This window comes from Lacrimispora sp. 210928-DFI.3.58, assembly GCF_020554865.1.
Taxonomy (GTDB): Bacteria; Bacillota; Clostridia; order Lachnospirales; family Lachnospiraceae; genus Enterocloster.
In genome coordinates this window covers 1-55,807 of record NZ_JAJCIC010000031.1, presented here as the reverse complement: position 1 = coordinate 55,807, position 55,807 = coordinate 1, and the positions used below count along the sequence as shown (strand labels likewise).

General features: G+C 50.2%; 39 protein-coding genes, 1 tRNA gene, 1 other RNA gene, 2 pseudogenes and 3 other annotated features. Of the genes and pseudogenes, 6 read left to right on the top strand and 37 right to left on the bottom strand.

The window, feature by feature from the left end; all coding sequences use genetic code 11:
- Nucleotides 1-256 precede the first annotated feature (256 nt).
- The gene (locus LIZ87_RS16955) at nt 257-895 is read right to left on the bottom strand and encodes a cytidylate kinase-like family protein (protein ID WP_227148558.1); all 639 of its coding nucleotides are present in this window, start codon (nt 893-895) and stop codon (nt 257-259) included.
- A gap of 42 nt (nt 896-937) precedes the next feature.
- Nucleotides 938-1,450 carry a cysteine hydrolase family protein gene (locus LIZ87_RS16950; protein ID WP_178316811.1) on the bottom strand — a complete coding sequence of 171 codons (513 nt, stop codon included), beginning with the start codon at nt 1,448-1,450 and terminating at the stop codon, nt 938-940.
- 171 nt (nt 1,451-1,621) lie between these two features.
- Nucleotides 1,622-1,864 (top strand) — a binding site (T-box leader).
- A gap of 62 nt (nt 1,865-1,926) precedes the next feature.
- On the opposite strand from LIZ87_RS16950, the gene LIZ87_RS16945 reads away from it, so the two are divergent.
- The 3 genes from LIZ87_RS16945 (at nt 1,927) to LIZ87_RS16935 (ending at nt 4,847) form a co-directional block, all read left to right on the top strand.
- Entirely contained in the window at nt 1,927-3,033 is a 1,107-nt protein-coding gene (locus LIZ87_RS16945) for an ABC transporter substrate-binding protein (protein WP_178316810.1), read from the top strand.
- A 106-nt stretch (nt 3,034-3,139) separates the two neighbouring features.
- Nucleotides 3,140-4,081, top strand: coding sequence for an ABC transporter permease (locus tag LIZ87_RS16940; RefSeq protein ID WP_178316809.1), 942 nt, complete (start codon nt 3,140-3,142; stop codon nt 4,079-4,081).
- Complete coding sequence (locus tag LIZ87_RS16935) at nt 4,074-4,847, top strand: ABC transporter ATP-binding protein (protein ID WP_178316808.1); 774 nt, start codon at nt 4,074-4,076, stop codon at nt 4,845-4,847. The genes LIZ87_RS16940 and LIZ87_RS16935 overlap by 8 nt, the downstream gene beginning before the upstream one ends.
- Before the next feature lie 59 nt (nt 4,848-4,906).
- Here LIZ87_RS16935 and LIZ87_RS16930 read toward each other — a convergent pair whose 3' ends face one another.
- Complete coding sequence (locus LIZ87_RS16930; RefSeq protein WP_227148557.1) at nt 4,907-5,617, bottom strand: hypothetical protein; 711 nt, start codon at nt 5,615-5,617, stop codon at nt 4,907-4,909.
- A 442-nt stretch (nt 5,618-6,059) separates the two neighbouring features.
- On the opposite strand from LIZ87_RS16930, the gene LIZ87_RS16925 reads away from it, so the two are divergent.
- Nucleotides 6,060-6,653, top strand: a complete 594-nt coding sequence (locus LIZ87_RS16925; RefSeq protein ID WP_178316660.1) for a LysE family transporter — start codon at nt 6,060-6,062, stop codon at nt 6,651-6,653.
- A gap of 100 nt (nt 6,654-6,753) precedes the next feature.
- Here LIZ87_RS16925 and LIZ87_RS16920 read toward each other — a convergent pair whose 3' ends face one another.
- From LIZ87_RS16920 to LIZ87_RS16895, 6 genes are all read right to left on the bottom strand, one after another.
- Nucleotides 6,754-11,082: a DctP family TRAP transporter solute-binding subunit gene (locus LIZ87_RS16920; protein ID WP_227148556.1), complete on the bottom strand. Its 4,329-nt coding sequence runs from the start codon at nt 11,080-11,082 to the stop codon at nt 6,754-6,756.
- Complete coding sequence (locus LIZ87_RS16915) at nt 11,079-11,573, bottom strand: TRAP transporter small permease (RefSeq protein WP_178315846.1); 495 nt, start codon at nt 11,571-11,573, stop codon at nt 11,079-11,081. The genes LIZ87_RS16920 and LIZ87_RS16915 overlap by 4 nt, the downstream gene beginning before the upstream one ends.
- Before the next feature lie 253 nt (nt 11,574-11,826).
- Nucleotides 11,827-12,077, bottom strand: a binding site (T-box leader).
- A gap of 195 nt (nt 12,078-12,272) precedes the next feature.
- A complete protein-coding gene (locus LIZ87_RS16910; protein WP_227148555.1) occupies nt 12,273-13,304 on the bottom strand; it encodes a sugar kinase in 1,032 nt (343 codons plus the stop codon).
- A 52-nt stretch (nt 13,305-13,356) separates the two neighbouring features.
- Nucleotides 13,357-14,007: a bifunctional 2-keto-4-hydroxyglutarate aldolase/2-keto-3-deoxy-6-phosphogluconate aldolase gene (locus LIZ87_RS16905; RefSeq protein WP_178314986.1), complete on the bottom strand. Its 651-nt coding sequence runs from the start codon at nt 14,005-14,007 to the stop codon at nt 13,357-13,359.
- A gap of 135 nt (nt 14,008-14,142) precedes the next feature.
- On the bottom strand, nt 14,143-14,904 hold the full coding sequence (locus tag LIZ87_RS16900) for an IclR family transcriptional regulator (protein WP_178314988.1): 762 nt from the start codon (nt 14,902-14,904) through the stop codon (nt 14,143-14,145).
- Between the two features lie 327 nt (nt 14,905-15,231).
- A complete protein-coding gene (locus LIZ87_RS16895) occupies nt 15,232-16,713 on the bottom strand; it encodes a UxaA family hydrolase (protein ID WP_227148554.1) in 1,482 nt (493 codons plus the stop codon).
- Between the two features lie 181 nt (nt 16,714-16,894).
- On the opposite strand from LIZ87_RS16895, the gene LIZ87_RS16890 reads away from it, so the two are divergent.
- Together LIZ87_RS16890 and uxaC are read left to right on the top strand one after the other, a co-directional pair.
- Nucleotides 16,895-17,896: a LacI family DNA-binding transcriptional regulator gene (locus LIZ87_RS16890; RefSeq protein WP_227148553.1), complete on the top strand. Its 1,002-nt coding sequence runs from the start codon at nt 16,895-16,897 to the stop codon at nt 17,894-17,896.
- A 22-nt stretch (nt 17,897-17,918) separates the two neighbouring features.
- Nucleotides 17,919-19,334: a glucuronate isomerase gene (uxaC, locus tag LIZ87_RS16885; RefSeq protein WP_178317306.1), complete on the top strand. Its 1,416-nt coding sequence runs from the start codon at nt 17,919-17,921 to the stop codon at nt 19,332-19,334.
- Nucleotides 19,335-19,537: 203 nt separating this feature from the next.
- Here uxaC and rnpB read toward each other — a convergent pair.
- The 28 genes and pseudogenes from rnpB to gmd all read right to left on the bottom strand — a co-directional run.
- Nucleotides 19,538-19,895, bottom strand: an RNA gene (gene rnpB / locus LIZ87_RS16880) — RNase P RNA component class A.
- Between the two features lie 164 nt (nt 19,896-20,059).
- Nucleotides 20,060-21,712, bottom strand: coding sequence for a nucleoside kinase (locus LIZ87_RS16875; protein WP_178317307.1), 1,653 nt, complete (start codon nt 21,710-21,712; stop codon nt 20,060-20,062).
- Between the two features lie 52 nt (nt 21,713-21,764).
- A complete protein-coding gene (locus LIZ87_RS16870; protein WP_227148552.1) occupies nt 21,765-22,574 on the bottom strand; it encodes a Nif3-like dinuclear metal center hexameric protein in 810 nt (269 codons plus the stop codon).
- Nucleotides 22,561-23,331 (bottom strand): tRNA (adenine(22)-N(1))-methyltransferase, encoded by a 771-nt coding sequence (locus LIZ87_RS16865; RefSeq protein ID WP_178315428.1) that lies wholly within the window; start codon nt 23,329-23,331, stop codon nt 22,561-22,563. Before LIZ87_RS16865 ends, LIZ87_RS16870 begins: the two co-directional genes overlap by 14 nt.
- A 1-nt stretch (nt 23,332) precedes the next feature.
- On the bottom strand, nt 23,333-24,433 hold the full coding sequence (gene rpoD, locus LIZ87_RS16860; RefSeq protein ID WP_227148551.1) for an RNA polymerase sigma factor RpoD: 1,101 nt from the start codon (nt 24,431-24,433) through the stop codon (nt 23,333-23,335).
- 59 nt (nt 24,434-24,492) lie between these two features.
- A complete protein-coding gene (gene dnaG / locus LIZ87_RS16855) occupies nt 24,493-26,364 on the bottom strand; it encodes a DNA primase (RefSeq protein ID WP_227148550.1) in 1,872 nt (623 codons plus the stop codon).
- 115 nt (nt 26,365-26,479) lie between these two features.
- Complete coding sequence (locus tag LIZ87_RS16850) at nt 26,480-27,490, bottom strand: deoxyguanosinetriphosphate triphosphohydrolase (RefSeq protein WP_227148549.1); 1,011 nt, start codon at nt 27,488-27,490, stop codon at nt 26,480-26,482.
- Between the two features lie 267 nt (nt 27,491-27,757).
- A complete protein-coding gene (locus LIZ87_RS16845) occupies nt 27,758-29,620 on the bottom strand; it encodes a PTS mannitol transporter subunit IICBA (protein WP_227148548.1) in 1,863 nt (620 codons plus the stop codon).
- Between the two features lie 100 nt (nt 29,621-29,720).
- Nucleotides 29,721-30,482 (bottom strand): DeoR/GlpR family DNA-binding transcription regulator, encoded by a 762-nt coding sequence (locus tag LIZ87_RS16840; protein WP_227148547.1) that lies wholly within the window; start codon nt 30,480-30,482, stop codon nt 29,721-29,723.
- Between the two features lie 47 nt (nt 30,483-30,529).
- Nucleotides 30,530-31,801 (bottom strand): zinc-binding dehydrogenase, encoded by a 1,272-nt coding sequence (locus LIZ87_RS16835; protein WP_178314737.1) that lies wholly within the window; start codon nt 31,799-31,801, stop codon nt 30,530-30,532.
- A gap of 103 nt (nt 31,802-31,904) precedes the next feature.
- Nucleotides 31,905-32,837: a 1-phosphofructokinase gene (pfkB, locus tag LIZ87_RS16830; protein ID WP_227148546.1), complete on the bottom strand. Its 933-nt coding sequence runs from the start codon at nt 32,835-32,837 to the stop codon at nt 31,905-31,907.
- Between the two features lie 227 nt (nt 32,838-33,064).
- Entirely contained in the window at nt 33,065-34,168 is a 1,104-nt protein-coding gene (locus LIZ87_RS16825) for a hypothetical protein (protein WP_227148561.1), read from the bottom strand.
- A 109-nt stretch (nt 34,169-34,277) separates the two neighbouring features.
- Nucleotides 34,278-34,640 carry a DUF6864 domain-containing function gene (locus LIZ87_RS16820; RefSeq protein ID WP_227148545.1) on the bottom strand — a complete coding sequence of 121 codons (363 nt, stop codon included), beginning with the start codon at nt 34,638-34,640 and terminating at the stop codon, nt 34,278-34,280.
- A gap of 75 nt (nt 34,641-34,715) precedes the next feature.
- Nucleotides 34,716-36,584, bottom strand: a complete 1,869-nt coding sequence (locus LIZ87_RS16815) for a S8 family peptidase (RefSeq protein ID WP_227148544.1) — start codon at nt 36,582-36,584, stop codon at nt 34,716-34,718.
- A gap of 123 nt (nt 36,585-36,707) precedes the next feature.
- Entirely contained in the window at nt 36,708-37,625 is a 918-nt protein-coding gene (locus LIZ87_RS16810; protein WP_227148543.1) for a SufB/SufD family protein, read from the bottom strand.
- 131 nt (nt 37,626-37,756) lie between these two features.
- Nucleotides 37,757-38,494: an ABC transporter ATP-binding protein gene (locus tag LIZ87_RS16805; protein ID WP_227148560.1), complete on the bottom strand. Its 738-nt coding sequence runs from the start codon at nt 38,492-38,494 to the stop codon at nt 37,757-37,759.
- Between the two features lie 204 nt (nt 38,495-38,698).
- Nucleotides 38,699-38,782, bottom strand: a tRNA-Leu gene (locus LIZ87_RS16800).
- A 184-nt stretch (nt 38,783-38,966) separates the two neighbouring features.
- Nucleotides 38,967-41,399: a phenylalanine--tRNA ligase subunit beta gene (gene pheT, locus LIZ87_RS16795; protein ID WP_227148542.1), complete on the bottom strand. Its 2,433-nt coding sequence runs from the start codon at nt 41,397-41,399 to the stop codon at nt 38,967-38,969.
- 35 nt (nt 41,400-41,434) lie between these two features.
- A complete protein-coding gene (gene pheS, locus LIZ87_RS16790) occupies nt 41,435-42,454 on the bottom strand; it encodes a phenylalanine--tRNA ligase subunit alpha (protein WP_227148541.1) in 1,020 nt (339 codons plus the stop codon).
- A gap of 58 nt (nt 42,455-42,512) precedes the next feature.
- Nucleotides 42,513-42,766: a binding site (T-box leader), on the bottom strand.
- Nucleotides 42,767-42,913: 147 nt separating this feature from the next.
- The gene (locus LIZ87_RS16785; RefSeq protein WP_227148540.1) at nt 42,914-45,070 is read right to left on the bottom strand and encodes a tetratricopeptide repeat protein; all 2,157 of its coding nucleotides are present in this window, start codon (nt 45,068-45,070) and stop codon (nt 42,914-42,916) included.
- A gap of 115 nt (nt 45,071-45,185) precedes the next feature.
- Entirely contained in the window at nt 45,186-47,438 is a 2,253-nt protein-coding gene (locus LIZ87_RS16780) for a hypothetical protein (RefSeq protein ID WP_442912230.1), read from the bottom strand.
- A gap of 98 nt (nt 47,439-47,536) precedes the next feature.
- Complete coding sequence (locus tag LIZ87_RS16775; protein ID WP_227148538.1) at nt 47,537-49,552, bottom strand: glutamine--fructose-6-phosphate aminotransferase; 2,016 nt, start codon at nt 49,550-49,552, stop codon at nt 47,537-47,539.
- A 70-nt stretch (nt 49,553-49,622) separates the two neighbouring features.
- Entirely contained in the window at nt 49,623-50,429 is an 807-nt protein-coding gene (locus LIZ87_RS16770; RefSeq protein ID WP_227148537.1) for a hypothetical protein, read from the bottom strand.
- An 87-nt stretch (nt 50,430-50,516) separates the two neighbouring features.
- Nucleotides 50,517-50,741 (bottom strand): annotated as a pseudogene (locus tag LIZ87_RS16765) (UDP-glucose 6-dehydrogenase); the annotation flags it as partial.
- Between the two features lie 11 nt (nt 50,742-50,752).
- Nucleotides 50,753-52,450, bottom strand: coding sequence for a phospho-sugar mutase (locus tag LIZ87_RS16760; RefSeq protein ID WP_330664659.1), 1,698 nt, complete (start codon nt 52,448-52,450; stop codon nt 50,753-50,755).
- Nucleotides 52,451-52,458: 8 nt separating this feature from the next.
- Nucleotides 52,459-53,796: a sugar phosphate nucleotidyltransferase gene (locus tag LIZ87_RS16755; protein WP_227148536.1), complete on the bottom strand. Its 1,338-nt coding sequence runs from the start codon at nt 53,794-53,796 to the stop codon at nt 52,459-52,461.
- Nucleotides 53,797-53,825: 29 nt separating this feature from the next.
- Complete coding sequence (locus tag LIZ87_RS16750) at nt 53,826-54,767, bottom strand: GDP-L-fucose synthase family protein (RefSeq protein ID WP_330664658.1); 942 nt, start codon at nt 54,765-54,767, stop codon at nt 53,826-53,828.
- Nucleotides 54,768-54,773: 6 nt separating this feature from the next.
- Nucleotides 54,774-55,745 (bottom strand): annotated as a pseudogene (gene gmd, locus LIZ87_RS16745) (GDP-mannose 4,6-dehydratase); the annotation flags it as partial.
- Nucleotides 55,746-55,807: the final 62 nt, after the last annotated feature.

Here is a 55,807-nt window from a genome sequence, read left to right as displayed (position 1 = left end):
TGTAAAAAGCCTCCTGATACGGGAACCTGCAGGCGCGTTCCTATGCTGTGCCAATTATCCATAGCAATTCCTCTGATCTTCTAATATATTTTTTCATGCTTCCGGCAGCGCCTGTAAAAAGCCTCCTGATACGGGAACCTGCAGGCGCGTTCCTATGCTGTGCCAATATACGCAGAGACCTGCCTGCGCCTTCCCCATACCTCAGGCGTCAGGCAGGTCTCCTTCTTTTACATAAGAAAACTCCTTCTTTTTGCAGCTATTCGATATAGCCTCTCAGCTTCAGATAATCCTTTATCAGCTGGATCATCTGATCGTAATCAATACGGCTTGCATTGATGGGCAGGTCATAATTCTCCATGTCCATCCACTCCCTGCCCGTAAAGTAACGGTGGTACTCCGTACGCTCCTTATCAATGCGTCTCATACGGCGCAATGCCTCCGGCTCATCCACCTTATCCACATCCATGATCCTGCGGACTCTGGTGACTGTGTCCGCATACACAAAGATCCGGATCACATCCTCCAGCTGGTCCTGGAGCACATAGTTGCCGCAGCGCCCTACGATAATGCAGTCCTCTGACTCAGCCAGGCTCCTGATAACGGAGGACTGGAAACGGAACAGATTATCCGGTGAGGTGATATTAGGGCCGTCCTTTTCAGGAGACTTTAACTCCGGCTTCATCCCTGTCACTATGCGGTATAACAGATTATTGCCGGCCTTTTCATCTGCAAGGCGGAAATACTGCTCTCCTATGGCACTTGTCTCTGAGGTCATCTTTAAGATCTCTTCATCGTAAAAATGAATGCCCAGCTCCTCGGCAAGGCGCTCTCCCGTCAGGCGTCCGCCGCTTCCATACTGGCGTTCAATGGTAATAACAAAATGTTTTTTCTTCATCAAATCTGCCCCCTTTATCTGCATTCATTCCTTCTCCAGCTGCTATTTCACATCAATATGACACATCTTCATGGCCTCCAGGGCATTCTCATGACTCTGAGGCGTCACTCCGGCACAGCAGGCGGAATCCACCTCTATAACAGTGTCAGGAACAGCTGCCTTGATCAGCATGGCATTGGAGATCACACAGATATCCGTGCACAGTCCAACCAGCTCCACCGACGTGTAGCCGCCTGCTGCCACATATTCAGCCAGACGCCTGCTTCCAAAGGTGACCTTCTCAAAACGCTTTCCCTCAAGACCCTGAAGCTCCTTACAGAGCTCCCAGCCGGGAGTCCCCTTGATGCAGTGGACCACAGGAAGCTTCCTGCCCTCCATGGTATCAAGATAATCATCAAAATGCGTGTCCAGTGTAAATACCACCTCATCTCCTGCTTCTCTATATGATCTGATCTTTTGGGCCACAGCCGGCACAATGGCCAGAGCCTCCTTGCTCCCCAATGCACCGTCCACAAAATCCTTCTGCATATCTACTACTACCAATAACCGTCCCATGTGCGCTACCTCCCTGCTGTCTTCTATTTTCATTTATAGTCTACCACATTTTTACAGACTGCGGAAGACTGGAAAAATATTTTATCAAAAGTCTATTGACAAATCGCGATTCCTGTATTAATATACGGATTAACAAAAGTTGAGCGCCGGAGCGCAAAGCAAATGTAATAAAATAAACCGTTGAGAAAGAGGAGTAGGTCTCCAACGTGCTGATACAGAGAGCCGCAGGCGGTGGGATTGCGGTACAGGGCAGGATACTGAATGGACTTTTGAGGGCGGTCCTGAACGATACAGGTTACACCAGGTAGGGACCGACGGATTCCGCAGCCGTTACCATTGCGGCACATATGATAGTATGTGTAAAGTGGACTTTTGTCAATTTGAGTGGTACCGCGGATTTTATTCGTCTCAATTACAGCATATGCTGTGATTGGGGCTTTTTTATTTATATCTTAATAAAACGGAGGAAAAACATTATGAAAAAATCACTTGCATTCTTATTAACAGCTGCCATCGGCGCTTCCCTTTTAACCGCCTGCGGCCAGTCAGGTACAGCTTCTGCCACTGCTGCCGGTACAACTGCTGCCGCTTCTTCCGAGGAGGCCAAGGCTTCTGCTGAAGAAACTGCCGAGACCTCTGCCGAAGCTTCCGCTGACAGCAGCGACGATGCGTCCTACACCATCGGCATCGGCCAGTTTGCAGAGCACGGCTCCCTTGACAACTGCCGTGAGGGCTTTTTGGCAGGCCTTGCTGAGGAAGGCATTGAAGAAGGAAAGAACCTGACGGTTATCTATGAGAACGCTCAGGCAGACGGAGGCACCTGCAGCCAGATCGCTACCAACTTTGCAGGCAAAAAAGTCGACTTGATGTGCGGTATCGCTACCCCCATGGCACAGGCACAGTACGGCGTTGCCTTAAAAACAGACATTCCTGTGATCTTTACCGCAGTCACAGATCCTATTGCGGCAGAGCTGGCAAATGCGGACGGTACCCCGGTAGGTGAGATCACAGGCACCAGCGACAAACTTCCTGTGGAGGCACAGCTTCAGATGATCCGCGAGATCCTTCCGGAGGCAAAGACCATCGGCATCATGTACACCACCAGCGAGGTAAACTCCGAATCTGCCATTGCAGAGTACAAGGAGCTGGCTCCAAACTACGGCTTTGAGATCGTAGAGTCCGGTATCTCCTCCTCTGCCGACATCCCACTGGCAGCAGATGCCCTGATCCCAAAGGTTGACTGCATTACCAACCTGACAGACAACACCGTTGTCGCTTCCCTTCCTGTTATCCTTGACAAGGCAGCAGCTAAGAATATCCCCGTATTTGGAAGCGAGATCGAACAGGTCCGCATCGGCTGCCTGGCTGCCATGGGTCTGGATTACATTGATCTCGGAAAGCAGACAGGACAGATGGCTGCAAAGGTATTAAAGGGTGAGGCAAAGGCCAGCGAGCTGAACTTTGAGACCATCAAGGACGCTGCCTTCTACGGCAACGAAAAAGTGGCTGAAAACTTAGGCATTACTCTTCCTGAGTCCCTGACAGGAAATGCGGCAGAGCTCTTTACAGAGATCGCACAGTAAACCTGCAGGCATCCATCCGGAGGCAGCGCTTATATGGTAAGGTAATAAAATCGGCGTCTGAGGGATCATTTCCACCAGACGCCAAGCATTGTTTTGGAGGAACAGCATGACAACGATTCTTTTCGGTATATTGGAGGAAGGCCTGGTCTATGCGATCATGGCACTGGGCGTATACATTACATATAAGATACTTGATTTTCCCGATCTGTCCGTGGACAGCACCTTTCCCATGGGAGCTGCCATCACAGCTGCCGGGATTGCAAACGGCCTGCCCGTGATCGGCATCGTGCACCCTGTGGCTGCACTTTTCCTCTCCTTTTTGGCAGGAGCTTTTGCAGGCTGCGTTACAGGCTTTATACACGTAAAGCTGAAGGTCAGGGATCTATTGTCCGGGATCATTGTCATGACGGGTCTCTATTCCATCAATCTCCGCATTGCCGGAAAGGCGAATCTTCCTATTTTCAGCAAGGAGACCATTTTCAGCAATCAATATTTGTCAGAGCATGTTCCTGCTTCCATGCAGCCATATATGGTCGCAGTCATCCTGCTTCTCATCGTGTCTGTCTGCAAGCTTCTGCTGGATGCCTATTTAAAGACACGCTCCGGGTATCTGCTCCGGGCAGTAGGTGACAACGATATCCTGGTGACATCCCTGGCAAAGGATAAGGGCATGGTAAAGATCGTTGGCCTTGCCATTGCAAATGGCTTTGCTGCCCTGGCAGGCAGCGTATACTGCCAGCAAAAGGGCTTTTTTGAGATCTCTACGGGAACAGGCACCATGGTGATCGGACTGGCAAATGTGATCATTGGCACACAGCTGTTTAAGCGCTTTGGCTTTATCAAGTCCACTACTGCTGTTGTCATCGGCTCCATTGTCTATAAGGCCTGCGTATCCATGGCCCTTATGCTGGGTGATCTGCAGATTGCAGGCATCAAGATCTCCATCCCGGTGACTGCTTCTGATCTGAAGCTGATCACCTCTGTCCTGTTCCTCATTATCCTGGTGGTAAGCCCGTCCAGGGGAAAGAAGGTGAAGAGCCATGCTTGAGCTGAAGCATATACAGAAATATTACAATGCAGGAACCGTCAATGAAATGTGCCTGTTTGAGGATTTTAACCTGACAATAAAGGACCGCCAATTTGTGTCTGTGGTTGGCAGCAACGGCTCCGGCAAGACCTCCCTGTTAAATATCATCTGCGGCAGCATTCCTCTGGACGAGGGACGCATCATTATCGGAACAGAGGATATCACAAAGATGCCGGAGCACAAACGCCAGCGCCGGATCGGCCGCGTGTACCAGAATCCGGCCATGGGGACCTGCCCTTCCATGACGATCTTAGAGAACATGTCCCTGGCAGACAACAAGGGAAAGGCCTTCAACCTGCGTCCCGGCACCAACAGGCAGCGCGTGGAATACTATCGTGAAAGCCTGCGCTCCCTGGGACTGGGCCTGGAGGACAAGATGAATGTGAAGGTAGGCGTCCTCTCCGGCGGCCAGCGCCAGGCCATGGCCCTCCTCATGTCCACCATGACTCCCATCGAATTTCTGATCCTGGACGAACACACAGCCGCCCTGGATCCCAAAACAGCAGAGACCATTATGGAGCTGACTGACAAGATCGTAAAGGAAAAACAGCTTACTACCATTATGGTGACCCACAACCTGCGCTACGCGGTGGAATACGGCGACCGGCTCCTTATGATGCACCAGGGAACGGCTGTGATCGACAAAGAAGGGGAAGAAAAACAGGCCCTGACGATCGAGGATATACTGGCTCAGTTTAATGCCATCAGCATTGAATGCGGAAATTAACAAAATAATGAAAGACCTGCAAAAGAGCGATGCTTCCTTCTCCTTTGCGGGTCTTTCTCTTATTCTGCAAACACCATGATCTTTTCCGCTGTATTGTGCTCGTCAGACCAGACAATGCACTTTCTTCCCTTTGTCAGGTCATCCAGGGTAACGATATTCCTGGTAAGATAGGGGAAAATGTTGCAGTCCTCAGAGAGAGTATATTGTGTACCGTCTGCTCCTGTCAGGACGGACTGAGAGGACTCTCCATCTGTAATCATGGAATCCACCTGCACATAATCCGGAACTTTGAAATCAGCAGGAATATTTACAAAAATAACCTCTGCATTTGTGATAGGAGGAAGGCTCATGGTCATAGCCGGGCCGATGTAAGTATATACGGTATCTCCGTCTGCGATGTCCTCCACTGCCACCGGAAGGCCGGAAACCGCGTCCAGGATATATGTACGCTCTGAGCTGACATTCAGAATGATCTCGCCGCTGCTGCTTAAGCCCGACTGGTTATCAATAGACAGCTGACCATCCTCAAGCTTTGTCACCGGGCCATAGATGCGAATGGCCTGAGGAGCCTCCGGCTGTGTCTCTGCCATGCTCTCGATCGTTCCTGTAACGCTCTCCACAACTGTGGTATCCTCCACTGCTGTCTCCTCGCGGCTTTCCTGTGTTGCTGCTTCCTTTCTGTCAGCTGCATTTGCCTGAGAGGCACATCCGCTGACGCCTAACACAAAAGCTGCTAAAATTGCCGGTGCATATAACTGATATTTTCTCAATATAATTGTCTCCTTTTTCTTTCATATCATTGCTGTATTGCATAATGAAGTATATACGATTTCTTCCATATATCCAATAAAGGTTTTCTTAATAATTGTGACGTAAGGTTTAAGAAACTTGAGTTTCCACATTTTGCACCCTGGCTGCCGGGAGGACGGCTGGAGCGACTTTGCAGGACATTAGAAGCACTTAGTCAGCTGTTTTTTCCGTTCAGAGCAACATCAATGATTGTTTGAGCGCAGCGAGTTGCGTTGATGTTGCTCTGGCTTTTAGGAAAAATCAGATGTCTTAGTGCTTCTTATGTCCGAAACTGGAGCGCCAGACGTCCTCCCGGCAGCCAGGGTGCAAAATGTGGAAACTCAAGTTAAGAAAAGATTGTATTATGCAGAAAGGATATGATAAAATAGCTGAAGATTTGCTTGTTAAGAAAGGATATTTGCGATGTCTCTGTCTGTATTCTGGGAAATGACCCTCACGGCCTGTATCACCGTATGGTCTCCTGGGCCCAACAACATTTTCCTGCTGTCCTCGGCCAGCCGCTACGGTGTAAAAAAAAATGTGAAGTTTATGATGGGGATCTGGACCGGCTCTCTGTCCCTTATGCTCATGAGCGGCATCTTCTGCAGCACTCTTGCTGCTGTCATTCCAGGCATCCAGCCTGTGATGAGGTATGTCGGAGCCGCCTACCTGCTCTATCTGGCCTGGCAGACCTTTAAAAGGCTTCCGCCTGGGGAGAACGAGGCAGATAAGGTCCCCACCTATCCTATGGGGATCCTCCTCCAGCTTGTGAATGTAAAGATCATCATCTATGGACTCACCATGTTCTCCTCCTTCATTCTGCCTCATGAGACAAGGCCCCTGATCTTATTCTGCTTTGCCTTCTATCTCATGACCTTAGGTGCCATCGGAAACCTGATATGGGCCTTTGCCGGAAATGTGCTAAAACGGCTTTATGAGAGGCATTATCAGATCATGAACGCAGTAATGGCTCTGTTAGTGGTCTGGTGTGCCCTGAGGGTGCTGGGAATTTTATAAAAACGGGCTCTTATAAAAGGATAAAGGAACGAGGACGACCGCCGCTGTGGCTGCCGTCCTCGTTTTGTTTTGCTATCCTATCATCGGATCTTCTGCTACCCTACTTCCGGAAGGCAGCTACAAGCGCCTCTCCGTCCGTATAGTTCTGTTCGGCAAGCTTTCCGATAAACCACTCATCGATTCCCTCTACTGCATGTTTAAAGGAATCAATATCAAGCTCATCATAGGCCAGGAAGGACACGCCGTTCTTCTGTGTCCATCGGCTCATGATCTCGTCATCACCTGCACGGTTAATGTACCTCTGGTACTCTGTGGCAAGGCGGCCGCATTCATCGATCACCTTCTGCTGCTCCGGTGTCAGGCTGTCGTACACGCCCTGGTTGATGCAGAAGAACAGGCAGTCATAGTTGGCGTTCCACATGGATACGTAGGGCTGTACCTCCTGGACGCTGGCTGCATCGATGGCCGGAAGGGGATTCTCCTGGCCTTCTACCGTCTTCTGCTGAAGAGCCGTGTAGGTCTCAGACCAGTTCATATTGGTGGCATCTGCTCCCCAGCGCTTATAGCACTCCATGAGCAGATTGCTTCCTGCCACTCTGATCTTCAGATTCTTCATGTCATCCACAGACCGGATCTCCCGCACATTGTTTGTCAGCTGGCGGAAGCCGTTCTCTGCAATGCCCATGCAGTGAAGTCCGTACTCATTTAAAATGGCCTTCATCATATCTCCTGCCTCTCCGTCCAGCTTCCTGTCCGCGTCCTCCACCGAATCAAAGAGATATGGAAGGGAAACTGCGTTGAAGCGCGGGTCAAAGGCAGAGTAGATCAGGTTGCTGTGCATGGATACCTGTACCGGGTCCCCGTCGATCAATGCTTGGATGCCCTCTGACTGGTTTCCCCCTGTCAGCTGATCGGCTGCATAGACATTGACCTTGATCTTTCCGCCGGTGGCACTCTCCACCAGCTCGCCGAACTTCCGCCCGGCTTCTGCCCAGGTGCTGGTCTCTGTGGTGGAGCAGGCGAAGTTCCAGGTCTGCTCATTCCAACCCAAACTGCTGTGGTCTTCCATCACAAAGCCCTTCTCTCCGGAGGCAGGGGCCTTAGCGGTAAATACCTCGATCAGTTCCTTTGCATCGCTGTAGCCCTGGTTCTCCAGCTCCTTCTCAAACCACTGGGGGATATCGGCCACTGCTGCCTTAAAGGAGTCGATATCCATATCCTCATATGAGGTAAAGGATACGCCGTTTTTCTCTGTCCAGCGGCTCATGATCTCATCATCACCTGCGCGGTTGATGTATCTCTGGTACTCGGTAGCCTTCTGGCCGCACTCGTCTATCACGGCCTGCTGCTCCGGTGTCAGGCTGTCATAGATCTTTTGGTTGATGCAGAAGAACAGGCAGTCATAATTTGCATTCCACAGAGAGCAGTAAGGCTGCACCTCCTGGACACTGGCCGCATCAATGGCCGGAAGAGGATTCTCCTGTCCCTCTACGGTTTTCTGCTGGAGGGCCGTGTAAGTCTCAGACCAGTTCATGTTGGTGGCATCTGCGCCCCAGCGCTTGTAGCACTCCATGAGCAGGTTGCTTCCTGCCACACGGATCTTTAGGTTCTTCATATCAGCTACGGATGTGATCGCCCTTACATTGTTTGTCAGCTGGCGGAAGCCGTTCTCCGCAATGCCCATGCAGTGGAGGCCGTAGCTCTCCAAAATCTCCTTCATCCGCTCTCCTGCTTCCCCGTCCAGCTTCGCATCCGCGTCCTCCACAGAATCAAAGAGGTAAGGCATGGATACCACGTTAAAGCGCGGGTCAAAGGCAGAGTAGATCAGATTGCTGTGCATGGATACCTGTACCGGATCTCCGTCCATCAGCGCCTGGATTCCCTCTGACTGGTTGCCGTTTGTCAGCTGGTCAGAAGCATAGACATTGACCTTGATCTTGCCGCCGGTGGCCTTCTCCACCAGCTCGCCGAACTTTCTTCCTCCATCTGCCCAGGTACTTGTCTCTGTGGTGGAGCAGGCAAAATTCCAGGTCTGCTCGCTCCAGCCTAAGTCACTGTGGTCTTCTACCTCAAAATCTGCTGCGGACACATCCGAGGTAAAGGTCTCTATGAGCTCCTTCGCATCCGCATAGCCCTGACCCTCCAGCTCCTTCTCGAACCAGGCCGGGATATCGGCTACTGCTGCCTTAAAGGAGGCAATGTCAAGCTCCTCATAAGGTGTGATCTTCACGCCGTTTTTCTCTGTCCAGCGGCTCTTGATCTCGTCATCGCCTGCACGGTTGATATAACGCTCATAGGCAACTGCCTTCCGGCCTGCCTCATCCACAACAGCCTGCTGCTCCGGAGTCAGGCTCTCATAGAGCTTTTCATTGATACAGAAGAACAGGCAGTCATAGTTGGCGTTCCACATGGATACGTAGGGCTGAACCTCCTGAACGCTTGCCGCATCAATAGCCGGAAGCGGGTTCTCCTGGCCCTCTACGGTTCTCTGCTGAAGGGCTGTGTAGGTCTCGGACCAGTTCATATTGGTGGCATCTGCACCCCAGCGCTTGTAGCACTCCATGAGCAGATTGCTCCCTGCCACACGGATCTTTAAGTTCTTCATGTCCTCCACGGACTTGATCTCTCTTACATTATTTGTCAGCTGGCGGAAGCCGTTCTCCGCAATGCCCATGCAGTGGAGGCCGTATTCTTTCAGGATCTCCTTCATGGCCTCTCCTGCCGCACCGTCCAGCTTCGCATCTGCATCCTCCACGGAATCAAAGAGGTAAGGCAGTGACACCACATTAAAGCGCGGGTCAAAGGCGGAATAGATCAGGTTGCTGTGCATGGATACCTGCACCGGATCTCCGTTCATCAACGCCTGGATGCCCTCTGACTGGTTACCTCCTGTCAGCTGATCAGCCGCATAGACATTGACCTTGATCTTGCCGCCGCTGGCCTTTTCCATCAGCTCGCCGAACTTCCGGCCTCCCTCTGCCCAGGTACTGGTTTCCGTGGTAGAGCAGGCAAAGTTCCAGGTCTGCTCCGCCCAGCCCAGATCACTGTGATCGTCAATGGTATCAAAATCAGCTGTTGTATTCAGGTTTGCGCTTCCTTGTGAGGATGCTGTCACTGTGCCTGTATAGGTATCTCCTGCCATCCACTTGGGAAGGAAGGTGGAGATGGACGGGATGTAGCTTATGGCTGCCAGCACGATCAGGCAGGCCACGATCATTGAGATAACAGCCCTGGATATCTGCTGTATGGTGACGGATAAGCCGTCCTTCAGCTTTACGGAGATTGCCACAAACAGGTTCACGCCTACAGGAGGAGTTACCTGTCCGATGGCCAGGTTCACTGTTGCCACCACGCCAAAGGCCACCAGGTCATAACCCAGATTCCGGCATACCGGAAGCATGATGGGGATGAAAATGTACATAGCCGAGTTGGCATCGATAAAGCAGCCTGCGATCAGGAAGATGATGTTCACGATCAGCAGGAAGGTGAACTGGTTATGTGCAATGCTGCCTAACAGGTCAGAGGCTGCCTGAGCAATACCAAACTGGGTGCAGACAAAGGAGAACAGGGACGCACAGGCCACGATCAGCATGATGCCGCCGGTGGTCTTTGCAGAGTCAATCACAATGTCCCAGAGATCCTTCACCGTAACCTCACGGTAGATCACCATGCCCACAAAGAGGCCGTAGACCACAGACACGGCAGCTGCCTCAGTAGGTGTAAAGATTCCTCCGTAAATACCTCCCAGAATGATAACGGGCATAAGAAAGCCCCAGAACGCATCCTTAAAGGCCTCCCACCGCTCTCCATAGCCGGCCTTCTTCTGCTGAGGCTTAATATGATGCGTTCTCGCCTCCAGCATTACAACGATCACAAGAACTGCGCCCATCAAAAGCCCTGGCACAATACCTGCAGTAAACATATCAGCAATGGAAACGCCGGATATGGAAGCATATACCACAAAGGCAATACTGGGCGGGATAACGATCGCAATAGAGCTGGCAGTCGCCATCAGCGCTGTCGAGAAGGGAGCGGAAAAACCTCCGTCCGCGATCATTGCGGGGATCAGCACAGAGCCCAGAGCCGCAACGGTGGCAGGACCGGAGCCGGAGATGGCGCCGAAGAAGCAGGCAACGATCACGCACACAATGGCGATTCCGCCCCTTCTGTGTCCCACACAGGTATTAACGAACCTGATCAGACGTTTGGAGATACCTGCCTTTGCCATAATGTTGCCGGACAGCACGAAAAACGGGATTGCCAGCAGCAAAAATTTGCTGATACCGGAATACATATTGGTGGCAACGATGGTCAGCGAGGTGCCGGAATACAGGATGGCACACACAGAGGAAAGTCCCAGACAGATACCGATGGGAACTCCAAAAAGCAGGAAGATAAAAAAGGAAATAAACAATACCGCACTTATCATTTCTTATCCTCCTCCCTTCTGCAGCAGAAATCAATGCAATATTCCAGGAAATGCAGCACCATACATCCTGAACCAATAGGGACAAAGGACCAGAAGATCCATTCCGGCCAGTTTAACACAAAGGTCCTCTTGCCGTTTGCCATCTGGGTGATCACTTTATCCATGCCATATTTAAACAGGATACAGGTAAAAATGATGCTGAGCACCGTAATGATGATCATAGACGGCTTGCGCAGTCCCTTGGGAAGGTTGTCTGTAACAAGAGTCAGACTTACCAGCTCTCCTTCCCGGCAGGCGAGTGCAGCTGCCATCAGCGTGATCAGGACAAATACTGCTACTACAAGCTCCTCAGTAAATGACCAGGACTGGTGGATGACCTTACGGGAAAATACATTTCCCACAGTCAATACCAGGATCAGAAGGGTGGACGCCACCAATACCAGCTTTTCCACAAAAGCCAGGGCATCCATAAATTTCTTATAGGTTTTCATACCCAACTTCCTCTTTTCTTTTTGTGCTTTACAGAAGAATGCCTTTTCCGTGCATCCGGGAGAATGTGTAAACGGAAGATGCAGCTGCCTTCAAGGCCTCACGGGACCTATCCGGCAGAAGCTCTTTTATTACATAGGAATTTTATGTAATAAAAAAGAATCCTGCCCGGAGGGCTTTTTGTGTCATAGGGAGCTCCGCAGGAGTTTCCTATGGCACAAAAAAACCTCTGCAGTCCGATACAATATATCAGACTGCAGAGGCGAAAATACTCCGTGGTACCACTCTGCTTGCTGCGGCCATTTCCTTCCGCAGCCCCTTATCCTGTCTAAGCTCTCAGGCTCCCAACAGTATCCCCTGTAACGGTGGGCCTCCGTCCCTGCCTACTTTAATGCTTCGGAGGGATGCTCCTGGGTGATGGTTCATGGCGTTCATACTGTCTTGCAGCTGCCGGCAGCTCTCTGAAATGAAACGCACACTGCGCTTGTCCCATTCACAGCATTTCTTCTTGTCTTGTCTATTCTAGCACTGAATGGAAAAAGTTACAAGCCGAATTTTCCCGAAATTCCGGCAATATTTTCGGTATTTCCCATAAAATCCTTCAAATAACGCACACTCGCGCCGAAGGAGTTTCCTATGTAACACAAAAAGGCCAATCCCACCAAGGGAATCGGCCTTTTCTTATCTTGTATCAACAGAGATTATCTCTGAACACGGCCTGAGCCATCGCCGCCAGCCAGGTTCTCAACATCTGCACGTGTAACCAGGTTGAAGTCACCAGGAATGGTGTGCTTTAATGCGGAAGCTGCTACTGCATACTCCAGAGCAGCCTTCATATCCTTGCCGTCTACCAGGCCGCAGATCAGGCCTGCTGCGAAGGAGTCGCCGCCGCCTACACGGTCAACGATCGGAGCAATGCGGTACTTTCTGGAGTGATAGAACTCACGTGTCTGTCCATCCATGATGCAAGCGGACCAGCCGTTGTCGGAAGCGCTGTGGCTCTCACGCAGGGAGCTGATGATATACTTGAAGCCAAACTTGTCAGCCATCTGATTGAAGATGTCAACATAGCCAGCCAGCTCCAGCTCACCGGAAGTAACATCGGTGTTGCCCGGCTTAAAGCCAAGAACCTTCTCTGCATCCTCTTCGTTGCCGATGCAAACATCAACATACTGCATCAGGTTTGTCATAACCTTCTGAGCCTTCTCGGAAGACCACAGTTTCTTACGGAAGTTTAAGTCAACGGATACGGTTACGCCGTGAGCCTTAGCAGCCTTTAAAGCAGCCTCTGTCAGCTCGATAGCAGCATCGCTGACAGCTGGGGTGATACCTGTAAAGTGGAACCAGTCAGCATCTGCGAAGATCTCATCAAAGTTGAACTCATCAGGAGTAGCTGTGGAAATGGAGCTGTGAGCGCGGTCATAAACTACGTTGGAAGCTCTCATGGCAGAGCCTGTCTCCAGGTAGTAGATGCCCAGTCTCTCACCGCTTCTTGCGATGTGCTTTGTGCCTACATTGTACTTTCTTAAAGCAGCTACTGCGCACTCACCGATTGGGTTAGCAGGTACAGCAGTAACAAACTCAGCCTCATGTCCGTAGTTTGCTAAAGAAACTGCAACGTTAGCCTCGCCGCCGCCGTAGTTGATGTCAAACTCGTCTGCCTGGATGAACTTCTCATTGTTTGGGGTGGATAATCTTAACATGATTTCGCCCATAGTAACAACTTTTGCCATTTTTTCATTCTCCTTTATACTTAATACATTTTCAGGTTCTCTTTTATTGCGCTTATGCTCTTGCTGCTGCAACTGCTGCAACGAACTCCTGAGCCTTTGCGGTAACAGCTGCGTAATCGCCGGTCTTAGCGCCCTTTGTCAAGCTGCTGCCTGTGCCAACTGCGTATGCGCCTGCCTTGAGCCACTTGTCAACGTTGTCAACGTCAACGCCGCCGGATGGCATGAACTCACCCTGTGGAAGGGGTCCCTTGAAGGAGCTGATAGCTGCCGGTCCAACAATGTTGCCTGGGAAGATCTTGATGATATCTGCGCCGGCTTCCATAGCGGTAATAGCCTCGGTTGGGGTCATAACGCCTGGGAGCATTGGTACTCTGTAGCGGTTGCAGAGCTTGATGGTCTCTACGTTCAGGCCTGGGCTTACGATGTAGTTAGCGCCAGCCAGGATGCATGCTCTTGCTGTCTCCGGATCCAGAACAGTACCTGCGCCGATTACGATCTTGTCGTTATCTTTGTACTTCTCAGCCATCATCTTGATGAAGCCTACCGGATCACCCTCGTCCATGGTCATGGTCAGCTCGATCAGGTTGATGCCGCCAGCGATAATAGCGTCTACAACCTTCTCACCCTGCTCATAGTTCTTTGCACGAACGACTGCTACCAGGCAGTCTTCGTTCAGTCTTGCTAAAACTTTTTCTTTCTTCATTTTTCTTCTCCTTCTCTCACCTATTCGCATATACGAATCAACTTCATATTTGCGATTTATATTTAAATTTTAATCGTTACCACGTGATTTGTCAACAGGTAAAGCTCTAAAAACACAAGAATTTCTGTACTTATTTTAGAACTTTCCCAAATAACCCAGCAAACGTGACAGCTCCACCGCTTTCGTATGGGCCAGACATCCCAGAGCATCGTAATCCTCTGTAGGCTTGTACAGACTTGAAACGCTGATGGCCCCCATCACACTGCCGTCCTGGCCGAACACAGGCGCTCCTACGCACTCCATGTGCTCCTCCAGCTCCCTGGCATCCAGGGCATAACCCTTTTCCTTCACAAGCTCCAGTTCCCTGCGGAAGGCCTCCTTCGTTGTAATCGTCCTGTCTGTGTGCTGCTTGAACGCCATCCTGTTTATGACATCCTCCCGGTCCTCCTCCTCGGTGTAGGCCATAATAGCCTTTCCCAGGGAGGTGCAGTAAATGGGGTTCTTTGTTCCCACAGTGGCTGTGGTGATGATCGGGTTCTCCGGCTCAAATTTGCAGATATACACAATGGCATCATCAGAGCGGACACCAAAGAATACGGTCTTTCCCACTTCCCTCGAAAAAGCCTTCAGCACCGGTTCAATGGTGCCGATAAAATCCAGATTGTTGGTGTAATTGATCCCGATCCGGTAGGCTGTGAGACCGATCGTATACCGCTGCTTCTGCTCTCTTGCCACATGTATCATGCCGGTATGCACCAGAGTAGTCACAATATCGTAAGCGCTGGTCTTTGGCATATCCAGCCTCTCACATATTTCATCCAGCGTAATGCCGTCAGGCTTTTTGGATATCAGCTTTAGAATCTCCACTGTGCGGAGCGCTGTTCTGTTTAACTTCATGGATACCTCCTGCATTGAAATGACCATTGTAAAATGCCTAAGACCGGCTCATCTGATTCGTATATACACCAAAAATCCGTATATGCGATTCCCTGTCAATAGTATACACCGAATCCCGCCATTGCGCAACGGAAAATGCAGGAGGAAACTGATTTTATGTAACTATTCAGCCATGCGGCAATTTGTGCTAAAATATGCGTTGCAAGCTGGCTTGCATAAGCATATTTCTGTGCAAATTGACATGTGGCGGACAGCCAAAGCTTCTTGTTTTCATGCTTTTTGAAAACAAGAAGATGGCATGGCTGAATAGTTACGATTTTATCGGGTCTACAGTGTTACTCCCTGCTTGAAAATAGCCATATCATGGAAGCCGGCTTCCTCAGACTTTACCTTGCGTCCTGAGGCAACCTCAAGCACATAGTTCAGAAGCTCTTCTGCCAGTTCTTCCTTTGTCTTGTCTTCCACCATGCGGCCTGCATTGAAATCGATCCAGTTGTCCTTATGGCCTGCCAGCTTTGAGTTGCTGGAGATCTTCACTGTTGGTACCGGGCAGGCAAATGGTGTTCCTCTTCCTGTGGTAAACAGCACAATGTGGGCTCCGGATACAGCCAGGGCTGTGGCAGCTACCAGGTCATTGCCGGGAGCGCTTAAGAGATTTAAGCCCTTTACCTTAACAGGCTCCGCATACCCCAGAACGCCCTTTACCAGAGAGCTTCCTGACTTCTGAGTACAGCCCAGGGACTTGTCCTCCAGGGTACTGATACCGCCCTTCTTGTTGCCTGGAGACGGGTTCTCATAAATCGTCTGGTTATGGCTGGTAAAATAATTCTTGAAGTTGTTGATCAGGTCTACCGTCTTATCAAAAAGCTCCGGTGTGGCGCAGCGGTTCATAAGAAGAGTCTCGGCACCGAACATCTCCGGAACCTCTGTCAGGATGGTAGTACCGCCCTTGCTCACCAACAGGTCGGAAAATGCTCCCACTACCGGGTTTGCCGTGATACCGGAAAGTCCGTCAGAGCCCCCGCACTTCATGCCGATGATGAGCTCGCTTGCATCGATCTTCTCCCTGGAGAATGCATTTGCATAAGCAGCCAGCTCCTCTAAGAGGCCCATGGCTGTCTCCATCTCATCCTCCACATCCTGACACTGAAGGAATTTTACCCTCTGCTCATCGTACTCTCCGATGTAATCCATGAGCACCGGGATATTGCTGTTCTCGCAGCCCAGTCCCAGAACCAGGACACCGCCTGCATTTGGATGATGGATCATGTCGGCCAGGACTTTTCTTGTGTTCTCCTGGTCATCGCCCATCTGGGAACATCCATAAGGATGGGTGAATGAGATCACATCTTCTACATTGCCTACAGCCAGCTTCTTTGCCTGGGTCTCCAGAGCCTTTGCGATCGAGTTAACGCAGCCTACGGTAGGGATGATCCAGATCTCATTGCGAATGCCTACCTTTCCATCGGCCCTGCGGTATCCGTCAAAATACACATGTTCTGTTGGCTGTACATCTGCTCCTACAGGTTTATAATCATAGGTAAGAACATCTCCCAGAGCGGTCTTTACATTGTGGACATGGATCCAATGGCCTACCTGGATATCCTCCTTTGCATTACCGATACGGAAGCCGTACTTAATGACCTCTCCGCCTGCGGCAATGGGCTTGATCGCAAATTTGTGGCCCTGGGGAATATCCTCCTCAATTGTCACAGCCACTCCCGCTACATCAAGCGTCTCACCCTTTGCGATGGGACGGAGTGCAACGGCAACGTTATCGTTCTGATTGATCTTGACAATGTCCTGCATGATTTTTTCTTTCTCCTATCCTTATTATTTGTTGTTGAGTTAAAAATGTAAGTGCTTACAATTATTCTACCTATTTTCCGGTAATAAGTCAATAAAAAAATAGAAAACTATTGCAATATTTATCAGGAATATGTATAATATACTTAGCTTGTAAGCGCTTACAGAATGTGAGGTCGATTTTATGAATATCTATGATGTCTCCGAACATGCGGGGGTGTCCATCGCCACAGTCTCCAGAGTCCTTAACGGCAATCCCAATGTCAGCGAGAAGACGCGGGAGAAGGTCCTTAAGGTCATGGACGAGCTTGGATACACGCCGAATGTTTTTGCCAGAGGGCTGGGGCTAGACACCATGCAGACCATCGGTATCATGTGCTCCGACTCCTCAGACCCTTATCTTGCAGAAGCAATCTACTACCTGGAACGAAGCTTAAGAAGCCATGATTATGATGCCATCCTGTGCTGCACAGGCTATGATCTGGATGCGAAGCAGAAGTATTTTGAGCTGCTCCGGTCCAAACGTGTGGATGCCATCATCCTTGCAGGCTCTAAATTTGTAGAGATGCGTGCAAAGGATAATGCCTATATCATCGATGCTGCCGCGGAGCTTCCTATTATGCTTGTAAACGGATACCTGGAGGGAGAGAATATTTACAGCACTGTCTGCGACGACCGTGCCGCCATGTACCAGGCAGCCTCCCAGCTCATCGAATCCGGGCATAAGCGTATCCTTTATCTATACAGCAGCTATTCCTACAGTGGCCTTAACAAAATGGATGGCTACAAGGATGCCCTTCACTCCCACGGCCTTTCGGTGTCAGATAACATGATATGCCAATGCACGAAGGATATGGAGGCCTCCAGGGACCTGCTCCTTTCCCTGCACCGGCAGGGGCTTATCTTTGATGCAGTGCTTACCTCAGACGATTCCCTGGCCGTAGGCGCTGTCAAATATGCCAATGCAGAGGGCATTTCCATTCCCGATGAGCTCTCCATCATTGGCTACAATAATTCCCTTCTGGCCCGCTGCACGGACCCGGAGATCACATCCATTGACAGCAAGGTAGAGGCGCTCTGCACCACTACTGTCAACACACTCATGGGGGTTTTCAGCGGCGTAAATGTGCCCAGCCGGACCACGATCGCCTCTGATCTCATAAAAAGGAAAACCACAAATTTTTAACATTTTAAGGAGGTTTCAAACAATGAAACAGTTTTTGGACAAGGATTTCTTATTATCCACTGAGATGGCTCAGACTCTGTATCACGACTATGCAGAGACCATGCCGATCCTCGACTACCACTGCCACATCAATCCACAGGAGATTTATGAGGACCGTAAGTTCGAGAATATCACCCAGGTTTGGCTGGGCGGCGACCATTACAAGTGGCGTCAGATGCGTTCCAACGGTGTTGACGAGAAGTACGTAACAGGCGACGGCACTGACAGAGAGAAATTCCAGGCCTGGGCAGAGACCATGCCAAAGCTCATCGGCAACCCATTATACCACTGGAGCCATCTGGAGCTGAGAAGGTACTTTGGCTATGAGGGCTATTTAAACGGCGACACCGCTGAGGAAGTTTGGAACCTGTGTAATGCAAAGCTGCAGGAGGATTCCATGACCGTCCGCAACATCATCAAGCAGTCCAACGTTACCCTGATCTGCACCACCGATGATCCTGTTGACTCCCTGGAGTGGCACAAGAAGATCGCAGAGGATGACACTTTTGACGTACAGGTACTTCCGGCATGGAGACCTGACAAGGCTATGAACGTAGAGAAGCCAACCTTTGCCGCCTACATCGCACAGCTGTCTAAGGCCAGCGGCATCGAGGTTGTTGACCTGGCATCCTTAAAGGACGCTTTAAAGAACCGTATGGCATTCTTCGCATCCATGGGCTGCAGCGTTTCCGACCATGCTCTTGAGTATGTAATGTACGCTCCTGCTTCTGATGAAGAGGTTAACGCTATCCTTAAGAAGGGCTTAAAGGGCGAGGCAATCTCCCGCGAGGAGGAGTTAAAGTACAAGACAGCCTTCATGCTGTTCGTTGCAAAGGAGTACAATAAGATGGGCTGGGTAATGCAGCTCCACTATGGCTGTAAGCGCGACAACAACGCTTACATGTTCGAGAAGCTTGGCCCGGATACCGGCTTTGACTGCATCAATAACTACGCTCCAAGCGCACAGATGGCTGATTTCCTGAACGCTTTAAGCGCTACCAACGAGATCCCGAAGACCATCATCTACTCCCTGAATCCTTATGACAATGCTTCCATCGGAACCATCCTCGGCTGTTTCCAGGAGAAGTTCCCAGGAAAGATCCAGCAGGGTTCTGCATGGTGGTTCAATGATCACAAGGTTGGCATGACCGATCAGATGACCTCCCTGGCAAACTTAGGCTGCCTTGGCAACTTCATCGGTATGCTCACAGACTCCAGAAGCTTCCTGTCCTACACCAGACATGAGTACTTCCGCAGGATCATGTGCGAGCTGTTAGGCGGATGGGTAGACAACGGCGAGTATCCTGCTGATATGAAGTCCTTAGAGAGCATTGTAAGAGGCATCTGCTACAACAATGCAGTGAATTACTTTGGATTTAAGCTGGATGTTGTGAAATAAGTGAAATGAATATATGGAAAAAGGGTGCTGTCTTCTGCGGACAGGGCCCTTTTTTGCGGGATTGCATTGCAAAACATATACATTTTCTTTCTCTCCTCATTGATGTACAATATTCCTGAAATTTTACTGACTGATTCGCCAAAGTACGGCCTGGCCGCAGATTAATTAAGAATAGAAATAGAATAGGCTCCGATCATGGAATGTATATGAGCAGGACGATAAGCCGGGTTATGTCGTTGGATGGCCATCTATCTAGGACTGCCGTCGCCGGCAGCCTCAAGCAACCTACCCGGAGGCTGACGGGCCGCCATATGCCTCCTGTTTGGTCTTGCTTCGAGTGGGGTTTACATGTGCCCCGCCTGTTACCAGACGGGCGGTAGTCTCTTACACTGCCCTTCCACCCTTACCGTGTGCGGCAAGCCGCAGACGGCGGTACATTTCTGTTGCACTGTCCCTGGAGTCACCTCCGCCAGACGTTATCTGGCACTCTGCCCTGTGAAGCCCGGACTTTCCTCTCCTGCGGCCTCTCGGTATCGCAGCAGCGGCCATCTGTCCTACTCACAACTTATTTAGTCTAACATAAAATGGAATGAATGTCCAGCCCCGGTTTTCTCGAATTTCCCCATTAAGCTTCCGCCTCCCGGGCTATTCGGGAACATCTGAAATCACTTTTGCCGGATAACGCTTTTGCCTGGAACCAGGGCATCTGGACACTCCTGCTTCCCTTACACATTCAGGCAGCTCCCCCCGATAAACTCCCGAAGGATGGAATTTTTCGGTATATCCTCACTGCTGACCCCAATAAAGTAATCCAGGAATTTGAGCAGCCGCTTGGCCTCCATATACTCCTCTGAATCCTTCGGAATGCCGAACAGAAGGGGCTCTGCATACTGCTTCAGCACTGCCAGCTCATAGATGAGGGCGGAGTTGAACATGGCGTCGGCCTCCTCCTGGTAGGGGAAGATATTGTCCTCCTCTCCCCGCCGCACAGAGGGCCACATGCGGATGGTCTCCTGGGCGGAGGAGCCTCTTGTGCGTGCATCGCGTATCATACGCCTGAGAAGCCTGCCATCCGTGGTGGGGATGCGGTTGTGCTCGTCAATATTCAGCTGGGTCAATGCGCTGATATAGATCCTGAACTTACTCTCTTTGGGAAGAGCATAGGAAAGCCTGTCATTCAGGCAGTGAATCCCCTCGATCACAAGGATATCCTCCGGCCCCAGCTTCAGATAATTCCCTTTATACTCCCTGATCCCCTTTTTGAAATTGTAATAGGGAAGCTCCACCTGCTCTCCTGCCAGAAGAGCCTTCATATCCGTGTTGAACTGTTCCACATCGATGCATTCCAGGGCCTCGTAGTTGTAATTTCCATCCTCATCCCTGGGGCTGTCCACGCGGTTTACAAAGTAATTGTCCACAGCTATGGGATGTGGCTTTAAGCCCAATGCCTCCAGCTGTACGGACAGTCTGTGGGAAAAGGTAGTCTTACCTGAGGAAGAGGGACCTGCGATCATCACAAATTTTGCGTCTCTCCTGGCCGCAATGCTGGCTGCGATCTCCGCGATCTTTTTCTCCTGGAGAGCTTCCTGTATCAGTATCAGATGGGACATCCCTCCATGGGAAATGCAGTCGTTTAAGCCGCCTACATTTTCCAGATCCATTCTCCGTCCCCATTCCGAGGACTCTGACAAGGTTGCAAACAGCTTTTCCTGGGGCAAAAACTCCGCCACCTGGCCCGGATTCGCCCTGGCAGGCAGCAGGAGCACAAAGCCGTAGTGGTAGAGTACCAGGCGGAACCAGCGCAGATAGCCTGTATTCTGGACCATATAGCCGTAATTGTAATCCTCAAAGCCGTCTATGCTGTAAATGTTGACTCTGGATACCCTGCGGTAGCGGAACAGCCGCTCCTTATCGTACATTTTATGGCGGTGGAACAGCTCCACGGCATCGTCCGTGGAGATATTCCGCTTCATGATAGGGATCTTCCTGTCCACATACTCCCGCATCCGCTCCTCCACCTTGTCAAGCAGGTCCTGATCCAGGATGAAATCGCCCTTTGGCTCCACAAAAAAGCCTTTCCCCACAGAGAAATCCACGGTGACCTTCTCCACCTTCTCTGCTCCCACCACACTGTAAAATGCCTTCAGCATGAGAAGGGTGGCGCTCCTCTGGTAAGCGGACATTCCCGGCTTGTCTCTCAAGGTGACGAATTTCAGCTCGCACTCCTTCACATGCTTGTGAAGCTCCTGAAGCTTTCCATTGACGCGCACCAGAAGGATATCTTCCTTGTACAGGTGCTGGTAATCCTGGGCAACCTGAAGCCAGGTAGTCCCCTCCGGATATTCACGGGTCTCTGCTCCGATCGTTACATGAACCATATTTCTCGTCTCCTCTCCTTTTGTCTGCTGTTACGATCCACGGACCGGCACACTAGAACAGCACAGCCGGCCAGGCCGGGGAGGCCTCCACTGTCTCCACCTCACCGGGAAGCTGCTCCTTCAGGAAGCTGCCCATATAGGAAATAAAGATATGCTCCAGCCCATAATGCCCTGCATCGATCACCGCCATTCTCCTGGCGGCGGAGTCAATCCCTGTGTGATGGCTGATATCGCCTGTTATCAAAACCTGGGAACCCTTTCTGAGAGCCTCCTCCACAACGCTTCCTCCTGCCCCCGGACAGATAGAAACCTTTGTCACCCGGCGCTCCAGCAGCTCCTGTTCGTACACCAGTACAAAGGGCAGTCCAAAGGCTGCCTTCACTGCCTCTGCTAACTCCTTTACTGTCATGGAGTGCTCTAGGTCTCCTGTCTTTCCCACGCCGTAAGCCACTTTATCTCCATTTATTTCCATCTCTCCCATATCATCCAAGGGGATCGCGTTTAAAAGCCCCAGCCTCTTTGCCGCCAGATCAGCCATACAGCCGGGCGCAGCGTCAAAATTCGTATGCATGGCGTAATAAGAAATGTCTGCCTGTATCAGCTTCACCAGCCGTCTTGTGATAAAATTCTGGTCGTTGACCTTCTTGATGGCCTTAAAGATCAGCGGGTGATGGGTCAGGAGCATATCTGCCCCGCAGTTTATGGCTGCTTCCACCACCTCATCTGTGGCATCCAGGGCAATGTATATCTTTTTCACCTCTTTATCGCTCCTGCCTGCCAGAAGGCCGGGATTGTCCCAGTCGCAGGCGCAGTCCTCCGGCGCCAGTCCCTTTAACCGTTCTATGATATCACTGCATTTCATGTTGTGCCTCCTTTACCCATGAAAGCTCCTCTGTCAGAGCTTTTATGGCTTTTTCCTGGGATCCTGTTGCCTGTCCCTGCTTTCCCTCAAAAGAAACCAGGATATTGTCAAGCCGCTTCTTTTCGCGCTCCAGATATTCGCCCAGCACCGCATCCCTCTTCTCTATGAGGATCTTCCCATACAGGTACTGGGCCTGGTTTGCATACTCCATATTCCCGCGGCTGACCCTCATGACTGTGTAAAACTTGCCGTCTTCTTTTATCATGGCTTCGTCTGCAATAGAAAAACCGTTCTGCGCCAGAAATATCCTTACTTTGTCAAGCGCCGACTGGGGAGATAAGATCCAGCTTTCCACGCTGTCCCACATGTGGCATCCCTCCTCCAGGATACGGATCATGAGCTCCCCTCCCATTCCGGCGATGATAACCGTATCTGCCTCTCCGGGACTAAGCTTTTTAAGGCCGTCACTGAGCCTGGTCTCGATATGAACGGGTGAACACGGCTCCTCACCGCTGCCCCGGCCTCGGCAGGCCCTATAATACTCCTCCACATGCTCCTTTGCCCGCCCAAGAGGCCCTTCCCTCACATCCATGGCCAGGGCTGACCGTATCCGTCCTGTCTCTGCCAGGTAAATGGGAACAAATCCGTGGTCTGTGCCGATATCCGCGATCCTGGCATTCTCCGGCACAAAAGAGGCTACCAGCTTAAGGCGCTTTGAAAGCCTGACTGCTGCTCTTTCCTTTGTACTTCTATTCATATCACTCATCCAAATAATCCTTTAACTTTTTACTCCTGCTGGGATGGCGCAGCTTGCGCAGGGCCTTTGCCTCGATCTGGCGGATCCGCTCCCTGGTGACATGGAACTGGCGTCCCACCTCCTCCAGGGTCCTGGGGCGTCCGTCGTCAATGCCAAAACGCAGGCGCAGCACCCTCTGCTCCCTCTCTGTCAGCGTTTCTAATACCTCCATGAGCTGTTCATGGAGAAGGGTAAATGCAGCCGCCTCCTGAGGGACTGCCACATTGTCATCCTGGATAAAATCGCCCAGATGGCTGTCCTCCTCCTCCCCAATGGGCGTCTCCAGGGAAACCGGCTCCTGGGACATCTTGAGGATCTCCGCCACCCGGTCCTCCGGCATTTCCACCCGCTTTGCGATCTCCTCTATGGTGGGCTCACGGCCCAGCTCCTGGAGAAGCTGGCGGGAAGCGCGCACCAGACGGTTGATATTCTCCACCATATGAACGGGGATACGGATGGTCCTGGCCTGGTCTGCAATGGCCCTGGTAATTGCCTGGCGTATCCACCAGGTAGCATAGGTGCTGAACTTATAGCCCTTCTTATAATCGAACTTCTCCACCGCCTTGATAAGGCCCAGATTTCCCTCCTGGATCAGGTCAAGGAACTGCATTCCCCTGCCGACATAGCGCTTCGCAATGCTCACCACCAGGCGGAGGTTGGCCTCTGCCAGGCGCTTTTTGGCTGTTTGATCTCCCAGCTCCATCTCCTTTGCCAGGTCGATCTCCTCCTCTGCTCCGAGGAGAGGTATTTTCCCGATTTCCTTCAGATACATGCGTACAGGATCCTCCAGGCTCACTCCCTCCGGGACAGACAGGTCCAAAAGATCGGCGTCCAGCTCCTCCTCCGGAAACAGATCCGGATCCAGCTCCTCCTCAGAGCCCACGCGAAGAACATCCACCTTATTCTGCTCAAGGCAGTCGAACAGCTGGTCCATCTCTTCAGCAGCCGGCTGCTCCTGTCCAAAGAAATCAATGATCTCCTGGTACTCCAGCACATTTTTCTTTTTCCGCGCCACTGCCAGAAGCCTTGCCAGCTTCTCCTCAAATCCTATGGTCCCTTCCATCTTTGTCCGTCCTTCCTGTGAAATGCGGCCTCCCTGTTCCCAGTGCCGTCTGAAATCCCCTAATCCAGGGAAATGGAAAGCTTCTTTAAAGCTGCCTGCTGTTTTATGATCTCCTGCAGCTGGGCGATATCCTTGGCATTGCGGCTGGCTGCATCCAGGCTGTTTTTCTTTACCTTCATAACGGTCTCAGAAAATGCCTTTTTCTGTTCTTCATTGCTTAAGGACTCCTTTAAGCTGGCATTGAACAGAGCTGCCACCTCTTTATATTGATCCTCGTCATTGATAAAACGGCTTAAGATCCCGGCGGGATTCACATTTCCGGCCTCGTGGCCTTCAAATACCATCTTTGCCACCTGATGGTACAGATCCTCCACAAAATCGTCTGCCGTTATAATGCCTTTTACTTTATCGAATAATTCAGGTTTCTCGATCAGCCAGGTGAGAAGGAGCCTCTGGGAACGGCGGATGCCGTCCTCCCGGTCCGGCTTTCCCCTTTTTGCCTGCTTTCTGGAGGGTTCCCGGGAATCCCGGAAGTCTTCTTCCTCTCTTTCCGGCAGCGTCTCCTCTCTCCGGGCTTCCGCATTTTTATAGGCGGCATTCCCGGAGCGGGTTGGATAATAAGACTCTCCTGCCCGAAGGCCCATGGACATGCCCATCCGGTTCACCAGCTGGCGCAGCTCGTCCGCGGGGATCATGTGCTCCGTGGACACGGCCTGAAGATAATTCTCCCGCTCCAGCGCTTCCCCAAACTGCAGAAGCTTTCTGGCTGTCTCCTGATAAAATTTCGTCTTCTGCTCCGGGTCATCCATCCGGTAATCCCGCTTCAGCACATCGATCTCAAACAGGAAGCTGTTCTTTGCCTCCTCAATGCGCTGTCTGAATGCCTCCGGGCCCATATTTTTGATAAACTCATCCGGGTCCTTGTAGGGCTTCATGTTCAGCACCTTGATGGACATACCCACCTCCCGCAGGATAGGGATGGCCCGCAGGGCTGCCTTGACTCCCGCCCCATCGCTGTCATAGGTCAGGATCACCTGGTCCGCATACCGTTTTAATATCCCGGCATGCTGGCTGGTAAATGCCGTTCCCAGAGAGGCCACCGCATTGGTAAAGCCTGCCTGGTGCAGGGATATCACATCCAGATAGCCCTCACAGACCAGCATATACCGCTCCCTGGACAGCCTGGCGTAATTCAGCCCATACAGGCTGCGGCTCTTGTCAAACAGCTTTGTCTCCGGAGAATTCAGATATTTCGGCTCTCCCTCCCCCATCACCCGGCCGCCGAAGGCGATCACCCGGTTGTTGGTGTCCAGGATCGGGAACATGACCCTGTTCCAGAACTTGTCCCTGCCTCCCCGCTCCTCAATGGTCACAAGGCCTGTTTCCTTTAGGAAACGGTCGTCATAGCCCTTTGCCTTCAGATACCGGTACAGGTCATCGCTTGTCTTGTTGGAGTAGCCCAGGCCGAAGCGCACAATGGTCTCATCGGAAAGCTGACGCTTATCGTGGAGATATTCATAGCCCAGCCTGCCCTGGGGCTGTTTTAGCTGGTAATAAAAATAGTTGGCAGCCAGCTTGTTGACCTCTAAAAGCCGGGCGCGCAGCTCTGCCTGCTCCCTGGCCTCCCTGCTGTACTCCATCTTCGGAAGAGTCACCCCGGCTCTGTCAGCCAGGGACTGCAGTGCCTCCTGAAAGGTATAATTCTCGTATTCCATCACAAAGGTGAGAACATTTCCCCCTGCACCGCAGCCAAAACAGTAATACATCTGCTTGCCCGGCGATACGGAGAAGGACGGTGATTTCTCGTTGTGGAAGGGACAAAGGCCAAAATAGTTGCCTCCCTTTTTCTGCAGCTTCACATATCCGGAAATCACATCTACGATGTCATTCTTCATCCTCACTTCTTCAATGACTTCATCGGGATAGTACATGTGAAATAATCTCCCTTCTGTATCAGTACCGCAAATCAACGGTTTATGCGGGGTATCTTCTTGCCCTGCCAAGCCGGACAAGAAGTATGGATTTCCCCGCCGTCTGTGCTGTTACTCAATAAACGTTCCAGCGCTTTGGAACAAATAAGGTCTCAAACTGGTCTATGGCATAGATATCACTCATGCCGGCAATATAGTCGCATACCACTCTGGACTTCTTCTCCCCGCCGTTTACCATGAGGAGCACATACTCCACAGGAAGCTTGTCTACGTGCTTCATATAGTACTCATAAAGCTGTGCGATCATCTGCTGAGCCTTACTCTCCTCTGCTTTGGGGATATCATTCTTGTAAACATTGGCAAACATCCACCGGCGGAGGCCCTGCATGGCCTCCTCCATGCCCTCTGTCATGGAGATCTCCGGCTTGTCCATGCTGTTCAGGATAATGTCGTGTATCATGTTGTTGAGCCGCTCCCTGACACTGTGCCCCAGCACATCCGTGTACTCACGGGGAAGCTCCTCCTCCTGAAACATCCTGGCGCGGATGGCATCGTCAATGTCGTGGTTGATATAGGCGATCTTGTCGGAAAGGCGGACAATGCCGCCCTCCAGGGTGGATGGATGGCCTGAGGTCCTGTGGTTCCTGATACCGTCCCGCACCTCCCAGGTGAGGTTCAGACCCCTTCCGTCCTTTTCCAGCACCTCCACCACGCGGACGCTCTGTTCATAGTGGGCAAAGCCGTCCTCACAGAGCTGGTTCAGTATGTATTCCCCGGAATGTCCAAAGGGCGTATGGCCCAGATCATGTCCCAGGGCAATGGCTTCTGTCAGGCTCTCATTGAGACGGAGGGATTTGGCAATGGTCCTGGCGATCTGGGACACCTCCAGGGTATGGGTAAGCCTGGTCCTGTAGTGGTCCCCCTCAGGGGCAAGGAACACCTGGGTCTTGTGCTTCAAACGGCGGAAGGCCTTGCAGTGAAGGATACGGTCCCTGTCCCTCTGGTATTCCGGCCTGATATCGCAGAGTTCCTCCTCCCTGTCGCGCCCCCGCGTTCTGCCGGAAAGAGACGCATAGGGACTTAATGTCTGCTCCTCCAGTGCCTCCAACGTTTCCCTGATGTTCATTCTCCCACTCCCTATCTCTATTATTATATTTGCATCATGTCCATTTTACTACAAAAAATCACATAAAACTGTGTCAAGGCTCATTTGATTAAACTATCCTAATGTAGATTATAGCATAAAATAATACGCGTTGTAAAAAATTTATCGCCCGGTTTCCAAATTTTCACTTTTATGAATACCTGCATATGCGGACATACGAACAGTGCGGGCTCCCCCTATTGCGAAGGAACCCGCACTGTAAAATACTCCCCTATGTAATTACTTCATTTAACCTAACTGCTCCAATACCCACTCCACATCGTCTGTGGTCTTTAAGGTCTCCAGCCTTGCCGGATCCTCCAGTAAGGTGTAGAGCTTGCTTAAGAGCTCCAGATGCTCGTCGCCGATACCGGCAATGCCGAATACCAGCTGTGCCTTTTCCATTCCGAAGTCAACGCCTTCCGGATACTGGAAGAATACAATACCTGTTTTCTTTACTGTGCCCTTTGCCTGAGTGGTGCCGTGCGGAATTGCCACGCCCATGCCGATGTAGGTGGAAACCAGCTTCTCGCGGTCCTGCATGGCTGTGACATAGGTGCCGTCCACGTATCCAAGCTTTTCCAGCAGCTCCCCTGCTGCCTGGATGGCCTCCTCCTTGCTCACAGGCTTCTGGCCCAGTTTGATGCCCTCTGCGATGATGACCTGCTTCTTGACCGGTACATCCGGGATAATGATGTCCGTATTCTCGCCAGCCGGAGCTGCCGGGGCATCGCCTGTTGTCAGCTGCACATACAGGGCATCCAAGGCAGGATCAGCCAGGAAATTGCCGATGGTGATCAGCTGTGCCTGAGGTGCGGACTTCCTTGCGCGGTCAGCCAGCGTTGTCTGTACCACAGCGATGTCGCAGTCAGACGGAATATTGTCCACAGAGGTATTGATCACTGTAATGTCAGGCCTGTTGCCCTTGATACGGTTGCGGAACTTCGTTGCGCCCATTGCGGAGGAGCCCATACCTGCATCGCATGCAAACACGATCTTCTTGATCTCTTCCGTCTTTTCAATGGTGCCAGGCACTACTGTCTGGCCCTTTGCCTCTGCCTTCATGGCAGATACCTCGCTCTGGGCCTCCTCCAGGCTCTTGCCTCCCGCCATTCTCACAATAGGGCATGCAATGGCAAAGGAAATGCCTGCGGAGATCAGAACACCTGCAATGACCTTGAGCATATCCGGGCCGGGCGTCATCATCATATAGGCAATGATAGAGCCGGGAGATGCCGGGCCTACCAGGCCGCAGCCGGTCATGTTGAACCAGAAAATACCCACTACGCTTCCCACAATTGGAGCGATGATCACCAGCGGATTCATCAGGATATATGGGAAATAGATCTCATGGATTCCGCCCAGCAGGTGGATGATCACAGCGCCGGGTGCAGAGTCCTTTGTTGCCTTATCCTTGCAGAAGAACATATAGGCCAGCAGGACGCCAAGGCCCGGACCTGGGTTCGGCTCCAGCATATACATGATGGACTTGCCGGTCTCAGCAGCCTGAGCTGTGGCAATGGGGGTGAAAATACCATGGTTGATGGCATTGTTCAGGAACAGCACCTTTGCAGGCTCGATGAAAATGGCAACCAGAGGAAGCAGGCTGTTCTGTACCAGCACATTGACACCTGCGGACAGGATGGAGAGGATGCCGCTCATCACAGGGCCGATCACCACATAGCCCAGCATCGCCAGGATCATGCCGATGATGCCTGCGGAAAAGTTGTTGATCAGCATCTCAAAGCCAGCCGGCATATGACCGTCCATGGCATCATCAAATTTCTTAATGCAGAAGCCGGCTAACGGTCCCATAACCATAGCTGCCATCAGCATGGTGATCTCTGTGTTGCTCATAATGGCGCCGATCACAGCGATAGCGCCAACCACACGGCCGCGGTCGCCGCCGATCATGCGGCCTCCGGTGGAAGCGATCAGGATAGGGATCAGATAGGTCAGCATTGGGCCGACCATGCTGTTGAAGCCCTTATTGGGTATCCATCCAGTATCAATAAACAGTGCAGCAAGGAAACCAAAGGCGATCAGCGCGCCAATATTTGGCATAACCATTGCTGATAAAAATTTACCAAAACGTTGAACGTTGTTTTTCATAAGAAAGAACCCCTCTTTTATTGAATCTATCAATGGGGAAACTGATCACGCACCGCGGCCAGCAACGCTGACTGGTCCGCTGCGGGCGGAAAGCAGCTGCTTACAGGACTGTCACGCCATATTTTCTGCACTCTGCCAGGAATTCCTCCGGCAGCTTCCCATCGGAAACTACGATATCAATATCTGCAAGTCCGCAGACGCCAAAGCTGCATTTCACCCCGATCTTGGAGGAATCCATCAAAGCAATGACCTGCTCTGACTGCCGGATGGCTGTCTGCTTTAAAATCACCTCTTCATTGATACCGCCCGTAAAGCCTGCCGAATAGTGAAAGCCCGTGATCCCCAGAAATACCTGATGAAAATTGATCCGCTCCAGCTCTTTGATGGCAGAAAAGCCAAAAATACTCTGGCTGTAGCGGTTCAGCCTGCCGCCGGGAAGCATCACGATGGGCTTCGACAGATTCGCAAGCTCTGTTGCACAGCTTAGGCCGGTGGTATAGATCAGGTTCGACTGGTCCGGGAACTGGCGTGCAAACATGGTGGTGGTGCTTCCTGAATCCAGGAAAATAGTGGTATCCGGGTGCAGAAGCGTCAGTGCCTTTTCTGCAATCTTCTGTTTTTCAGGGATATTCCGGACAGACTTCCGGTTCAGAAAATCATCTGTGCCAATGATGACCTGCACGGATCTTGCCCCTCCGTGGATGCGCAGGATACGCTTTGCCTCGTCTAAAAGCTTCAGATCTGTGCGCAGTGTCATCTCAGATACATTTGGAAATGCATCCTTCAGCTGAGAAAAACTGACTGTTCCTTTTTCGTTGATCAGTTCAACTATCGCATTTCTGCGAGTTTCCATTGAATCCATAAGGACCTCCCGTCTGTGCCGGGACAAACGGAAGGTCCCGGCAACATTTATTCGTTGATAAAGTTGGCAAGTAAGTACTCTTCTGCCTCCGGGCACCATAAGCCCTTGTGAGCATCCACAATATCAGCCAGAGCGATCAGACGCTCATCCTTCTCTGCCTCGCCCTTTGCGCGAAGGTCAGTAAGGGCGGTCAGAGGCATGGTCAGATGAGTGTAAATGAGCTTCTTGCCCCCTGGGATCTTAGGCAGGTTCAGAGTGGTCTCCGCTACGCTGTCCAGACCGCCGATGTGAGTTACCATAACAGCCGGATCAATGCGCTTTGCAGCAGTCAGCTCCAGGGACTCGATCATGTCATCGGTATTGCCACCTGTGGTTCCCATTACATGAGTAGAATTGTAGTGCACATCATAGAAGTTCATAGTTGCGCTGAACTTGTTGTCTGTAGGGCCTGCAAAGAAATTCAGGCAGCCGTCACGGCCCAGGATATCGCTGGACTGCTTCACAACAGCGGCAACAGGAGCATAGCACAGCACATCATCGTAGCCTGTTCCGCCGGAGATTCTCATAAGCTCTGCTACCGGGTCCTCGAAGCTTCCGGTATTTACAAAGTGCAGCTCAATGCCTTCCTTCTCAGCAACCTCTGCCGGAGGGAACAGGTGAGCAGCCCGGTCCAGGCGCTCCTGGTTTAAATCTGTCACAACTACCATGGATGGACGGACATCGCGGTGAAGAGCATAGGTCAGAGCGCCCAGTCCCATAGGACCTGCACCAGCCATGATCGCCAGCTTTCCGCCTTCCTTGATGCCCATCTGGTGGGTATACACGCCCATCTGAGTGTGGTAAGCAGCATTAAATGCACCGATGCTGCAGGACATTGGCTCAGCCAGGGATGCCTCATAGTAAGCACGGCCCTTGTACTCCAGCAGGCAGCCTAACTCCATCACCTCAGCAGGAATAACGCAGTAGGTGGTATCTCCGCCAAAGAACTCGTAGGAATAGCCTGGGCTCCACATGGTCCCCTTGTAGTTTAAAGCCGGCTGCAGGGTGAACTTCATACCAGGCTTAAAGGTATCCTGGTGGTTCTTACCTACCTTCACAATGTCGCCTGCAAACTCATGGCCCATGATAGCCGGATGCTCAGCCACATCATCGTGAACACGCTTGTGGGCAGTGCCCAGGATCGCACATTTGTAGGTGGACATACAAATACTGTCAGATACCACCTTTACCAGGATCTCGTCATCTGTGATCTCCGGAAGTTCAAACTCCTCAAGTCTTAAATCGTTTGCCGCATGCAGTCTAACGCCTCTTGCTTTCATAATAAAACTCCTTTCTCCATCTTAATTGAATATATGTAGCTTTGCAACAATGAATTTTCTTTTAGAACAACAAATCATTTTCTGGCTGCGGATGCACTCTGTATTACAGCCTGCCAAATACCACCTTCGGGATCAATCCCTCGATCACGCTGTACTCTGCTGCCTGTGTCCCGCTGCACATCACATTAGCTGCGCCGGTGGCTGTGGAAAGGCGGACAGCCTCCTCAAGGCTCATGCCGGACTCCTCTGCAACGGCAAGAGAAGCCACCACGCTGTCTCCGGCACCTACGGTACTCCCCACCGGAACCTTCAGGCCCTCTGCATAAACTGTCTCGTTCTCTGTCACATACAGGGCTCCATCGCCTCCCATGGAGACAACGATCTTCGCGATCCCGTACTTCTCCATCAGGCTGCGGGCTGCCCGCTCCAGCTCCTTTGGTGTTTCCAGCGTCTGTCCCATAAGGCCGGAAAGCTCATGATTATTAGGCTTGATCAGATAGGGAGAGGCCTCAATGCCTGCGGCCAGCAGTGCTCCGTCCGCATCCAGGATCACCTTTGCCCCTGCTGCCTTACAGGCCTTCACCCAGGTGCAATAGGTATCCTTTGGCGCTCCCTTTGGCAGGCTTCCTGAGAGGACCACGATATCACCGGCAGCCAGCTTTGCCAGCAGCTCCCCTAAAAGCTCATTCAGGATCTCCTCGGATACGGTGACGCCAGGCTCATTGATGTCGGTATTGGTATGGTTCACCGGATCGATCACCTTTAAGTTCGTACGGGTCTCGCCCTCCACAAACTGAAAGCAGGTCTCAAGTCCCATGGCCTCCAGGGCAGATTGGATCGCACGTCCCGTATCTCCTCCGAGAATACCTGTGGCAATGCTCCTGCCTCCCAGCTTGTCGATCACCTTAGAGACATTGATGCCCTTTCCACCCGGATCTGTCCGCATGGTGGTGATCCGGTTGACACTGTCGATCGTCAGAGAAGGGATCTCAACTGTCTTATCCAGGGCTGGATTCAAGGTTACAGTGTAAATCATGGTAATCCTCCTTTTTATTTTCGTTTTAACATCTCTTTTTGTTTCGTTTCAACAACTCTATATACATAATAACACATTTTCAGCAGATGTCAACTGTTATTTTAATGATTTTGCATTATTTTTCTTTTGATTCAAAAGTTTATCGAATCTTCTTCCATAGCGGGCAAAAAAATACCGCAGGCGGTCGTCCGGTGATCGCCTGCGGCATTTTAAAACATAGATGGATATTACCGACATTCCATCATGTGCGGATTATTGTTACGAAGTTGCTCGTCTACAGCATTTTTTAATTCTTCAAGTCTTCGAAAAAACATTGTTTTCCATTCTATCTTATCTTCAAAAAGATTTCCATCTATATCTTTAATCTGATGTAGCCCAATATTTCTGACTGCCTCAATAGCCGCCTCTCGCTGCGTCCTTTTCTCAGGATAAACCGTTTGACAGTTTGCTCCATCTATAGTGTCATAACTTCCAAAGCTCTGGTTAAAATCCATGATCGGATATAGCGAAATATATTCATTGGTCTGATTATCAACCAATAATCCCCAGTTTTCCGGATGCCGATCTATGTTACCAACCAGATAATCAAGTATATTCATTCCATAGTACGTCTCTTTATCTATCCTTAAACACTCATCCAATACATTCAGGTCATGATTTTGCGCATATATTTCAAATGCCATCTTGGAAACAATAGAATACTTCTGGGAAGTGATAATCTTACTCTCAGTTACTTTTTGCCCATCATAAAAGCCTTCTTTATATTTCACCTGTTTAAAGTCAAAGCATTGGCATAATCTACTTGCTAAGAGTTCCTTTTGAACAGCATCATCACCGCCATCTTTTAATAAAATAAAATCTTTTTCCCTTCTAATCCAGGCTTTTGGAAAGCAGCCTTTTGTAGATAAATCCTGTGCCAGTTCCTGATTCGTAACTGTCATCGGCTTTCCACGCAAAGAAAGCTCTACCACCGCCTCATTTAATGAATTATCATATAAATTTATCTTTTCGTAGGAAATTTCTTCATCACTCTTTTTTACCCAATAAATATCCGTCAGGGATACACAGTGATATGATAATGATATTTTAGCACGATCCCGATCTGTCATTGCCTGTGCCATTCCGATGCTGTTTAAAATTTCTTTTGCATATTTTCTATCCAGAGACAACACCCGCGAGGCACACCAATGATAAAAATTATTTATATTATTGATCAGCGTATCAAAATCGCTCTCATCCTCCAAATAAAGGTCATATGGAATAAACCTTCCATTCAGGACAGTGGCCTCTCCCTGAGTATTAATCTCTGCCACTTTTTTTTCACCATGCATGATATCATAACACGTAATATTATTTTTTTGTTTTTTTCTCGGAGTATTATCATTCAGTTCAATTATTTCCTGCCGCAACAAGCCATTTTCCACATTATCACCATTCCCATCATTCACTATACAAAGTATATTCTACTTTACGTGCCCTTGTTTTATTTTCCTCGCTTCCCTCCAAATATGCCCAGAACATAAAATATAATTTTTTTCCATCAATTATTGCAATTTCCAAAGGAGCCGTCAGCCCTGTACCCAGTGTTGCAAAATTGATGCATGTTATCTTAAGGTGGTTTTCTGAAAGATTTGTTTCGATTCTCCGCTTCTGAGAAATATCTTCGTCAAAATTAATAGTTAAAACCAATTCAAAAGAATTTTCTGCGTCAATATTAAATGTAAGATCACCCTTCTCATCAAATAAAAACACAGTTCCGTGACTAATAATTTCCCGTTTCTGAGAGCTTAATTTTACTTGCATTCTTTTCACCTCTCAACCAATGTTGTTTTTATTGTACCATGTTATTATTTTACAAACAAGGCATTTTCCCTTTTTTCACACTGGTAAGCTGCCACGAACACACAGCGCCCCATACCCCACTTGCGGATTCGGATACTCCGTAAATCCCGGCAATTGCCTTGCTCCGCGTCTCAGATACGCCTTCACCTTCTCCCCATAGAGAAAGGCATCATTTCCATCTACGATCCCCCACTGCATCAGGAGGGCTGCGCTGCCGGTGACAAAGGGCGTTGCAAAGGAGGTGCCTGTCACGGCCTCGTATCCGCCTCCGCTCCTGGCTGTGACGATGTCCACTCCGGGAGCTGCCAGGTCCGGTTTGACCTGTCTTATCTGGCGGGTAAAGCCGCGGCCGGAGAAATCGGCATAGGAGCCGTAGGAATCGTCATATGCCCCTACGGAAATGACCTTTGCTGCTGTGGACGGGATGGTAAGGGTGGTCTCCGGAGAAGGGGAAAGGAAACGGGTGGCAGGGTTTAATATGCCCCTGGAGGGCAGCCACATGTCGTATTCCCCTGTCACCAGCCTCCTGGGGGTAAGGCGGAAGACCCATATCCCGCTGTCAAGATAGTCCCTGCGGGGTATGAAGTCAAAATACACCTCCTGAAAGGGGCTGTAAGGGCTGGGCTTTCCGTAATAGATGAGGAGCCTGGTTTCTCCGGTATCTATGGTCTGCGGGCCCAGGCTCTCATCTAAGGGGCCTATGGCAACACCTGAGGGTGTGACAAGGCTGATAGAAAACTGGTCTGCATAGGATTTCCAGAGCTGTACTCCCATACCTGTCTCGAAGGGCGCAATGGACAGCTCCGCCTCTGCGTCCCTGCCCAGCTTAAGCTTTCCCGATGTGTGGCCTGCCCCGGCTCCCTCATTTCCCGTTCCCACTGCCAATACGCTGCGTCCGTAATTGGATATGTCGTCCATAAATGTCTCCAGCAGGCTGGTTCCGTCGTGGGAGCCATAGGTGTTTCCAAAGCTCATATTTACCGCCACAGGCCGTCCCAGCTCCTGGGCGCGGCGCAGAACAAAATCCAGGGCCTCCATCAGCTGGGTCGTCCTGGGAAAGCTGTCTGTCAGGGGCGTTCCCAGCTTTACAATGAGGAGCTCGCTTTCAAATGCCACTCCCCGGTACACGCCTCTGCTCTCACGTCCATTCCCGGCGGCAATGGCGGCCACTGCCGTTCCATGGCCGCTGGTATCTGTAGACGGGACGGAGGCCAGGCCCAGGGAACGGTCCAAAGCTCCCTGAGACAATGCCTGGTTGATCTCCTCCCTGGTATAGACTGTGTCCCTGTTTTGATCCCAGAGGTAGAGAATACGGGTGGTTCCATCCTCATTGCGGAAATCGGGATGGAAGTAGTCGATGCCGGAGTCGATGACAGCCACCAGTACGCCTCTTCCTGTGAGGCCGGAGCCGACACCCTCTATCAGCCCCAAGGAGCCCAAAGTACCTGCTCCTAAGGCAGCGCTGCCTGCGGCAGGCCCGGCTGCACTGTCCAGACCGGTCGTTTCGCCTGGCCCTGCTCCGCCGCCCACCCCGGCCACATTGTCCAGACCGATTGTTCCGCCCGGCCCCGACGGCTGCAGCCCGGAAAGACAAGAGGCTGTTCTTGCCATATTCACGGCAAAGAACAGCCTCTTTGGTTTTTCTATATATTGGATCTGGTTTAAGCTGCTGACAGCATCGATCCGGCTTTCCGGGACGCGGAGCACGGCATAGCCTCCTATGAGCTCCTTTACCCGGATTCCCATTTCCCGCAATGGATCCAGACTTCCAAAATACCGGACGATCAGTTCCCAGGTCTTCTCCTCCGGATCATAGCCCACCTCCAGGTTTTCAGAGCGCTCCCGCTCCTCTTTCGTTGCCCCCAGGGCCAGATTCAGCAGATTTTCGCGTTTTTGGTCTTCCATCTTTTCCTCCCGCTGGTTTCATGTACTCCCGGAATCTCTTTGAGCCCAGATTCTTACAAGTACATTTTACTGCTTTCATACCACTATATTCACCAGCAGGAAACGCTATGATCTGCAAGCCTGCTATTTCAGGAATCCATTGACAATCTGTGCTTCCGCTTCCTCCTCCGTCAGCCCCAGGGTCATCAGCTTTACAATCTGCTCTCCTGCGATCTTTCCGATGGCAGCCTCATGGATCAATGCCGCGTCAATGTTGTTGGCGATCAGTCCCGGAATAGCAAATATCTTTGCATCATCCATGATGATGGCGTCGCATTCCGTATGGCCGCTGCATTTTGCATTTCCCACGATCTTGGAATTGAAGGTCTGTTTTGATTGATCCTTTGCCACAGAGCGGGAAACCACATCTGCGCTGGCATCGTCTCCGTTCAGCTCCACGATGTAGGTGCTCTCCGCCTCCTGAGTCCCATGGGTCAGAAGGCGCTCCCTTACGATCAGCTTTGCCCCTGCTGCCAGCTCGGCGGTATTGGTGCGGTTGGTGGAGTCCACGCCCTTTATCTGGACCATTTCCATTTCCATGAAGCTGTTTTCCTCCATGTAAACCTCTGTGCCCGGATTTAAGATGCGCTTTCCCGTGCCGTCTCCCTCGCCGTAGTGCTTTTCCACATATTTCACGTGGGCATTTTTCCCTACAAAGAAGCGATGGATGCCGTCATGCTCGGAGTCCTGGTTCCCGCAGTTATGGATGCCGCAGCCTGCCACGATCACCACATCCGCGTCATCGCCGATATAGAAGTCATTGTACACGACCTCCTTTAATCCGCTGGCGCTCACTACCACCGGGATGTGGACACTCTCATGCTTTGTGCCCGGCTTGATGCGGATATCAATGCCCGGCTTGTCTGTCTTTGTCACAATGTCAATGTTGGCCGTGGTGTTCCTTCCGGCCATCTGTCCGTTTGCGCGGATGTTGTAGGCTCCCTCCGGTACGCCGTGAAGATCCGCTACCTCTTCCAATATTCTCTCCTGGATCTGATCCATGGTTCCTTCCTCCTTCACGTTACTTATGAAAGTCCTGCCGCCGACAGGCGGCACTAAGTTCAGGTATGCCAAGTGCGCCCGCCAGACTTTCATGGTGCGGTGGCGCGTCCGCCAGCCGGGCGCATGCAGGCTTACTGTACCTTATCATAAAAACCGCTGCATGCATCTACTGCTGATGCGGTTCCCATGATCGTGGGCATGATTTCCTCTCTTGTGCCGCGGTTCACCACTTTTCCGTCAGCGATCACCACGATCTCATCTGCAATATTCAAAATACGCTCCTGATGGGAAATGATCAGGATCGAACCATTGTTGCTCTTTCTCATGCGCTCAAATACCTGAATCAGGTTCTGGAAGCTCCACAGGTCAATTCCTGCCTCCGGCTCGTCAAATACGGAGAGCTTCGATGCCCTGGCGATCACCGTGGCGATCTCAATACGCTTCAGCTCACCGCCTGATAAGCTGGCATTGACCTCGCGGTTAATATAATCCTTTGCGCAGAGTCCCACCTCTGACAAATACTGACAGGCCTCAGCCACTGTCAGCTTTTTCCCGGAAGCAAGGCGCAGAAGGTCCAGCACCTGGACTCCCTTAAACCGCACGGGCTGCTGGAAGGCAAAGCTGATACCGAGCTTCGCTCTGTCCGTAATGCTCATGTCCGTGATATCCTGTCCGTCAAAATAGATCCGGCCTGAAGTTGGACGCTCAATTCCCATGATCAGCTTTGCGGTCGTGGACTTGCCGCCGCCGTTGGGTCCTGTGATCACTACAAACTTCCCATCGTCAATGGTAAGGCTGATATCCTTGATAATGCCTTTTTCCCCTTTTTCATCATTGACCTCAAAGGAAAGATTCTCTAATGTAAGCATGAAATTTCCTACCTCTCTCTTGTTTTCGTTCACTGTCATGCCAAATGACGCCATAAGTTATAGTATATACCATTTATAACGAAATTACTATGAAAACTTTACCTCTGTTGGCAAAAAATAGCTGTTGCTTTTGCAACATTTATCCGGTCATTTTTCGACATAAAAAAAACAGGAAGCTCCTTTCGCTTCCTGTCATTTTCCTCGTGCAGAAGAAGGGAGTCGAACCCTCAAGGTATTGCTACCACACGGACCTGAACCGTGCGCGTCTGCCAATTCCGCCACTTCTGCATTCGCTGCTCTCTCAAGCAACGTAGATAATTATAATAGAGGAATCGAATTTTGTCAATCATTTTTTGAATTGTTTGAAAAAAATATCTGTTTAGAAAAATTCCAAATGATTCTGCCGCAGGGAGGAACCGCAGCAGCCATATTGCGCTGCCCCGGCTCCTCTCTCTGCGGCAAAATACGATTCCTATGCCCTGAGCTCAATTCCCAGCCCATTCAGGCCATTTAATATCTTGTTCATCACAGCGGTAACTTCCTTCTCCTCCAGCGTGTGATCCTTTGCACGGAAGGTGATGGAGTAGGCCACGGACTTATGTCCTGCAAGGACCTGGGCGCCCTCGTAGATGTCGAAGAGATGATAGCTCTCCAGCACCTTGCCGCCTCTCTGCTCAATGATATCCTCGATCTGTCCAACCATGATATCCTTTGGAACGACCATACTGATATCGCGGGTCACAGCCGGGAACCTGGCGATTCCGGTGTATTTTCTGTCAAAGGTCGTGTATTCCATGATAGCAGGCATATCGATCACTGCAATATAAGCGCGGTCGCCGATCTTGTAGTTGTCAGCCACCTCAGGATGAAGCTCTCCTAAGAAGCCCACAACCTTCTTATCATAGACAATGTCGGCCTTTCTGCCCGGATGCAGGTATGGATGATCTCCATTTGGATCGTAATGAGGCTTTTTGCTCATTCCAACCTTGTCAAAGAACTCCTCCACTACGCCCTTCATGGTGAAGAAATCACCGTCCCCGTACATTCCCAGGGTGAACTGCATGCGCTCGTCGGGAAGCTCTGTCAGAGGCAGTGCCTTGGGACGGTATACATTTGCCAGCTCGTAGAGACGCACATCCTTATTGCGGCGGTTGTAGTTGGTTGCCAGGGATGTGAGCATACCGTTTAAGGATAGGGTACGCATCACGCTGAAGTCCTCGCCCAGCGGATTGGAAATATTCACGGTCATGCGCATGGGGCTGTCAGCCGGGAGCAGCAGCTTGTCAAATACCTTCGGGCTCTCAAAGGAATATGTCATGCCCTGGGAGAAGCCGCAGAACTCAGCTGTCTCTCTGGCTACATTTTCAATAAGAAGCTTGTGGGAAAGCTTTCCGGTGGTTGCCTCACCGGAGGGCAGTGTGGTCGGGATCTTATCATATCCGAAGAATCTTGCCACTTCCTCTGCAATATCAGCCGTGCGCTCCAGATCCTGACGCCAGGTGGGAGCGATGATCTCCTCTGTCTCCGGGTCATAGCCCAGATCCAGGGCCTTAAAGTATTCCAGCATGGTCTCCTTCTCTACATTTGTTCCCAGCAGCTTGTTGATGCGCTCCGGCTCAAAGGGGATCCTCTTCTCGGTGCGCTTCTCCTGGTAAATGTCGATCATGCCTCCTACGACCTCTCCGGCTCCCAGCTCCTCGATCAGCTGGCAGGCGCGGTTTACGGCCTCCTCTGCGGTATTGGGGTCAAGGCCCTTCTCATACTTGCCGGAGGCATCGGTACGAAGGCCCAGCTTCTTTGCGGAAAGGCGGATATTGGTGCCGTCAAAGCAGGCGGACTCAAATACCATGGAGCGCACATTGTCTGTGATCTTTGAGTTCTCACCGCCCATGATGCCTGCAATGCCGACTTCCTTTTCCCCGTCATTGATCATCAAGATCGTGGAATCCAGCTTCCGCTGCTGTCCGTCCAGAGTCTGGAACACATCTCCGTCCTTTGCGCATTTTACCACGATCTCGTGGCCTGCCAGCTGGTCGTAGTCAAATGCGTGCATGGGCTGTCCATACTCCTCCATGACGTAGTTTGTGATATCTACGATGTTGCTGATGGGACGGATGCCGCTGGCTGCCAGACGGCGCTGCATCCACTCAGGGGAAGGGCCAAGCTTAATGTTCTTTACCATTCTTGCAATGTAGCGCGGGCACAGCTCGGTATTTTCCACACGCACCTTTAAATAGTCGTGGATGTCCTCGTTATTGCCTGTAGGTGTTACCACCGGCGGATGGAAGGGCTTGCGGAAGGTGGCTGCCGCCTCCCTTGCAATGCCTACCACGCTGTAGCAGTCCACGCGGTTGGAGGTGATCTCGTATTCAAATACCACATCCCTTAAGCCTAAAATGCGCACCGCATCGTCTCCCGGAACGCTGTCAGGCGGAAGCAGGTAAATGCCGCTCTCCGGTGCGTCCGGGTACATATTCCGGTCAGAGCCCAGCTCCTCGATGGAGCACATCATGCCGTTGGACTCCACGCCCCTTAATTTGCCCTTCTTGATCTTCACTCCGTCCTCAGGCAGAGGGCCGCCGTCATGGCCTCCCGCCACACGGCCTCCGTCCAGAACCACCGGAACCTTCACGCCGATGGATTCCTCGGTGATATTGGGAGCTCCGGTAACGATCTGTACCGGCGCTTCAGCGCCTACATTTACCTGGCATACAACCAGCTTATTGGCATCCGGATGGCGCTCCACAGAGAGCACCTCGCCCACTACGATCTTCTCCAGGTTCTTATCTAAACAGGTATATCCCTCCACCTTTGTGCCCGTAAGGGTCATGGCGTCTGTGTACTCCCGGGCAGTCACATCCAGATCCGGGACATAGGCTTTGATCCATGATAATGCTGTATTCATGTCGTTTCTCCTTCTATCTAAAATTTTATCGCTTATCAGAACTGCTTTAAAAACCGAATATCATTCTCATACAGCAGACGCATATCGTCGATCTCGTATTTTAACAGCGCAATACGCTCCAAGCCTACGCCGAAGGCAAAGCCTGTATATGCATCGGGATCAATGCCGCACATTTCAAGTACATGGGGATGCACCATGCCGCAGCCCAGGATCTCGATCCAGCCTGAGCCCTTGCAGAACCGGCAGCCCTTGCCGCCGCACTTAAAGCAGCTCACATCCATCTCGGCGCTGGGCTCTGTGAATGGGAAATGATGGGGACGGAACTTTACCTTTGTGTCCTCGCCGAACATTTCCTTTGCAAACTCTGCCAGGGTTCCCTTTAAGTCTGCAAGTGTGATATTCTTGTCAATTACCAGTCCCTCTACCTGGTGGAAGGAGGGAGAATGGGTGGCGTCCACCTCGTCAGAGCGGAACACGCGTCCCGGTGAGATCATACGGATCGGAAGCTTGCCCTTCTCCATGGTGCGCGCCTGAACCGGTGAGGTCTGGGTTCTCAGCACAATGTCTTTATTGATATAGAAGGTATCCTGCTCGTCCTTTGCCGGATGGTTCGGAGGAATGTTCAGCTTTGTGAAGTTGTACTCATCGTACTCGATCTCCGGCCCTTCTATGACCTCATAGCCCATTCCAACGAAGATGCGCTCAACAGCCTCCAGAGCAATGGTATTGGGATGGCTGTGGCCCACATTGTTCTTCTTTGCAGGAAGAGTAACATCGATAACCTCCCTCTTTAACTGCTCCTCGCGGGCCTTCTTTGCCAGGGCGGTCTTTGCCTCCTCCAGCTTTCCTTCAATGACAGCTCTTGCGTCATTCACCATCTGTCCCACCTTCGGGCGCTCCTCCGGCGCAACATTTTTCATGCCCTTTAACAGATTCGTCAGTTCTCCCTTCTTTCCCAGATAGGATACGCGGATGTCATTCAGCTTTTCCAAGGCATCGGAAGCTGCGATCTGCTTTAAGGCTTCTTCTTTGATTTTTTCTAACTGCTCTCTCATGGCTTCTCCTTTTCTATTGGTCCGGGCGGTAACAAAAAAATCCCGCCCCTTCCATCACAGAAGGGACGGGACATATACCCGCGGTACCACCCTGGTTCCTGTCATTCCTATGTAACCATAAAAACAGACAGACACTTGATGCATGTAACGTATGCCAACGTCGCAGGCTAATGGGCTTTTCATGGGCCCTTCACCTGTGCGGCTCCAGTGGGAAATTCAGCTCTCTTACGTGAACCTGGGATGGCTTTCAGCCGGTGGCCCTCCCTCTCTGCCGGAACATAAGCGCTTACTGTACACCTTCATTGCCTTTGGATATAAAACCTAATGTACATTCTAGCGGCTTATTTTGAAAAAGTCAAGAGGGGAGACGCCTTTTTTGCATTGAGCTGCGGCAGTTCAGGTAATCGTTCAGCCGGTGCAGCCGTTTGGAGGGCTGCCGTATTGGCCTGTAATCGGATTTTACGTTTCGTCTATGGCCATCCGAATGTTCTTTCGATCCATGGATTCCAGCATTTGCGATGATTGCCTGAATTGCGGATTAAGCGTTTGCGCTTTTCTGAAATACTCTTTTGCCCTGCGGAGCTCTTCTGCTGTGTCTCCCATGCAAAGGCAGCAGTTTCCGAGGTTAAAATAAGCCAGATAATAGCTGCTGTCTGACGTTATGGCTTTTTCCAGATAGCTTTGGGCCTCATCATATTGATACAGGCAGCAGCACGCACAGCCCATATTGTTGAGGATCGGGCTGCTGTTCTCCGCATAACCAAGGGCTGTTTTATAATAACTCCGCGCTGCTTCATACTTTCCTATGGCATAAACCTCATCGCCGTTCTTCTTATTCAGCTTTGCGTAGAAGCTCCGGCGTTCAGATAACCGGAGCTGTGTCTCGATCTCTTTGGCAGTGTCATTTAAATCCCTATAGCACTTCAACAATAACTCAAAATACCTAATGTCTTCAACTCCAAAGGAAATGGCCTCTTCTGCCAGTTTAGCGGCCCTTTGAGGATCTCCCAGGCTCCGCAGGGCAATTGCAAGATTGTATCGGCTTCTTGCGTCCTGACTATCAAATTTTATGGCCTTTTCATAATAACCTACTCCTTTTTCCGGATACCCGTTTTCAGCATACATGAGGCCCAGGAATTTAAAATATCGAGGATCGTCTGCATATGGTGCAGCCATGCTGCCGATTTCTTCTTCCGTAAACTTCTTATTTTGATCGGCCTTCACTTTATAAAATACCACTCTGAAACGGTGGTATTTCGTGTCCTCCAATTCCTGGCATCTGACTGCATCCTTATAAGCCTGCCCGTACTCCGGCTCCTTTTTGTTCGCATAGCAAATTGCTCTTTGATTGTAGTAATCTGCTTTCTCCTTTATTTCAATTGCCCTGGAAAAATATATTATAGCATCGCCATAAGCAAACCTCTCTATGTAACACATTCCCTGCAGCCAATAGCATTCGTCCCTATATGGAAAAACGGATACGGCTTTTGACGCATAGAGCATTGCCCCGTCATAATTTTTCTCCTGATAGCATATCTGCGCCATATAAAATAATGCTCTGTCATTATCCGCCTCAGCATCCAGGCATTCTGTAAAATACTGCTTTGCCTGCCCAAACGCCTTTTCCTGATAGTGATAAATGCCCAGATACACAAGATTGTTCGCCAGACTCTTCTGCTGCTGTGACTGATCAAATGCTTCCAAAGCCGCTTTATACTTTTTTTGATAAAAATAGCATGCTCCCTTATAAGATAGGATTTCCGCTCCGAATTCATTCCCATACTGCAGTGCACGATCCAAATCTTCAAAAATAGACTTGATGAAGCTCTCCTCTGTGCCATAGGCGTGATGCAGCGCATCATTGGCTGAGGCGATGTATGGAGACACCTCCAAAATACGGACCTTCACCCTTCCCCGCTGATAATAATACTTTTCCGGATGGTAATTATTCTTTAAAAGGACGTCATAGCATTCCAGTTCGTCCGCATAGCGGTTCAGGTTCCTGTAGCAGGAAGCTTTTCTTCTCATAACCGCTTTCAGGCTCTTTTTCTTCTTCAGCTTACCGGCAGGCACTGCATTCAATTTTGCCAGCGCCCATTCATACTTTCCCAGCATCATAAATGCGTCTGCATAATAAGTAAAATACCGCACCTGCCCGATCTGCCTTGCGCTGCAGTTATTCAGATATTTCACTGCCTCCATGGGCCTGTTCTCTGCAAGGCATTTTCCCGCATTGACAAAGGTATTAGAGGTTTCCCCCAGAATCTGGCTAATATCGCTTTCATCTGCCTGGGGGCCCGGCACTCCCTCTTTCAAGCCCTTTTGGATTTCCTTTTCTACATTTTCTTCTATTTTCCTTCCGCGCTTTATACGACGTTCTATGATCCAGAGCCAGACCAGCAGGGAAATGATCCCAATGGACGTGGATAGCTCCAAAACATAACCAGCTATGATCACCAGCGCGGATAATATGGCCGCTTTTTTCAGAAGCTGAAGCTTCTTATCGTCCTCATAGCACTCTATGAACCATCCAACGGCTGAAATAAAACCAAAGACAGAAGACAAGACATCAAACAGTGTGTTCTTACCTATCAGTTCATGAATCACATCCTTCATTTTCATCCCCCTCCCCTGGTATCATTTAGTATAACATAAACGCAGTCGCTGCGGTAGGGGCAAAGAGGAAAAATGCGGCATTCGCAGGATAAAAGCAGCTCTGGCCGGCGCTTGCCTAATAAGTCACAGTCGGCTCCGGCTCCACCAGTTCGGACACCTCATCGGTGCCGTAGACCTTTATGCTGCCTCCGCTTCCTACCTCCCACTTGTTGTCATTCCCGTCTGTTACCTTTGTATTTTTCATCACCTTTCCGCTGGCATTCAACAGGCGCTTTCCTTCGCCTGGGATGTCAAACACTTCGTATTTGGAGGCCTTGTCCGCCTTCTGGAGCTTTCCCTTGTAGTAGGCGTAGCCGTCCTTGATGCCTGTGACTCCTTTGCCGGAGGTATCAAAATAGTATTCGGATTTTCCGGAATCAATCCCGTCCTCCACCAGGCATTTTCCAGTGACGCATTTCCGGTTTCCGTTCTCCTCCCCAAAGTAGTACAGGCTTCCGCTGATCTCGATCAGGCCTGCCTTGCAGTTTCCGTACATATCAAAGGCGTACTTCTCCTGCTGGATCTTCTTGATCAGGAACTGGTCCGTGTTCGCGCACACGGGTTCCCCGTTGCTTTCAAAATAGTACCACTCGGCATCGCCGGAAACATTCTCATCATCCGGGCCCATAATCTGGAGCCAGCTGCTCTCCACGCGCTCGCCCAGCTGCCAGGCCGTGTCCTCCTCTGAAGCGGGATTGTAGAAATATTTATAGCCTTTCATGGCCGGGGTTTTGCTGCTGACCTTTACCCAGCCGATCTGGATAATGCCATCGTCATCCACACAAAACTGCTTTCCGTCAATAACGACCTCCTTATAGCCGCTGTCAGAGAAACGCTTCCGGCCGGAGGTGCTGTTAAAATAAAACCAGGCGTACTCCCCATGATTATTTAAATATTCCTGGACATGCTCGTCATCCCTCCAGCTGTCGGGGATCAGGAGGTACTGCCAGCCATAGACACGGGCCCCGTCATCACCGCAGTAGTACACGGCGCTGTCATCGTCATCGCTGATCCAGCCAGTCTGCATCACCCCGCTGGTGTTAAAGCGGTAATAATTGTCCCCCACCTTCTTCCAGCCGTCCATCAGGATCTTCCCGTCCTTGCCTGCATAATACCAGTAGGTATATTCCGCATTCCGGGAGTCCAGGCCGCTGACAGAAAACCATTCATTTTCATACAGGGCCCCGTCCTCTCCCAGATAGCGGCGGTTTCCGCTGTTATCCGTCATCCAGCGTTTCCGGTAGGAATATCCGTTTGCATCAAAATAATAGTTCTTTCCCTCGATCTCATGGTAGCCGTCCTTCAGTACATCCCCGTCTGCCTGGGCATAATACCAGGCATGGGTCACCTCCCCTGTATTGGCATTTGTGCTGTCAATGGAAAACCAGCCGCTGTTCTTCAGGACGCCGTCCTCATCCAGGTAGTAGCGCTTCTTTCCGTCCACAAACCAGCGTTTCCGATAGGAGAGGCCGTTTGCGTCAAAATAATACCATTTTCCATCCAGCTCTCCCCAGCCGCCGCGCCAGACGGAGCCGTTGGAATCTGCGTGATACCAGTTGGTGTACTCCTGGCCGTTGGAGTTGGTCCCGGTAATGGAAAACCAGCCTGTCTTAAGGGCTCCCGTCTCGTCTACGTAGTATCTGGCGTCCTCCAGGTTGAACCAGCGCTTCCGGTAGGAATTGCCGGAGGCGTCAAAATAGTAGGTCACGCCGTCCAGCACATGCCAGCCATTGGTTAAAAGGGAGCCGTCCTCCTGGGCATAGTACCAGTTGGTGTATGGGTTCCCCTTGCTGTCAATGTTATCAACAGAAAACCAGCCTGGACCCAGGCGCGCACCGTTCTCGTCCACATAGTAGCGCTTCTCCTCCAGGACAAAATTGGTCTTTCTGGGGGAATTTCCTCCAGCATAGAAATAATACTGCTTTCCTCCGATCTCATACCAGCCGTTTACCAGGATCTTTCCGTCTGATCCGGCGTAATACCACAGGGTAGAGGCCTTGGAGGAGGGCAACGTGGGGTCATTGGTGATACTGAACCATTCATTTTCATAGCGGGAGCCATCTGCCTTCACACGGTAGCGGCTTCCCTCAAAGCTCACCCAGTTATCTGTGACAATAAGGCCATTTCCGCCCACATAGCGCATGGTGCCGTCCGGCCAGGCGAGCCACTGGTTGGTCAGCTTCTTCTCATTTTCCATATAATACCAGTTCTGGCTGTCGTCCTGCTGCCAGCCATCCTCGGCAAAGGCCGGTATGGCAAAAAGCGCAAGAGATAATGCCAGGCCCCCGGCGCTGCAGGTTAAGAATCTGACTGCGCCCCCCCTGCTCATTTTTCCTTTTTTTCTCATAATTGTTCTCCTCTGTTCCAGTATTTTCTGATCAGCTGCCAGACGTTTGCCGCGCCTCTCCCCCCAGCCCTTAAAACCTTTTATTCCACCGTCACCGACTTTGCCAGGTTCCTGGGCTTGTCCACGTCCAGGCCCTTTGCCACGCTCACATAGTAGCCCATGAGCTGCAATGAGATAATGGCAAGGCTGGTGGCGAAATATTCCTCTGTCCTTGGAACATAAACAGAAAAATCGGCTGTATCTTCGATATTGTAGTTTCCATAGCTGGTAAGGCCCATCAGGTAGGCCCCCCGGCTCTTTACCTCTACCATGTTGCTGATGGTCTTTTCAAATAATGCCTTCTGGGTCAGCACCCCTACAACCAGGGTTCCGTCCTCGATCAGGCTGATGGTCCCATGCTTTAATTCTCCTGCCGCATAAGCCTCGGAGTGGATGTAGCTGATCTCCTTCATCTTCAGGCTTCCTTCAAGGCTGATCGCATAGTCGATTCCCCTTCCTATGAAGAAAATATCACGGGCATTGGCATATTTGCTGGCAAACCACTGGATACGCTCCTTGTCATCCAGGATCCTCTGGATCTTCCCCGGCAGGGTGTTAAGCTCTGTCAGAAGCTCTTTATAGCGCTCCCGGCTGATCTCATTTCTCACCCATGCGCACTGGATGGCCAGTAAGTATACGGCTGCAAGCTGGGTGCTGTAGGCCTTTGTGGTGGCCACGGAAATCTCCGGCCCGGCATAGGTGTAAAGAATGTAGTCGCTCTCACGCGCAATGCTGGAGCCGACCACATTGACGATCCCCAGCACCGGGATGCCGCGCTCCTTTGCCAACCGCAGGGCAGCCAGGCTGTCAGCTGTCTCCCCGGACTGGGAAATGATGATGACGATGGAATCCTTCTCCAACCTTGGATTACGGTAACGGAATTCAGATGCCAGGTCCACCTCCACAGGGATCCCTGACAGCTCCTCAATCACATATTTCCCTGCCACTCCCACATGGTAGGCGGAGCCGCAGGCCACGATGTAGATGCGCTTAATGGCAGCCAGGCGTTCATCGGTAAGGCCGTCTTCCGCGCCCGCAGCGTTTTCTTTCCCGGCCTGTACAGCATCAGCTTGCATGCCTTCTTCTTTTGCGCCACTGCCCTTTGCGCTTGCCGTCTCCGGGCCTCCAGCTTCTGTTCCTGCGGCCTGTATGCTGCCCGCTCCTATACTGCTGGCTTCCGGCCTCCCGGTCATGACGCATCCTGTCCCCGCGAAGCAGATTTCCCCATCCTTCACATAGGCATTGATGGTATCCTGCACCGCCTTTGGCTGCTCATGGATCTCCTTCAGCATGAAATGCTCAAAGCCGCCCTTCTCGGCAGCCTCCGCATCCCACTTGATCTCCACCATTTCCTTCTCGATCTCTTCCCGGTCAATGTTGTAGAAATGGATCTCATCGCGGGTCAGCTCCGCGATTTCCAGGTTGCCAATATAGTACACATTCCTGGTGCTGTCCAGAATAGCCGGAACGTCAGAGGCAATCAGGCAGCCAGTCTCATTTCTTCCTACGATCAATGGGCTGTCCTTGCGGGCGGCAAAGATGGTGCCGGGATATTCACGGAACATCACTCCAAAGGCATAGGAGCCGCGGATACGCAGCATGGCCCTGGAAATGGCCTCCAGGGGTGTTCCCGTTTTTTTATAATAATAGTCGATCAGCTTTACAGCGACCTCGGTATCTGTCTGGGAATAGAAGGTATAGCCTGATCTTAACAGCTTTTCCTTCAGCTCCTGGTAGTTCTCAATGATACCGTTATGCACCAGCACAACGGATCTGTCCTCCGTACAGTGGGGATGGGCGTTCTGCTCTGATGGCTCCCCATGTGTGGCCCAGCGGGTGTGGCCGATGCCGCAGGTCCCGCAGACGGCTGCGCCGTTGTCGGTTTTCTCAATTAAAATTTTCAAGCGGCCTTTTGCTTTGACAAGCTGCGGCTCGCCCTCTCCTTCACGGATGGCGATGCCCGCTGAGTCATAGCCTCTGTATTCCAGCTTGGATAAGCCCTTTAATAATATGGGAGCTGCCTGCTCCGTTCCGATGTATCCTACGATTCCGCACATTTGATGTTCTCTCCTCTAATATCCGTTTAGAAATCTTAGTTATTATAATACCCATATGACAAATTACTTCTTAATTTCTCTTTGGATGCAGCCCTAGTTCCCGCCGCAACGTTTCTTCCTGCCGCACCTCCATGTTCTTCACATGCTCCCATATCCTGGTCATTTCAACCTCATGCACATTCCAATATATTTTGAAAATACAGCCAAACAATATACTAAGGGATATACCCAGAAAAACATCCAAAATTATACGCCATGTAGTTATCAGGGAATACCCATCTGGGAATATAAGGAAATGAACCTTAAAAACTGTCCAAATAGCAGACCAAGTTCCTCCTACCGTTGCCTGAAAGTAAGGACTGGCATATTTCCACAGCATATTAATCCAATATAATGCCATACACAGACAGCCGCAGACCAGATAAGGGAGCTGTTGAATATGCATATCCAATCCTCTCAGTTTATCTTCTGCCTGGATTTTATCTTCTTCATGCAGTCTGCTAAAATATCTGTGGCGTAACTCCCAGTGATATGTTGCCTGAATATATTCATCCTCCAAAAACACCTGTATGTATGCCGATGCACATGAAACGGCTTTCCAATAATTATAGAAAACTATATATGATGGAAGAATAACAATGAGCGGAAGCAAAAACAAATAATAGTTTTGAAACATTGCACTGTTCATGCCAAGAATCGCTGCAGTTGCAATATACATCATATTACGCACAGACTGGTATTCCTCCATATATTGCAGAATCTCAGTTCTCAGCATCTCATATTCCTTTTCTGGAAATGATAAGGATTCAAAACCTTCGTCTGAATTTTCTTGATGAGGATTGCTTAATGTATTTGTTGCTTGTCTGGGTTTCTTCACATGCTGACCATTCCGCTTCTTTGAACTTATCCTTTTATTACAGTTCATACGTCATTCCTCTATTGTCTCTCATCATATAGAGAGAAGCTAATCCCTTCTAAAGATATCTCTTGTATAAACTTTCTCAGCCACGTTATCCAGGCAGCTATCGTACCTGTTTGCAATAATGGAATTGCTCATTTCTTTAAACTTATTTAAATCATTAACTACCTTGCTACCGAAAAATGTTGTACCATCCTCTAAGGTTGGTTCATAGATGATCACAGCTGCCCCCTTTGCCTTAATGCGCTTCATAACGCCTTGAATGGATGACTAACCTAATCTTAATTGTTCAAAAAGTCTTCTATATACTTTATCATACTCTCTTCTATGCATTCTGCTTCTGCCCGGTTTTTTGCACTGACAGAAATATATATTTTGAGCTTTGGCTCTGTACCAGAAGGGCGTACCACCACGGAACAATTCCCTTCCAACAAATATTTCAGCACATCTGACTTTGGAAGGCCATCTAGTCCTTTTAGATAATCCAGACATGACATTACCTTCCTGCCTGCGATCTCTTCTGTTCTTTTGCGGAGGCTTTTCATAATCTCCTGCATCTTTAAAAATCCGGCTGAGCCCTCAAACTCATAGGAATGAAGCGTATTCATATAATAACCATATTCGTTATACAGTTTATCCAATTTTTCTAACAGGCTCATTCTATTGCTCTTATAATAGGCAAACATCTCACAGATCAAAAAGGCTCCGTTCACTCCGTCCTTATCCCTTACATAGCTGCCGCTCAGGTAGCCATAGCTCTCCTCAAAGCCAAAAATATAGGAATCTTTTTTCCCTATCGATTCCAGCCTGCCGATCTGCTCTCCTATGAACTTAAATCCCGTAAGCACGTTGATTGTCTTCACGCCATAATGCCCGGCAATACGCTCAGCCATGTCAGTCGTAACGATCGTTTTCATCATTATCGGATCTTCCGGCATTGTGCCGTTCTTTTGTCTCTGCGAACATATATAATCCAATAGCAGCAAGCCTGTCTCATTGGCTGAAAGCAGAACATAGCTGCCACCGTCATTTCTCACCGCAATCCCAACGCGGTCACAGTCCGGATCCGTGGCAAGTACAAGATCCGCTTGATACCTTTTTGCATACTCTATCCCCAATGACATCGCTTCTTTGACTTCCGGGTTCGGATAAGGGCAGGTGGGGAAGTGTCCATCCGGCTGTTCCTGCTCTTTTACCACTGTTATATTGGTATAACCAGCTTCCTTCAATGTACGCAGTACCGGTTTTAAGCCAGTACCATTCAATGGAGAATATATAATAGAGACATCCTTATTAATTTCTTCCTTTAATACAGATTCCTTCTTTACATGTTCTACAAAATCCGTATATACCTCCTCCGATATATATTGAATATCGCCAGCCAGCATTCCCCTATGAAAATCCACTGATTTTATGCCATTGAACAGATCTATCCTTTCGATTTCCCCAAAAATCTCTTTCGCAGCTTCTGTTGTGATCTGGCAGCCATCTGGCCCATATACCTTATACCCATTATATTTGCTGGGATTGTGAGAGGCGGTTATCATAATACCCGCAGAGCATTTTAATTTTCTCACGGCAAAGGAAAGACATGGCGTTGGCATAAGTTCAGAATAAATATGTATCTTAATTCCATTAGCTGCAAACACTTCCGATGCTATCCGTGCAAATATATCTGATTTTATACGCGAATCATAGCTGACGGCAACACGCCTTTCTTCCTCCGAAAAATGCTTTATGATGTAATTTGCAAGCCCCTGTGATGCTTTTGCAACCGTATAAATGTTCATACGGTTCGTACCCGCTCCAATGATTCCCCGAAGTCCCCCTGTACCGAATGTCAGTTCCCGATAAAAAGCATCTTCCATTTGCTTCTCATCCATGTTTTTCAATTCATTGATAACATCTTCGTCCAAGATGCCCATACCTGGAACCTTCTCCATCCAAAGCCGATATTCCTTTAAAATGTTCTTGTCCATCTCTCCTCTTACCCTTGCATATTGTTTTCATCTTTTTCCAGAAGGTGCTTCTCCTTGTCATGTACCGTTATCTCTTTTCCCAGCTGAACCTCTATTATCTTCAGCTCTGTCTCTGCAGTCACTGTATGCTTACAGCCTGCTTTCATGGTAATAACAGCTCCATGCCTTACTTCCTGCTTTACACCATCTATAACCGCTTTTCCGCTGCCGGAAATCACGATCCATGCCTCGTCACGATTTCTATGGCTATGGTAATTCATAGAATGTCCCGGATTCAATGTGATCTTAATCGTCAGACTTTCCTTCTCCACATCCAGCACACGAAAACTACCCCAGGATTTCTCTGCAAACATGATCTGCTGCTCAAAGCTGTCCACAAATGACTTAATATAGCTTGACTGCTCCTTATCAGAAACCAGAATCCCCTCCGGGCTTGCGGATATCACCACGTCCTGAAGCCCCATTGCAAGTACAGGAACATCCAGCTCATTAATCACATGCACATTCTCACATGCCTCATTCATAACGGCTTTTCCCACAATAGTTTCTTCCATGGCTTCTGTCAGTGTATTCCAGGTTCCAAGATCCTTCCACTGACCGGCAAAGCGCATTACCTGTATATGATCTTCCTTTTCAACTACTGCATAATCGAAGCTGATTTTTTCTAGGGACTCATACCTTGCAAACAGATCATAATAATCCGTAAATTGGATCAGCTCATGGGCACGGTCCAGTACATATTTCAATTTATATGCAAAGACGCCGCCATTCCACAGCGCGCCCTGACGAATATATTCCTTTGCCCTCTCAAGACTCGGCTTTTCCTTAAACCTTGAAACAGTACTGATGTACTCCTTACTTTCCGGAATGATATATCCATATTTTTCGCTGGGATACGTAGGTTCGATTCCCATAAGAACGAGATTCGCTTCCCCCTTCTCTGCCTGTTCTCCCAGGCATTTGATCATTTCAAAATAATCATCCTCCACATAGGGATCAACTGGGCATACCACCACGGCTTCCTCAAGCCCTACCTTCCGGACATCGTGCAGATAAGCGGACGCCAGGGCAATGGCCGGAAAGGTATCTCTCCGGCAGGGCTCCACTGAAATCCCGATCCCCTCTCCCACCTGATTGTGAATGGCGGAAATCTGCGTCTTGGAGGTTGCGATCGTTACAACCGCATCCTTATCTACTTTGAGTATCTGTCCATATACGCGCTGAAGCATAGATTCATAGCTTCCGTCATCTCTTTTAAAAAGCTTGATAAATTGCTTGCTCCGAATATCATTTGACAGAGGCCACAGCCGTTTTCCTGAGCCTCCGGACAATAATACAATATTCATCTGTTCACCTCATTCTTGCCGCACGTTACTTATCTCTCTGCCCGCATAGGATTGCTCAAAAAATCCTCATAGGATAAACGAATTCCATCTTCTAATTCCGTTTTATAGGTCCATCCCATCTTAGCTGCTTTCGACACATCAAGCAGCTTTCTTGGCGTACCGTTTGGCTTAGAGGTATCCCACAGAATCGTTCCTTTGTAGCCGATCACTTTTGCTACAAGCTCTGTCAGCTCCTTAATGCTTAGTTCCTTACCCGTACCGGCATTTACTGTTTCATTTCCACTGTAATGATTCATTAAGAACACACATAGATCCGCCAGATCATCCACATACAAGAACTCACGCAGGGGGCTGCCGTCTCCCCAACAGGTCACTTCTTTCACGCCATTCACCTTTGCTTCATGAAAACGGCGTATCAGTGCCGGAAGCACATGGCTGTGCTCCGGATGGTAATTGTCATTTGGTCCGTACAGATTTGTAGGCATGACAGAAATATAGTCTGTTCCGTACTGCCGGTTTAAGAACTCGCAGTATTTCAGGCCTGATATCTTTGCCAGCGCGTAGGCCTCATTGGTTTTCTCCAATTCGCTTGTAAGCAGGCAGCTTTCCGGCATAGGCTGGGGAGCCATGCGCGGATATATGCAGGAGGAGCCTAAAAACTCTAGCTTTTTGCACCCGTTTTTCCATGCGCTGTGAATGACATTCATCTCCAATATCATGTTATCATACATGAAGTCCGCCAATGCCTCTGAATTTGCCACGATTCCCCCCACCTTTGCGGCAGCAAGAAATACATACTCCGGCTTTTCCTGTTCAAAAAACGCTTCTACCGCTTCCTGACGGCACAGATCCAATTCTGCATGGGTACGGGTAATAATATTTTCATAGCCCTGTCGCTTTAATTCCCTCACGATGGCGGAACCCACCATTCCGCGGTGTCCGGCTACATAGATTTTTGCATTCTTCTCCATCATGACCTACTTCACCACGCCTTTCTCCAAATACTCTTCCAGATTGCAGCGGATATGCTCCTCCGCCCTCTCAACAGCCACCTTTTCCATATCATGCTTCACCATGATCCTTACCAGCTCTTCAAAGCTGGTCTTTGTGGGATTCCAGCCCAATTGCTTCTTTGCTTTTGTTGGATCCCCCCACAGGTTTACTACATCGGTCGGACGATAAAAATCAGGAGAAACCTCTACCAGCACCTTACCTGTTGCTTTATCGATGCCCTTCTCATCCATACCCTCTCCGGAAAATTCCAGCTCGATTCCCGCATAATGGAACGCCAGCTGGCAAAATTCGCGCACAGAATGCTGCACGCCTGTTGCAATTACAAAATCCTCCGGCTTATCATTCTGAAGGATCAGCCACATGCACTCCACATAATCCTTTGCATATCCCCAATCCCGCAGGCTGGACAGATTGCCAAGATACAGTTTGTCTTGTTTTCCCTGCTTGATTCTGGCAGCTGCCAACGTAATCTTTCTTGTCACAAAGGTTTCACCTCTGCGCTCTGACTCATGGTTAAACAGGATACCGGAACAGCAGAACATATTATAAGCTTCCCGGTATTCTTTCGTAATCCAGAAGCCATACTGCTTTGCTACTGCATAAGGGCTGTATGGATGGAAGGGAGTATTTTCATTCTGTGGAACTTCCTCCACCTTTCCATAAAGTTCAGAAGTAGAGGCCTGGTAAATCCGGCATGTCTCTGCCAAGCCGCAGTGTCTCACTGCCTCCAGAATGCGAAGCACACCTGTTGCATCTACATCTGCCGTAAATTCCGGCTCATCAAAGGAAACCTGTACGTGGCTTTGAGCCGCCAGATTGTAGATCTCATCAGGACGCACCTTTCCGATCACCGCGATCAGGCTCATAGAATCTCCCAGATCGCCATAGTGAAGATGGAAATTCGGATTTCCCTCCAGATGCGCAATTCGCTCTCTGAAATCCGATAACGTATAATTAGTTTCGCAAATTCAATTTCATAAAAATAGACATGGTCTAT

What these genes read in the sequence shown, in the direction of transcription:
- LIZ87_RS16835 (WP_178314737.1), bottom strand. Translation starts at nt 31,801, where the DNA reads ATGAAAGCAAGAGGCGTTAGACTGCATGCGGCAAACGATTTAAGACTT.
- LIZ87_RS16900 (WP_178314988.1), bottom strand. Translation starts at nt 14,904, where the DNA reads ATGAAGTTAAACAGAACAGCGCTCCGCACAGTGGAGATTCTAAAGCTG.
- pheT (WP_227148542.1), bottom strand. Translation starts at nt 41,399, where the DNA reads ATGAATACAGCATTATCATGGATCAAAGCCTATGTCCCGGATCTGGAT.
- LIZ87_RS16840 (WP_227148547.1), bottom strand. Translation starts at nt 30,482, where the DNA reads ATGGATTCAATGGAAACTCGCAGAAATGCGATAGTTGAACTGATCAAC.
- LIZ87_RS16940 (WP_178316809.1), top strand. Translation starts at nt 3,140, where the DNA reads ATGACAACGATTCTTTTCGGTATATTGGAGGAAGGCCTGGTCTATGCG.
- LIZ87_RS16925 (WP_178316660.1), top strand. Translation starts at nt 6,060, where the DNA reads ATGTCTCTGTCTGTATTCTGGGAAATGACCCTCACGGCCTGTATCACC.
- LIZ87_RS16910 (WP_227148555.1), bottom strand. Translation starts at nt 13,304, where the DNA reads ATGGCAAAAGTTGTTACTATGGGCGAAATCATGTTAAGATTATCCACC.
- LIZ87_RS16785 (WP_227148540.1), bottom strand. Translation starts at nt 45,070, where the DNA reads ATGAAGGATGTGATTCATGAACTGATAGGTAAGAACACACTGTTTGAT.
- LIZ87_RS16920 (WP_227148556.1), bottom strand. Translation starts at nt 11,082, where the DNA reads ATGATAAGTGCGGTATTGTTTATTTCCTTTTTTATCTTCCTGCTTTTT.
- LIZ87_RS16755 (WP_227148536.1), bottom strand. Translation starts at nt 53,796, where the DNA reads ATGAATATTGTATTATTGTCCGGAGGCTCAGGAAAACGGCTGTGGCCT.
- rpoD (WP_227148551.1), bottom strand. Translation starts at nt 24,433, where the DNA reads ATGGAAGGGACCATAGGATTTGAGGAGAAGCTGGCAAGGCTTCTGGCA.
- LIZ87_RS16805 (WP_227148560.1), bottom strand. Translation starts at nt 38,494, where the DNA reads ATGCTTACATTAGAGAATCTTTCCTTTGAGGTCAATGATGAAAAAGGG.
- LIZ87_RS16810 (WP_227148543.1), bottom strand. Translation starts at nt 37,625, where the DNA reads ATGGATCAGATCCAGGAGAGAATATTGGAAGAGGTAGCGGATCTTCAC.
- pheS (WP_227148541.1), bottom strand. Translation starts at nt 42,454, where the DNA reads ATGAGAGAGCAGTTAGAAAAAATCAAAGAAGAAGCCTTAAAGCAGATC.
- LIZ87_RS16915 (WP_178315846.1), bottom strand. Translation starts at nt 11,573, where the DNA reads ATGAAAACCTATAAGAAATTTATGGATGCCCTGGCTTTTGTGGAAAAG.
- LIZ87_RS16760 (WP_330664659.1), bottom strand. Translation starts at nt 52,450, where the DNA reads ATGGACAAGAACATTTTAAAGGAATATCGGCTTTGGATGGAGAAGGTT.
- LIZ87_RS16955 (WP_227148558.1), bottom strand. Translation starts at nt 895, where the DNA reads ATGAAGAAAAAACATTTTGTTATTACCATTGAACGCCAGTATGGAAGC.
- LIZ87_RS16815 (WP_227148544.1), bottom strand. Translation starts at nt 36,584, where the DNA reads ATGGAAGACCAAAAACGCGAAAATCTGCTGAATCTGGCCCTGGGGGCA.
- LIZ87_RS16775 (WP_227148538.1), bottom strand. Translation starts at nt 49,552, where the DNA reads ATGTGCGGAATCGTAGGATACATCGGAACGGAGCAGGCAGCTCCCATA.
- LIZ87_RS16825 (WP_227148561.1), bottom strand. Translation starts at nt 34,168, where the DNA reads ATGCATGGTGAAAAAAAAGTGGCAGAGATTAATACTCAGGGAGAGGCC.
- LIZ87_RS16845 (WP_227148548.1), bottom strand. Translation starts at nt 29,620, where the DNA reads ATGAAAAACAACGTTCAACGTTTTGGTAAATTTTTATCAGCAATGGTT.
- LIZ87_RS16865 (WP_178315428.1), bottom strand. Translation starts at nt 23,331, where the DNA reads ATGAATAGAAGTACAAAGGAAAGAGCAGCAGTCAGGCTTTCAAAGCGC.
- LIZ87_RS16895 (WP_227148554.1), bottom strand. Translation starts at nt 16,713, where the DNA reads ATGCAGGACATTGTCAAGATCAATCAGAACGATAACGTTGCCGTTGCA.
- LIZ87_RS16950 (WP_178316811.1), bottom strand. Translation starts at nt 1,450, where the DNA reads ATGGGACGGTTATTGGTAGTAGTAGATATGCAGAAGGATTTTGTGGAC.
- LIZ87_RS16820 (WP_227148545.1), bottom strand. Translation starts at nt 34,640, where the DNA reads ATGCAAGTAAAATTAAGCTCTCAGAAACGGGAAATTATTAGTCACGGA.
- LIZ87_RS16935 (WP_178316808.1), top strand. Translation starts at nt 4,074, where the DNA reads ATGCTTGAGCTGAAGCATATACAGAAATATTACAATGCAGGAACCGTC.
- LIZ87_RS16750 (WP_330664658.1), bottom strand. Translation starts at nt 54,767, where the DNA reads ATGGAGAAGAATGCAAAAATCTATGTAGCCGGACACCGCGGAATGGTG.
- LIZ87_RS16890 (WP_227148553.1), top strand. Translation starts at nt 16,895, where the DNA reads ATGAATATCTATGATGTCTCCGAACATGCGGGGGTGTCCATCGCCACA.
- uxaC (WP_178317306.1), top strand. Translation starts at nt 17,919, where the DNA reads ATGAAACAGTTTTTGGACAAGGATTTCTTATTATCCACTGAGATGGCT.
- pfkB (WP_227148546.1), bottom strand. Translation starts at nt 32,837, where the DNA reads ATGATTTACACTGTAACCTTGAATCCAGCCCTGGATAAGACAGTTGAG.
- LIZ87_RS16875 (WP_178317307.1), bottom strand. Translation starts at nt 21,712, where the DNA reads ATGGTTCATGTAACGATCGGAGCAGAGACCCGTGAATATCCGGAGGGG.
- LIZ87_RS16905 (WP_178314986.1), bottom strand. Translation starts at nt 14,007, where the DNA reads ATGAAGAAAGAAAAAGTTTTAGCAAGACTGAACGAAGACTGCCTGGTA.
- LIZ87_RS16945 (WP_178316810.1), top strand. Translation starts at nt 1,927, where the DNA reads ATGAAAAAATCACTTGCATTCTTATTAACAGCTGCCATCGGCGCTTCC.
- LIZ87_RS16780 (WP_442912230.1), bottom strand. Translation starts at nt 47,438, where the DNA reads ATGAGCAGGGGGGGCGCAGTCAGATTCTTAACCTGCAGCGCCGGGGGC.
- LIZ87_RS16870 (WP_227148552.1), bottom strand. Translation starts at nt 22,574, where the DNA reads ATGAAATGCAGTGATATCATAGAACGGTTAAAGGGACTGGCGCCGGAG.
- dnaG (WP_227148550.1), bottom strand. Translation starts at nt 26,364, where the DNA reads ATGTACTATCCCGATGAAGTCATTGAAGAAGTGAGGATGAAGAATGAC.
- LIZ87_RS16850 (WP_227148549.1), bottom strand. Translation starts at nt 27,490, where the DNA reads ATGAACATCAGGGAAACGTTGGAGGCACTGGAGGAGCAGACATTAAGT.